Origin of the sequence: Pseudomonas sp. WSY_20 (genome assembly GCF_043104335.1) — a bacterium.
GTDB lineage: Bacteria > Pseudomonadota > Gammaproteobacteria > Pseudomonadales > Pseudomonadaceae > Aquipseudomonas > Aquipseudomonas parafulva_B.
In genome coordinates, this window is record NZ_JBICKP010000046.1 from 57066 (window position 1) to 114209 (window position 57144).

The window sequence follows — 57144 nt, forward strand, 5'->3', positions numbered from 1 at the left end:
CCAGCAAATCAACAAAACTCTGAAGGCCAATTAGTGACAGAAAGCGGGCGACCAGCACCATGGCCGCCCGCTTTCAGCATTGCATTAGAGGTCAGACCATGGAGCCAGTTTTAATTAGGCACTCAGGCTCGATTTTATCTTGGTACACTTGATGCAAAGTTTCTAACACAAGACGTCCGAACGGTGTAACTTCATAGGCAACATCAATGTAAGATTCAACCTTGCTCGGATCTAACATCGTCGTCTGGCGCGTAGCCGTCTTGATCGATCTCTTGCATACCCTGAAGCTGACCAAAATGTCACCTAACGCATGCTCAAAGCTGTGAGGATTTTGATAGCCATGCATGAAGAGGAATAAATCCAAGTTATCTACCCTCTCAAAAACTCGAGCTATCTCCCTGAAATTATGTTCATGAATCTCTCTTCGAACCAGACGCTTGAATGCACCAGCAAGCATAATCGCCTTCTGTTCATTCTCTAAGCGATCCATCAATTCAATAAGATCGGTCACAAAATCTTCCGCCTCGCCGGCGGTTTCAAACTCCTCATCAAATTTTTTCAGATCATCATCAGTCAATTCTGAAAGATTAGAATGAAAAACCTCTACGCGCTTCAAAAACCTACTGCGCTTATATTTATTTCGAAACTCCCAAGCCCCAATAAGTGATCGCACTACCGGAACGTTCTTTAAAAGTTCCGAATCCGTCAATGTATCAATAGCTGCTTCAGCGTAATCAGCACCCGGCATTGACTCAAAAAAACTTCGAACCGCCCCTTTCGGCTTATTAACCTTTTTATCTTTTGAGTCGTTCATTTCTATCTCCCTAACCTACCCTAACACCAACGACCACACTTGAACTTATGATTTTGCTCAGCCAACCCCAGCCTGGATACCTATCCCTCATGCTAATAGGTGTGCCTTCGCAACGAGTTCCAATCGCGATGCCCAGATACGCTTGAGACCCCTTGGTATTTCCCAGTACATTGCAAACAACCGGCTGCCCCCCTCATGACGCAGATCATGGAAGTATAAATCCTCGATACCAGTCATCTTGCATGCTTTGGATCAGGCCGTTCCAATTGTGTCAGTGTTATACGAGAATATCTCCGGACTCACGCGGCATGCTCTCCATAATAATCCAAGCCGCATCCGGCAAGTAGCAACACACACCGTTGCCGATCTTCTGCCTAGGGTTTTACATGTCCCTGACTTTCACCACCTGGCGATGCTCATCCAGATCCTCTCACCGATTGCGGGCGATCTCGTCCATCCGGCGCGTTGAGAAGATAGCGAATGCCTGACCTTGGGCATGTGAACCACGCTGCGGCGTCGTTGCAGCATCTCAAAGAAATGTTTCAGGACCTTATCCAGTTCATCCAGCGTAGGACGTCGATCTCTCCCCCGGCTCTTCATGTTGTAGCCGAACTTCTTGAGCCCCAGGCGCGCATCAGTCATTGCTAGTGGATAGATCTCGTACCCCCAAGCTGCCCTAGCCAGCGCCAACACCGGGCCCAAGTGCGCCAGATCATTGCCGGCCGTCTGCGGCTTGTCCTTCCCCCCCTTCAGGACTCATGCGCCACAGGGCATAGGCCACCAGCACCTGCTGACTTATGTCGAAGTCAACCTTATCCCCAAAGTATCTGTTCTTGATAGCGTACAGTGTATGTCGCTTCGACTCGCCCAACGGCCGAGCTTTCTCTCCCCCACCAGATACCGGTCGATCATCTGCTTGACCGTGTGCGCAGCTCGGGTGGCGCGCTCGATAGCACCAGGTTCAGCTAACTCGGTTTCCCGTCGCTTCGCTCAGGCCACTGCAGCCTGTTTGCGGGCGAACGTTTGGCTCTCTTGGTAGACTGTCACCTTGTCGCGATTGATGCGGATCTGGACGAGATAGCTGCTGCTGCCATCGGCCTTTTACGCGTTCTGATCGTTGCCATCTGAGATTGGTACACGTCTGTACCAAACGCTTGGTAATAACGCCTCAAAACCCCGAAAATTGGTACAAAACACGTTGAACGAAATGACCGCAATATCAGGCTACAACCCAGAAAATATGCGCCCTGAGCCGTCACGCCGCTTCAGCGTTGCACCGATGATGGACTGGACCGACCGCCACTGCCGGTTCTTCCTGCGCCTGCTCTCCAAGCACACCCTGCTCTACACCGAAATGGTCACCACCGGTGCCCTGCTGCACAATGACGCCCAGCGTTTCCTGCGCCACGATGCCTCCGAGCACCCGCTGGCCCTGCAACTGGGCGGCAGTGTGCCGGCGGACCTGGCGGCATGTGCGCGGCTGGCTGAGGCCGATGGCTATGATGAGGTCAACCTCAATGTTGGCTGCCCCAGCGACCGGGTGCAGAACAACATGATCGGTGCCTGCCTGATGGCGCACCCGGCGCTGGTGGCCGATTGCGTGAAGGCCATGCGCGACGCCGTCTCGACACCGGTGACGGTCAAGCACCGCATCGGCATCAATGGCCGCGACAGCTATGCACAGTTGTGCGACTTCGTTGGGCAGGTGCGCGAGGCGGGTTGCCGCAGTTTCACCGTGCACGCACGCATCGCCATTCTCGAAGGGTTGTCGCCCAAGGAAAACCGCGAAGTGCCGCCGCTGCGCTATGACGTCGCCGCGCAACTGAAAGCTGATTTCCCGGACCTTGAGATCGTGCTCAACGGCGGCATCAAGACCCTGGCCGACTGCCATACTCATCTTCAGACCTTCGATGGCGTGATGCTGGGCCGCGAGGCCTATCACAATCCGTACCTGCTGGCCGAGGTGGATCAACAGCTGTTCGGCAGCGTTGCACCGGTGGTCACCCGCACCGAAGTGCTGGCGCAGTTACGGCCTTACATCGTGGCGCATATGCAGGCAGGGGGTGCGATGCATCACGTGACCCGGCATATTCTCGGCCTGGCCCAGGGCTTCAAGGGCGCTCGCCGGTTCCGCCAGCTGCTTTCGGCAGACATCCACAAGGCGGCCGAGCCGCTGGCCGTGTTCGACCAGGCCGTCGAGTTGTTGCAGGGGCGTTGAGGGCGCTGGCGTGTCACGCAAGTGCCTGCCGGTTGCGCGACACGATGCAAGGCCCGGCCTGAAGGGAACCTGGGAGACGGTGGGTACTCGAACATTCACCTCTCGTACAGCCGGGCCCTTGAGCGACCGTGGGGGCTGGGGTAATGTCGAGCCCATTGCACAGGACAGAGCACGCCCATGACTTCCAAGCTGGAACAACTCAAGCAGTTCACTACCGTGGTCGCCGACACCGGTGACCTGGACGCCATCACGCGCCTGAAGCCGGTAGATGCCACCACCAACCCGTCGCTGCTGCTCAAGGCTGCTGCCATCCCGGCCTATGCCGAGTTGCTCAAGCGCGTAAAGGGCGAGGCCAACGGTGATGTGGACCAGGCCTGCGACATGTTCGCGGTGGCGGTGGGGTCGGGCATTTTGAAAGCCATCCCCGGGCGTATCTCGACCGAAGTGGATGCGCGGCTGTCGTTCGACGAACCTGCCCTGCTGGCCAAGGCGCGCTCGCTGATCGAGCTGTACGACAAGGCCGGTGTTGGCCGTGACCGTGTGCTGATCAAGCTGGCGTCTACCTGGGAAGGTATTCGCGCCGCCGAAAAGCTGGAGAAGGAAGGCATCCAGACCAACCTGACCTTACTGTTCTCCTTCGCCCAGGCCCAGGCCTGCGCCGACGCCGGTGTGTTCCTGATTTCGCCGTTCGTGGGCCGGATCTACGATTGGTACAAGAAAAGCACGGGCAAGGAGTACACCGGTGCCGATGATCCAGGCGTACAGTCCGTCACGCGGATCTACAACTACTACAAGGCCAATGGCTACGACACTGTGGTCATGGGCGCCAGCTTCCGCAACACCAACCAGATCGAACAGCTCGCCGGTTGCGATCGCCTGACCATCAGCCCAGAGCTGCTGCAGCAGTTGAGTGAAGACCAGGGCGACCTGCCGCAGGTACTGAAGCCAGGCAATGCCGGGGAGCCCAAGCGTCAACTGAGTGAGAGCGAGTTCCGCTGGGACATGAACGAAGACGCCATGGCTACCGAGAAGCTGGCCGAGGGGATTCGCCAGTTTGCGCGCGATCAGGAGAAGCTTGAGAAGGTCATGGCTGAAAAAGGCTGATCCAGCCATGTTGGGGCGAGACTGCTTTGCCGGGGGCTCTCTGGGCCGCGATGCGGCGGGGTAGCCCGAACTTTATACGTTTGAGCTCATATCGCCGGGCCCGCTGCGCGGGCCATCGCGGCACGAGACCGCTCCTACAGGTAACGCGTAATGCTCAGGACAGCTTTGGCCGTTCGGAGCACTTGCACTGCATCTGGATGCTTGAGTTTTGCCTGGGAGCAGTCCCGGCCGTGCTGGGCGGCGCAGCAGGCCCAGGATTTCAACGTCGCGGTCCTACCATCGGGCTACCGCCCTGTTTGCACTACTTCTGAACCGGCTCATAAAGGCTCACGGCACTCGCATCCACCTTTTTCGGCAACAGCCCTTCACGATAGAAGGCATCGGCGATGCGCTGCTGCTCGCCCAGGTTCTCTGGCCTGACCGGCTGTACGTCGTAACTGCGCCGGGCGTTGGCCTGTTGCACCGTGGCACTGTCCAGGTTGCCCCACAGTGGGCCGAGAATGCGCGCGGCCTGGGCCGGGTGGGCTTTGGTCCAGGTGCCGGCCTCACGCAAGGCGAGGTAGACCTGCTGCAACACCTCAGGATGAGCCTTGGCATAGTCGCTGCCCGCCAGGTAGTAGCGCTGATAGCTGGCCAACTCGCTCCCATCGGCAAGTATGCGTGCATTCTGCTGACGTTGGGCGCTGGCCACATAAGGGTCCCACGTCACCCAGGCATCGACCTTGCGGTTCTCGAACGCGGCGCGGCCATCGGCCGGTATCAGGTAGGCGGGGCTGATGTCCTTGAACGTGAGCCCGGCCTGGGCCAGCGCCTGGATCAGCAGGTAATGGCTGCCTGCTGCCTTGGTCACGGCCACGCGCTTGCCCTTGAGGTCGGCCAAGGTCTTGAGGGTCGAATCCGCAGGTACCAAGATAGCCTGAGCGGTCGGCGACGGTGTCTCTCGGGCGAAGTACGTAAGCTTTGCACCTGCTGCCTGGGTGAACACAGGCACAGTGTCGGCAACATCCGCCGAAATATCGACATTGCCCAGGTTCAGCGCTTCCAAAAGCGGCAATCCGCTTGGAAATTCATGCCACGTGACGCGAATGCCCTCGGCCCGCAGGCGCTGCTCCAGGCTGCCACGAGCCTTGAGCAGCGTCAGCAGGGTCGAGGATTTCTGATAACCGATGCGCAACGTTTGGTCGGCGTTAGCCAGGCTTGGCAGCACCGTGCTGGCCAATAGCGCCAGGCAAAGTCTGCGCAGAGTGTTTACGCTCATCAGGATATCTCCGGGTCAAGGTTGCGCAGCCAGCTTGGTGCTTTCGGGAACGGTAAAGCCGCTGGCGAAAGTGGGTGCCACTTCAAGGCGTTCAGTCATCAGCCCGTGGGCATGGTAGAAATCGGCCGTCTCCTGCTGAGTGGCGATGGTTTGGGGGTCGATCACCTGCCAGCGCAAGTGGCGACGCTCAAATTGCAGACGGGCCGCGTCCTGGGGGAAGCCGATGATAGCGGCAAGGGTTTTCGAGTAACTGTCCAGGTGCTGGTTGGCCCAGACCTGCGCCTGGGCCAGGCGGTTGAGGTAGTCCTGCACTGCAGCCTGCCGTGCAGGTTCGCTCAACGCCTTGTCGGTAGCGGCGAGGAAGCTGTTCCCACTGGAAAGACCCCGCCCATTGACCAGCACCCTTCCCTGCCCACTGAGCTCAGCCAGCGCGGTGTAAGGCTCCCAGGTGGCCCAGGCGTCTACCGAGCCATTGTCCAGAGCGATCTTGGCATCCACCGGCCCGAGAAACCGCAACTGCACATCCTTTTCGCTCAGCCCGACCTGCGCCAAGGCCTTGAGTGCCAGATGATGCCCGATGGAACCTCGCCCGGTTGCAATGCGCTTACCCTTGAGTTCAGCCGCTGTGCGCACCGGCGAATCGGGCCTGACCAGCAGCGCGGTACCGTAGGGATCAGACTTGTCGACCGCCACGGCCTTGACCGGCGCCCCTGAGGCGAGCACGAACAACAGCGGCGCATCACCAATGATGCCGGCATCGATCGCACCGGCATTGAGCGCTTCGGCGAGGGGCGCAGCTGCGGGAAATTCCGCCCACTGGATGTCGTAGGGGAGATCGCGCAGCGCGTCAGCCGCCTCCAGCTGGGCCCGCATGTTGCCCTTTTGATCACCGATGCGCAGGGTCAGGCGCTCCAAGGCGCTGGCCTGGCCCATCAACAGGATGGCTGCCGCCAGGGTCAATACTTTCATTCGAATGGACATGGAACGCCTCTTCGTCCTGTGGGGCGGCGTCGTGCAGCCCGAGCGGACGACTCTAGCGACTATTTTTTAATAACTTAAATTGATTTCAGGAATAACCTAATATGCATTTTTGAATTATTGAGTATCGGTCATGGCATTTCTGCTGATCGGGATTATGCTAATGCCTTATTTTTTTACCGTTCAGGCAAGAGCCGAATCATGAAAATCGATGACATGGACGCGTTCGTCGCCGTCATGCGTTGCCAGTCGACCAACCTGGCTGCCGAGGCGCTGCAAGTCACCCAACCGGCCATCACCCGGCGTGTGCAGAACTTCGAACAAGACCTTGGCGCGACCCTGCTCGACCGCAACACCAAGCCCCTCAAACCTACCCCCATGGGGCTGCGGGTCTATGAACAATGCAAAGCGATCCTGCGCGAGATCGACTCGTTGCGCGAACTGGTGGCCAACGACGGCGCCCCGTCCGGGACGTTGCGCCTGGGCGTTCCGCAGACCCTGGGGGACGTGGTGCTGCTCGACGCCTTGGCGCAGATCCGCCAGGCCTACCCACAACTGCGCACCCAGGTCACCAGCGGCTGGGGTAGCAGCCTGATCGGGCGTATGGACAACGGTGAACTGGACGCTGCCGCCGCGTTGTTTCCCCCTGGCAAGATCTTTCCCGACGGGATCGCCAGCCAATCCATCGCACGTATGCCGCTGAAGGTGGTTGCGGCCAAGGGTAGCGCGGGCAAACGCAGTTACAAACTCAAGGATTGTTACACCCGCGGCTGGGTACTGAACCCCGATGGCTGCGGCTTTCGCGCGGGGCTGCAACGCGCCCTGAGCGAGCAAGGGCTGAGCCTTTCGATCAACCTGGAGACATTCGGCACTGAGTTACAGCTGGGGTTGGTCGCAAATGGTCAGGGGCTGGGGCTGGTTCCGGAGCCCTTGCTGCAAGCCAGCCGGCACCGCGATTCGCTCGATGTACTCACCGTCAGTGATTTCAAGCCACAGGTAGACCTGTGGCTTTTTCATCCTCGCTACCTGGGTAATCTTCAGGAGCCGGTAGAGTTGTTCGGCAACGTGGCCGGGCAACGTTTGCAGGGCTGCTATCACCCTGGCTGATCTAAACCTGAATCATCAGGGTGATGAAACTCAACGCACGATATACGTAAATCGCATAACTAAATTTGGATTAAATTCTATTTACTGATAATTAGCATAGAACCAAAAAGACTTTTACAGCGTTCATCCATACGAATACGGTCTTAAGGAACACACCGTCATTCAGGGATGAAACCCATGAGTCACCCCTCAGGCAGCGCGCTCGCCGAGCTGACGCAGGCCCTTGCGGCCAATGCCGAGCGCTATGACCGCAGCGCTCGGTTCCCTCAGGACAATTTCGACCTGCTGCACCGCCACGGGCTGCTCGCCTACACAGTGCCGCGCCACCTTGGCGGTGGCGGTGCGGACCTGGCGAGCGCGCGCCGCGTGATCAGCGCAGTTTCCAAGGGCGACCCGGCCACCGGGCTTATCCTGGTGATGCAGTACTTGCAGCATGTCCGTGCGCATCGGGCAGCAGACTGGCCGGAACGCCTGCGTCACCGCATCGCCCGCGACGCCGTGGAACACGGTGCACTGATCAATGCGCTGCGCGTCGAGCCCGAACTTGGCACCCCGACCCGCGGCGGCTTGCCCGCCACCGTGGCGCGCCGCACGGCGCAGGGCTGGCGCCTGAGCGGGCGCAAGATCTACTCCACGGGCAGCCATGGTCTGACCTGGTTCCTGGTCTGGGGCCGCAGCGACGACGCTGTCCCTTTGGTAGGCGGCTTTCTGGTACACCGCGACACACCCGGCATCAGCATCGTCGAGGACTGGGACCACTTGGGCATGCGTGCCACCTGCAGCCATCAGGTGCATTTCGAGGACGTGCTGATCCCGCTTGATCATGCCGTCAGCGTCAGCCCGACCAACGCCCCGAAAGCCGAACTCGATGAAGACAGCCTGCTGTGGATGAGCGTACTGCTGCCAGCGGTCTACGACGCGGTGGCACAGGCGGCGCGCGATTGGTTGGTGGCATTTCTCACGCAGCGCACACCGTCGAACCTGGGTGCACCTCTGGCGAGTCTGCCGCGTTTTCAGCAGACGATCGGGCGCATCGATACCCTGCTCTTTGCCAACCAGAGCCTGCTCGATGGCGCTGTCGCCGGGCACACCGCAGCCCACCATGCCGGGCAACTGAAGCAGCTGGTCAGCGCCAATGCCATCGAGGCCGTGACGCTGGCGGTCGAAGCGGCGGGCAACCCTGGGCTTTCGCGGCACAATGCCCTGGAACGGCACTACCGCGACGTGCTCTGCAGCCGCATCCACACCCCCCAGGACGACGTCGTCTTCAGCCAGGCCGGCCGAGCCGCACTGGCACAGGTGCAGGCATGAGCCATTCAACGATTGCCAGCCACCTCGACGCCCAGGCCAATCACTACCTGCGCAAGCAGTTACCGGGTCATCGAGTCATCGATGTTCCTCCCGGTCAGCTGAGCCTTGAAGTGGCCGCCGACGTGTTCATCCTGCGCCCGATCAATGTGCGCGGTCAGCGCATCGACAGCCCGCCGGTTCAGTGGCCCTGGGGGTTGAAGTGGGTGCAATTGGTGTCTTCGGGCATCGATCTGTACCCCGAATGGATCTTTGGCGGGCCCCCTGTCACCAGTGGCAAGGGCGCTAATGCCGAACAAGTGGCCGAGTTCGCGCTGGCACTGATGTTCGCCGCGGCAAAGCAATTGCCAAGCCTTTGGATCAAGGACGCCGACTGGCGCCTCACTGCACTGGCGCCTTTGCGCGGGCGCACTTTAGGCATTCTGGGCTTCGGCAGTATTGGCCAGAGCCTTGCTCACAAGGCCGTGGCGCTCGGCATGCGGGTAACGGCCCTGAGCCGCCCAGGACAGCCCATTGCCCAGGTGCGCGGCGTGGAGCGCGCCAACGATCTACGACAGTTGTTCGCACAGAGCGACCACCTCGTGCTGGCCGCCCCACTCACCCGTGACACCCGTGGGCTGATCGATCGGCACGTACTGAACGAGGCCCGCCCAGGCTTGCACCTGATCAATGTCGCCCGTGGCGGGCTGATCGATCAGCAGGCGCTGCTGGAGGCGCTGGACAGCGGTGTAATCGCCCGCGCCAGCCTGGATGTGACCGATCCCGAGCCGCTGCCCGCTGACCACCCGCTTTATCACCACCCACGCGTGTTCCTGTCGCCCCACACCTCGGCCATTTCCGATGAAGGTTACCCGGCGCTTCTCGAAGCCTTCATCGCCAATTTCCACCGCTACCGCGAGCGAGCACCCCTGACCAATCTGGTCGACACCGCCCGTGGTTACTGATCACCGGAGAACACCTCAATGAGTTCACTGTCTGCCGTCAAGCCCACCGCCAACAACGTGCGCGACCGGGTCAGCACTGAAGAATGGGAGGTGCGTGTCAAGCTGGCCGCCGCCTACCGCCTGGCGGCCCTGTTCCGCTGGACTGACCATATCTACACGCATTTTTCCGCCCGTGTACCGGGGCCGGAGGAACATTTTCTGATCAATGCCTTTGGCTTGCTGTTCGACGAAATCAGCGCCTCGAACCTGGTCAAGGTGGACGTCAATGGCACCCTTATCGACGACCCGCTAGGCCTGGGCATCAACCAGGCCGGCTATGTAATTCACAGCGCCATTCACCGCGCCCGGCCCGACCTCAAGGCTGTGCTGCACACCCACACCCGTGACGGCGCAGCGGTGTCAGCCCAGCGCGACGGCCTGCTGCCCATTTCCCAGCATGCCCTGGCGTACTACAGCCGGGTGGTTTACCACGATTACGAGGGCGTGGCCCTGGACCTGGACGAGCAGCAGCGACTGGTGGCCAACCTCGGTGACAGCAATATCCTCATCCTGCGCAACCATGGGCTGCTGACCGGGGACATCAGCGTGGAACATGCATTTCGCGAACTGCATGGGCTAGAGCGTGCCTGCAATATTCAGGTGGCCGCCCAGGCCGGGGGCAACGATCAATTGCTGCATGCATCGCAGGCGGCCATTGCCAAGGTGCATGAGCAATCCAAGCGCTTTTCCGATGGCAAGGGGGAAGGCATCCAGCGGCATTGGGACGCGTTGATCCGGCAACTGGATCGCGAGAGCCGCGACTACCAGAACTGATCGCTCCAGGCTGGATGTGCCTGCGCTAGGGGCAAGCTCGCCCGCTCAGGCGCCTCCATGTTCCGACGATCGACACGTTGTCAGTGGCGACCGGCTCGCCTTGCGCGTGGCCGGACACCGACGCACTCATCTCCTTGAAGGACCACGCAATGCCCCCACTGCACCACCTGTTTGCCTTCGGCGCCCTGACCCTGGCCCTCACTGCCTGCTCCCCTGGCAATGAAGCCAGTGCTGGCAAAACACTCAACATCGCCTTCTGGGGCGACAACACCACCCTGGTCAGCCTCGATCCCTTCCAGGTCTACTGGTTGGAGCACCGTGTGCTGCTGCGCAACGTGGCTGAGTCGCTCACGGATCAAGACCCCGACAGCGGGCAGATCATCCCTTGGCTGGCCAAAAGCTGGGAAGTCAGTGCCGACGCCCTGAGCTACACCTTCCACCTGCGTCAGGACGTCACGTTCAGCAATGGCGAGCGCTTTGACGCGCACGCCGTCAAAGCAGCCTTCGACAGCAACAAGGCATTCGCGGCTCAGTTGCCCGCCACCTTCGGCGCTACCTACCTGGCAGGCTACGACCATGCCGAGGTGGTCGATGACTTCACCGTGCGCCTGGTGCTATCGCGACCCAATGCAGGCTTTCTGCAGGCCACGTCCACCACCAACCTGGCTATCCTCGCCCCAGCTTCGTACCAGCTGACCGCCAAAGCGCGCTCATTGGGCAACATCATCGGGACGGGACCGTTCACCCTCGACCACTACACACCCGAAGTGGGCGCCCGCCTGGTCAAGCGCAGCGACTACGCATGGCCCTCGGCCAACGTACATAACCGGGGCGCTGCGCATGTGGACGCCATCAACATCAGCTACATCCCTGAAGAAAGTGTGCGAAATGGCCTGTTCCTTCAGGGCAAGGCCGATATCCTGTGGCCGCGCAACCCCTTCTCGGAGGTCGATCTCAAACTGTTCCAGGCCAAGGGCGCCACCATCCAGAGCCGGTCCTTGCCAGGCCCCGCGTTGAACCTCTACCCCAACACCCGTGACAACCGCTTGCTGGCTGACCGACAGGTTCGCCTTGCGCTGCAAAAAGCCATCGATCGCACCAGCTATGCGCATACCGTGTACAACGCGCAGTTCCCCGTCGTGAGCGGCGTGTACGACGTCACCACGCCGTACTTCAAGCCCCAGGCCAACAAGCTCGTCTATGATCCGGCTGGCGCCGAACAGTTGCTCGAAGCTGCCGGTTGGCCCAAGGGCAAAGACGGTTACCGGTACAAGAACGGCAAGCGCCTGACATTGCGCTACAACCTCACCCCGGCCGAAAGCGCCGGTGACGTGTTGGTGCAGGACCAACTGCGCAAGGTCGGCATTGACCTGAAACTCAATGTACTGACCCGCGCCGAATGGGTCGCGGGTAACGCAGCAGGCAGCTATGACCTGACTTCCACCTACATGACCCGTGCCGACCCGATCATTTTGCAGACGATTCTTGACCCACGTTCGGCCAACAGCGCCACGCTGGCCACCAATACCTACGAGCCGCAGACCCTGACCCGGGCACAGGCGCTGTTCGACAGTGGCATCACCGCGACTGACGATGCGCAACGGGCCCAAGCCTACGGGCAGCTGCAAGACCTGCTGATCGACGAAGCCTCCGCCTTCCCGCTGTACGAGCGCGTCTGGCAAGCCGCCACCGCACCTCGGGTCAAGGATTTCCGCTGGACCGCCGAGGGCTTTGCGCTGTTCAGCGACATCGAGGTCAGCCAGCCATGAAGCGCTATCTGATCACCCGCTTGGGTCAGGCGCTGCTGGTACTGTGGGGCGCGTACACCATCACGTATTTCATCCTCTACCTTTTGCCTGGCGACACCCTGACGATCATGCTCAGTGCCTCCGGCATGGAGGCCGATGGCCTGTCACCCGAAGCATTGGCCAAGGCCCGTGCTTTCTATGGGCTAGACAAAGGCCTGTTCGAGCAATACATCGACCTGCTGTGGCGTGCCCTGCACGGTGATCTGGGGCAGTCGCTGTCGCTGGGGCGACCTGTTACCGCGCTGCTGGCCGAACGCTTGCCGCAAACCTTGGCGCTGGCGGGCTCTGCCATCGTGCTGTCGGTGGTGGGTGGGGTCGGCCTTGCCTACCTGACCGCCTACCTGCAATGGCGACCGCTCAAGACGGCACTCGCCCGGGTGCCTTCGCTGGGCTTTTCCATCCCCGTGTTCTGGATGGGCCTGTTGCTGATCCAGGTCTTCGCCTTCGCGCTGGGCTGGTTCCCGGCCACTGGCAGCCAAGGTTTTGCCAGCCTGGTGCTGCCGGCAATCACCCTGGCGATACCCAGCGCCGCTGTGTATGCCCAAGTGTTGCAGCGGGGCTTTCAAGGGGTGTGGCAGGAACCCTACATCACCACCGCCTTCGCCAAAGGGCTCAGCCGCGCCCAGGTCCAGGCCCGCCACGGCCTGCGCAACGCCACGCTGCCGCTGCTGACCCTGATCGGCCTGCAGGTCGGCAACACGGTGTCCGGTGCCGTGCTGGTCGAGACCATCTTCTCGCGCAATGGCGTAGGCCGGTTGGCCCAGGAAGCCGTGCTGCGTCAGGACATACCGGTAGTGCTGGCGATTGTCGCGGTATCGGCGGCCGCTTTCGTGCTCGTCAACCTGATCGTCGATCTGCTCTACCCCTACCTCGACCCTCGCATCACCCCTACGGCCAAGGTGAACTGAGATGACCATGGATATTCCCCTGATCGCACCCGACGCCGCCTCAACCAGCGATGAGCCGTGCACACGCCGCATCTGGGAACGACGCACGCGGTATCAGCGCGTCCATCGCGCCTTGACGCCGCTGTTGCGCCGCCCTGGCTTCAGCCTGGCGCTGCTGATCGTCTTGTTCGCTTTATTTGCCGCACTGGCACCTCAGCTGCTCACCAGTTTCGACCCCTACGCCACGGCACCCGCCGACAAGCTCACGCCTCCAAACCTGGTGCATTGGTTCGGTACCGACGAGTTGGGCCGCGACCTGTACACGCGGGTGGTGTATGGCGCGCGCCTGTCGGTGATGGCGGCATTGCTGGCAGTGGCCATCGCCCTGGTGGGCGGCCTTGGCCTTGGCGTACTGGCGGGATTTGCCGGAGGGCACCTGGATGCAGCCCTGATGCGCCTGATCGACGTCTTGCTTGCCCTACCCGGCTTGCTGTTGGCGCTGGCGATCGTCACGGCCATCGGTTTTGGCACGGTGCCCGTGGCCGTTGCGGTGGGTGTCGGGATCATTCCAGGCTTCGCCCGCACGACCCGCGCCGAGGTGCTGCGCATCAAATCGCTGGCGTACGTCGAAGCGGCGCGCCTAGCCGGCGCCAGTTGGACGCGCACCCTGATGCGCCACGTACTGCCCAATGCGTGGGGCCCGGTGGCGGTACTGGCCACCCTGGACTTTGGCGCCGCGATCCTGGCCACCGCTGGGCTCAGCTTTCTGGGCTTCGGCGCAGCGCCGCCCGCTGCTGAGTGGGGCACGCTGATCGCCAACGGGCGCCATTTTCTCGTTACAGCGCCGTGGGTATCCCTGCTGCCGGGGCTGTTCGTGGTGGCCGTGGTGTTCAGCCTCAATCACCTGGCGCGTAGCGCCGAGGAGCATGCCCGATGAGCCAGCAACCCTTGGTCAAGGTGCGCAACCTGACCATCAGCTACGCCGTTGCAGGGCAGCGCACCCAGGCCGTGAGCCAGCTTTCGTTCAGCCTGGCCAAAGGCGAAACACTGGCTATTGTCGGGGAGTCTGGCTCCGGCAAGTCGACCCTCGCCAACGCCCTGCTCGGCCTACTGCCGATCAGCGCCCAGATCGATCAAGGTCAGTTGTGGGTGGACGGGGTCGATGTGGCCCAGGCTGACGAGCGCACCAGGCGCCGCTTGCGTGGGCGCACCATTGCCTTGGTGCCGCAGGATCCAATGGTCAGCCTCAACCCTACCCTGCGCATCGGCCAGCAGATCGGTGAAGCACTGGTGTTGGCCCGAGGCCGTCGTTATCCCGGCCTGGCCACAGACATTCAGGCTCTGCTGGCCCAGGTAGGTCTGGACCAGCCCGCGCTGCGCGCTCGCCAGTACCCCCACGAGTTGTCCGGTGGCATGCGCCAGCGGGTACTGATTGCCATCGCGCTGGCCGGCGAGCCCAAGTTGATCGTGGCTGACGAACCCACCAGCGCCCTGGATGTCACGGTGCAGCGGCGGATCCTCGACCACCTGCAACACCTGACGGCCGAGCGCGGCATCTCGCTGCTGATCATCACCCATGACCTGGGCATGGCGTGCGACCGTGCTGACCGCCTGCTGGTAATGAAGCACGGCAAGCTCATCGAGCACGCCTCGCCCAGGCAGATTCTCTGGGGTGCGCAGCAGCCCTACACCCGTGAACTGCTGGCGGCAGCGCCCGCCTTCGTGTCGCGACGCAGCGCCGTCTTGCCAACCGATAAGCCTCCCCTGCTTCGGCTGCACAACATCTGCAAACGCTTTGTCTTGCCTGGGCAGCCCAGCCCGTTCACCGCCCTGCATGACCTGAACCTTACCGTGCACGCGGGCCAGACCTTGGCCATCGTAGGCGAGTCTGGCTCGGGTAAAAGCACAGCGCTGCGTATTGCTTTGGGGCTGGAAACGCCGAGCCAAGGCCATGTGGAATTGGCAGGGCAACCTGTCAGCGCATTGAGTTGGCAGCAGCTGCGTCCCTTACGCAGGCGCATCCAGCTGGTGCAACAGAACCCGTTTGCCGCGCTGGATCCACGCTTCACCGTGTACGACAGCATCGTCGAGCCGCTGGTGTCGTTCGGCCTGGGCAAAGGTGAGGCACTGGAGCGCAGGGCGCGGGAATTGATCGCCAAGGTGCACCTGCCTGTGCATTTCCTGGATCGCCTGCCGCATGAGCTGTCAGGTGGCCAGCGCCAGCGCGTGGCCATTGCCCGAGCCCTGGCACTGGAGCCGGATCTACTGCTGCTGGACGAACCGGTCAGTGCCTTGGATGTGTCGGTGCAGGCACAGATTCTTGCCCTGCTCTCAGAACTACAGCGCGACCTGGGCATGGCCTACGTGCTGGTCTCTCACGACCTGGCAGTGGTGGCAAGCATGGCCGACCACGTGCTGGTGCTGCAACACGGGCAGGTCGTCGAACAGGGCCCGGCCGCAGAGGTGTTCGGCCGACCCGCCAGCGCCTACACGCGGGCACTGATCCAGGCCATACCAGGGCACTCGCGCAGCGTGCTGCCGGTAGCGATCTGACCACTGCGCCGCGCCCGTCCACTGCACTACCTAACGCCTGTCAAGCCGCATGGCTTGGCGTCTTCCCCACTGGAGCAGGAGTTTCAACCCTATGACCCTCGAATTCATCGGCCTGATCGGCCCTCAGGAAAGCAGTGAATCGCAAGCGCCCCGTGGCCCGCTTGTCGATCTGGCGTTTATCAAGGCATTCGCCCAGGCGCAGGAATACGCCGGTTTCGACAAAGCGCTGCTGGCGGTCAGCACCAGTGCGCCGGACTCGATGATCCTGGCCAGCTACGTCGCTGCGCTGACCGACCGCATTGGCCTTCTGGTGGCGCATCGGCCTGGTTTTCAGGCGCCCACCTTCGCCGCCCGGCAGTTCGCCACCCTCGACCAGTTGAGCGGTGGCCGCGCCGCGATCAACGTGATCACGGGCGGCGACAGCGGTGACCTGCAGCGCGACGGCGACTATCTGGACAAGGATGCCCGCTACGCCCGCACCGACGAGTACCTGGAGGTGATGCACAACACCTGGACGCAGCGCACTGCCTTCGATCATCACGGCACCCATTACCAAGTTGAAGACAACCTCACACTGGTCAAGCCCGTCGGCAAATTGCCCGTCTACTTCTCGGGCGCCTCGGATGCAGCGGTGGAGGTCGCGGCCAAGCACGCCGATGTGTACATGATGTGGGGCGAGCCACTGGCGCAAGTGCGCGAGCGCATTAGACAGGTGCGCAAGGCTGCAGCCCGCTACGGGCGAGAACATCACATTCGTTTCAGCCTGTCGCTGCGCCCGATCCTCGGCGCCACGGAAGCAGAAGCCTGGGCGCGGGCCGAGCGCATTCTGGCTGACGCCCAGACCACCATCGGGATCCGTCAAGGCAACCGCCGCGAAAAGAACTTCGGCAAGAGCAATGCAGGGTCCGAACGCCTGGTTCAGCTCGCCAAGGAACGCAAAGTGCATGACACCCGGCTGTGGACCGAGATCGCAGCCCTGGGCGGCGGGGCCGGCAATTCCACGTCATTGGTGGGCACCGCCGAGCAAGTGGCCGAGGCAGCGCTGGCCTACTACGAATTGGGCGTGAGCACGTTCCTGTTTCGGGGGTTCGAGCAGCTGCGCGATGCAGTGGAATACGGCCAGGACCTGATTCCGCGCATTCGTCAGCAGGTAGAGCGATTCGAGGCGCAGCGCCAGGCACGCTTGGGCTAGGGTGTACGCGGGTTCGAGCGCTGTCAAACAGTGCCCGACCCGCCTGGGCGTCATCCCATACCCGCGTGTGGGTGTCTGGGGTCTACCGGTTGAACCGCGGGATGGTCAGCCCAAGGCTCTCGCGCAACGTGCTGCCTTCATAAGCCGTGCGATAGATCCCGCGCTCTTGCAGCAACGGTACTACCTGCTGGGTAAAGCGGCGAAATTGCCCAGGGTGCCCGATGTAGATGTTGAAACCGTCCAGGGCCCTGGCTTCGAACCACTCGGCCATCTTGGCCGCTACGGTCGAGGGCGACCCCACGAACGCGCCCGGGCGCAGCTGACGCCCGAATTCCACCGCCTGGCGCAAGCTGAAGCCTTTCTCACGGGCTTGGTCGGCAATGCGCTTGGCGTTGGTGTAAAAACTGCTGCGCGCGTAGTCCAGACTCTGCTGCGGGAAGGGTGCGTCCAGGTCGTACTGACTGAAATCATGCCACCCAAAATTGCGCCCGAACTCTTTGAGGGCCAGTTCGAAGCTGTGGTCGACCTGATGGTAGTGACGTTCGATCTCTCGGGCAGCTTCGTCGGTATCGCCTACGTAGATCTCCGCCCCCGGCAGCACCAGCAATTGCTCCGGGTCCCGCCCCAAGCGCTGGGCACGGCCCTTGATGTCCCGGTAGAACGCCTGCCCCTGCTCGATGCTGGCGGCGTGGGTGAACACCACATCGGCAGTGGCGGCGCCCAGGTCGCGGCCCTGCTCGGAATCGCCCGCCTGGAATATCACCGGCTGCCCCTGGGGCGAGCGCTGAATGTTCAAAGGGCCCTCGACCGAGAAGTGTTCCCCTTTGTGATCCAGACGATGCAGCTTCGAGGGGTCCAGAAAACGGCCACTGGCCCGCTCGCGTGGGAAGGCATCCTCCTCATAGGAATGCCACAGGCCTTGCACCACCTCTACATGCTCCTGGGCGCGGGCGTAGCGGGTGTCGTAGTCATAGTGCTCATCCAGGCCGTAGTTGCCTGCCGTGCCGGCATCGCCGCTGGTGACCACGTTCCAGCCGGCTCGGCCTTTGCTGATCAGATCCAGGGAGGCGAGCCGGCGGGCGACGTTGAATGGCGCGTTGTAGGACGTGGTAAGCGTGCCGACCAGGCCGATGTGGCGAGTGCTGACCGCCAGCGCGGACAGAAGCGTCAGCGGCTCCAGGCGATTGAGGTAGTGCGAGGGCGAACCTTCGGTGATGAACTGGCTGTCGACAATGAACATCAGGTCGAACAGCGCGGCCTCTGCCTGACGAGCGATGTCGATGTACCAATCAATATTGACGCTGGCGTCTGCGGGCAGCTCGGGGTCAAGCCACAGGTTATGCCGCCCCGGACCACCGCATCCCATGGTCAGCGCGCCGAGCTTGATCTGTCGTTTGCTCATGGGGAACCTTCAGTCAATTGCGGTCGAAGCGTGGCCCGCCAAGGCCGCACCAAACGAGGTGTCGAACAGGTCTGCCGCCGGATAGGCCTTGATCAGGCCCAATCCTGCGAAGAACTCCACGGTCTTCTGCGCGTCGGCGATCACCTGCTGGTCCAGTGGCGCAAGGTCAGTGCGCGCGCGGGCGAACCATGCGCGGGCGATGTCTCGATCGGCGCGGGTGCGCTGAGCCCAGGCGTCGGCATAGGCTTCGGTATGGGCAGGGTCGCTCAGAGCCCACTCCCGGGCTTTTTTCAGGCGCTCGAGGAAGTCGGCTATCTGCGCACGCTTGTGCTCCACGGCCTGGCTGTTGGCGACCACGAAACTTTGCGCCGGTATCACACCCTCGGCGGTAGCCAGTACCCGAGCACCTTGGCGCTCCTGCTGGGTGACATAGGGCTCCCAGGTAGCGATCACATCCACAGCTGCGCCATCCAACGCATGGGAGGCGTCCAGTGCACTGAGGTAGCGCAGCTGGAGGGTATCGCGGGGCACGCCGGCCTTGTCCAAGGCACTGAACAGCAGTTGCTGGCTCCACGAACCTTTCCAGATTGCGGCGCGTTTGCCGCGTAGATCCTGGAGGCTACGTATCGGCGAGTCCTTGCGCACCAGGATGGCCACCCCCGCAAGGTTCTGCCGACTGACGGCGATCACCTTGATCGGCGCCCCCAGGGCGCCCAGAAACAGCGGCGGCGCATCGCCGAGCAAGCCGATGTCCAGACTGCCAACATTGAGCGCCTCGGCCACCGGCGAGCCTGCGGTGAACTGCTTCCACTCCAGTGAATAGGGCAGATTGTCCAGCACGCCGGCGGCTTCCATAACGGCGCGGGCGTTGTAGCTCTGATCGCCCACGACCAGCGCCTGGGCAGCGGCGGCGAGGCTGAAGGTTGTGGCCAGCACGGTGGCTGTCAGGTGTTTGAGATAGCGCACGTTCGTCTCCGTAGACCCATTAGGGGATGTGAGGCGATCCGCGCGTGCGGTCTGGCCGGTGGTCAGGTTATAGCTTCAAAGCATTAACATTCAGTTTTTTATAATCTAATGCGCAAATACCAGCTTGTGAAATGCGCTTTAGGCATAACCTCATGCAAGATTCATCTTTTGCGCAAGCGCGAACCCCCTAATCTTTATATTCTCAATTTACATATTAGGTTATTACTATTTTGCATTTTGCGAATATATTACCGATTTGTTAGGGTCTTTCAAATCCTGGACCACCGAGCCTGACCCATGCCCCACCTCCTTCGCCCGGAGCGCCTGCGCCGCTTTATCGACCAATTCGCCACATTGCTCGACCAACAGCCTGACGAGATAACCCTGCTTGATCGGGGCAAGCATCTGCTGGCTGAATTGGTAGTCCATGACGACTGGCTGCCAGTCGATCTTGCCCAACCCGATCCAGAGCGTTATCAGCAATACCTGCTGCACTGTGACTCACGCCAACGCTTCTCGGTGGTCAGCTTCGTCTGGGGCCCCGGGCAGCGCACCCCCATCCATGACCATCGCGTCTGGGGCCTGATCGGCATGCTGCGTGGCGCTGAGCTCGCTCAAGGTTTCGCGCGCGGTGCAAACGGTGCGTTGCAGACCGAGGGCGCGCCGGTACGCCTAGAGCCTGGCCAGGTCGAAGCGGTATCGCCGGCCCTTGGGGACATCCATCAAGTCAGCAATGCCTTCGCCGACCAGGTGTCGATCAGCATTCACGTCTACGGCGCCAACATCGGGGCCGTCACGCGCGCCGTGTACACCGTGGACGGAAGCGAAAAACCCTTCATCTCCGGCTACTCCAATGCCCACCTGCCCAATATCTGGGACCTGTCCAAAGAGAACCCTGCCCGATGAGCACCGTCAGCACACGCCACTACCAAGACATCCGCCGTGCCCTCCTGGCGCAAGAAGAGCTAGCCCTGATCGACGTGCGCGAAGAAGCCCCCTTTGCCCAAGCCCACCCCCTGTTTGCGGCCAACATTCCCCTGTCAAAACTGGAGTTGGAAGTGCTGGCCAGAGTGCCGCGGGCAGACACCGCCATCACCGTATACGACAACGGCGAGGGCCTGGCAGCAGAAGCCTTGCAGCGGCTACGGTCACTGGGCTACAGCGACGTGGCGCTTCTTGAAGGGGGACTGGCCGGCTGGGAGGCTGCAGGTGGGGAGCTGTTCCGCGACGTGAATGTACCAAGCAAGGCCTTTGGTGAACTGGTGGAAAGTGTGCGGCACACGCCATCGCTGAGCGCCGAGCAGGTACAGGCGTTGCTGGAGCAAGAAGCCAACGTGGTGGTGCTGGACGCGCGCCGCTTCGATGAATACCAGACCATGAGCATCCCGGGCAGTGTCAGCGTACCTGGCGCCGAGCTGGTGCTGCGGGTGGCTGAGCTGGCACCGGACCCGAGCACCCAGGTGATCGTCAATTGTGCTGGCCGTACTCGCAGCATCATCGGCACTCAATCATTGGTCAATGCGGGCATCCCCAACCCCGTGGCAGCGCTGCGCAACGGTACCATCGGCTGGACGCTGGCGGGCCAGCAGTTGGCCCACGGCCAGCAGCGACGCTTCAGCAAAGTCGAGGCAGGCACCCAGGCCCAGGCTGGAGTCAAGGCTCGCGCAGTGGCCGACCGTGCCGGTGTCCTGAGGATCGACCGCGCCGGGCTTGCCGAATGGCAGGCTGATACCAGCCGCACCATTTACCTGTTCGATGTGCGCACGCCCGAGGAATATGGCGCAGGCCACCTGCCAGGTAGCCGCTCGGTGCCAGGTGGCCAGCTGGTACAGGAAACCGACCACGTCGCCAGTGTACGTGGCGCGAGAGTCGTGCTGGTCGATGACGACGGCGTGCGCGCGAACATGACGGCCTCGTGGCTGGCGCAGATGGGCTGGCAGGTGGCAGTACTCGACGGTTTGCACGCTGCTGACTTCACCGCCACCGGCCAGTGGCAGCCACCGTTGCCAGCGTTACCACCGGTCAGCACGGTTGAGGTGGAGCAACTGGCAGCCTGGTTGGAAGAAGGCGATACCGTATTGCTCGATTTCACCACCAGCGCCAACTACGTTAATCGCCACATCCCAGGTGCCTATTGGGCCATCCGTGCCCAACTGCCGAAAGTCTTGGAAAACGTGCCACAGGCAAGCCGGTTTGTGCTGACCTGCGGCAGCGGCCTGCTGGCACGCTTCGCTGCCCGTGACCTCGAAGCCCTCACGCGCACGCCCGTCTACCTGCTTGAAGGCGGCACTGCACAGTGGATCGCTGCCGGGAATCCGCTGGAGAGCGGTGAGTCACGGCTTGCCGTGCCGCGTAGCGATCGCTACCGACGACCTTACGAAGGCACGGACAATCCCCGGGAGGCCATGCAGGGATATCTGGATTGGGAATTTGGCTTGGTCGATCAGCTCGGCCGCGATGGCACCCACCGTTTCAGGGTGGTTTGATTTGCCGCAGGCATTGGCCTGCAGCCTGTGCCCTCGTAGGCTTGCACCGGGTACAGGTAGCGCAGCAGCTAAACGACACGTGTTCACCGGCTGCTGTTAGTCAAAAAGAGGCGCCACCTGCTCAATGTTGCCTGATGGCCCTGCCATCAGCGCACGCTTACAGCTACCGCGTAGTTGGCCACTTCTGGTGAAGCGGCCATTGGCCCGTCACAATGCAGCGAACAGGGTCAACTGCGCTCCAGCGCACTCACCAGGTCATGAAAGGCTTCGCGATTGGACTCATTCAAGCCCATCAGAATACGGTGCGCTTCCAACACCTTGGCGCGCACCACCTCCTCGTTCTGATCCTGGGATGGCAGGTCGGACAGGCATTCGGGGCATGGGATGGGGCGGTCGACAATGTTGAACACCTGATCGAACCCCATCGATTGCAACAGACGGGAAATATCCGGGTTGGTAGTCACGACGGTCGGCAGCAGACCCACTTTCTGTCGCGACAGGATCGACAACTTGGCGAGCAAGCCAAGGGTGGTGCTGTCGATGCTTTCGGTTTCGGTCAGGTCGATCACGATGGTCGAGAAATTCAGCGCGGTGAATATTCGCTCGATCGTTGCATCGAGCGCCGAACACAAGGTCAGGCGCACTTCACCGACGAACTTCAGTACGAAGGTACCGTCCTGCTCGGCGAACTGGATTCTACCGGTACTCATTGAAGGTTCCTGCTCAACACCAATAGGGCGATATCATCCGGCATCTCCCCTAGCGTAGCCAATCCAAAACGTTGACGCAGCCCATCCAGGCTACCCTCTGCCGCCCTGACGATTTCAGGCAACGCGGCTTCTTTATCTTTGAGCGTATCACCTGGCAAAAGGTCCAGGATGCCATCGGACATCAGGCTCAGGCTAAAACGCGGTGGCAGTTCGATCACCAGGTCCTGATAGCGGGCCTCCTCGAACAGCCCCACCGGCAAGCCGCGGCCTTCAAGGTAGCGGGTGTGCTCGGGCGTGTGCAGCACCGGCAGCGGCAAGTGCCCGCCTACGGCATAGGTCAGCAACCCGGTGTCCTCATCGATCACCCCGCCCACCATGGTCACGTGCTTGCCCAGCTTGCAGTTGATCAACCCACGGTTGATGTGGCTGAGTACTTCAGAAGGCTGGAACTCGCGCATGTTTTTGCCACGCTTGAATTCGAACAGAAGGCGGGTGGTCATGAACTTCAGCAGCACGGTGACAAAGGCCGAAGAAGCGCCGTGCCCGGACACGTCGGCCAAGTAAAAAACAATGCGCCGCTCATCCACACGGAAGTAGTCGGCGAAGTCACCTGACAGATACAGCGACGGGATGATCTGGTGCTCGAAGGCAAAATCACCCGCATGCCAAGGGCTCTGGGGCAACATGTTCATCTGCACTTGCCGACCGGCGGTCTGGTCTTCCTGCAACAGGTGCAGACTGGCCTCCAGTTCGCGGTTGGCAGCCTCGAGCTTCTCGCGGTAGCGCTGGTTTTCCAGCACAAGGTGGGCGCGATCCAGCGCACGGCGCACCGAGTGCTCCAGCACCGCCAGGTCTTCGAGTGGCTTGATCAAGTAGTCCGCAGCGCCCAGGCGCAATGCATCCACCGCATCGGCCATGACACCGGCACCCGACACCACGATCACGGGTAACTGCGGTGCACGCGCGCTGATCTGACGAATTAGTTCGAGCCCGCCCATTTGCGGCATGCGCAAATCGCAGATCACAAGATCAGGCTGGTGTTCTTCGAAGACCTGAAGCCCCTGCTGGCCATTGCCAGCCTGGAGAACGCTGAAGCCACTGTCTTCAAGATACGCGGCGAGGCTTGCACGGACCACGTCGTCGTCATCGATGATCAGCAGCGTTGCACTGGTTTTCTGCATGTGGGCGAACGGCGCCGATTGGGGTTTGTGCAGCGAGCCGGTAAGGCAGACCAACAGCTGCGGGAATTCTTAACAGGTCGCAGGCTCTTTGCAGTTGTAGGGCAAGAAAGCCTACCCGGCAACTGAGAGATATGCGGTGTAAGGCGCAGACGGTACTCCCATCCGCCAGGGGTTTCAAGCATCGAACGGTACGCTTGAGCGGCTTTACAGGGCAAATCACCGAGACTTATAAGAAACCTTCACGATGTAACCTCACAGGAAGGATGCAGCATGCTCGATACCGCCACCAGCCACAGCGAGAAACGCGATTTCATCCGCATGCGCATCGACACGCCGGTCACCCTGGTGCACGAGGGTAACGTCATCGCCGCCGTGTGTCTCGACCTGTCCAGTAGCGGGATGCAAGTAAAAGCCCCTCAGCCGTTCCAGGTCGGGGATCGGCTGGAGGTGCGCCTGGAGTCTGATCACCCGTCGCTCGAAGGCTTGCACGCCACGGCGGAAGTGGTGTGGATCGCGGCCCAGGCGGATGGGCAGCATACGTTCGGGCTGCGCATCCTGGCCATGCGGTAGGGTTAGAAATCGTCCTCGACTTCGCCGTCGCGCACCTTGAACTCACGGTTCTGCAGGTAGGCGTTGCGAATGAAGATGTATTTGTCCCCCTGAATCAGCTTCTCGGCCGGCAGCAGGCTCGCACGGGTATCCACCACGTCCAGGGCGAAGGCCGAGTTGCGGGTAGGGACATGGTCCACGTAGCGATAAGGCCGGGTGAAGGTGTCCGGGTACTTGGCTACACCATCGCGCACGGTGCTGGGGCCGAGCAACGGAATGACCACGTACGGGCCGCTGGGTACACCCCAGTAGCCCAGGGTCTGACCGAAGTCTTCATCGCTGCGTTGCAGGCCCATCTTGGTGCCGACATCGAAGAACCCCGCCAGGCCGAAGGTGGTGTTGACGATCAGGCGCGCCGTGTCCACCCCTGCCGCATGGGGCTTGAGCTGCAGGACGTTGTTGGCCAGATTGGTCACATCGCCCAGGTTGCGGAACATATTGTGAATGCCGTCTTCGAGAAACTGCGGCGTGACGGTGTCATAGCCCTTGGCGAGCGGCTTGAGCGCGTAGGTATCGAGGGTATCGTTGAAGCGGAAGATCGGGCGATTGACCGCTTCCCAGGGGTCTTCTTCGGTCGCGGCCTGGGTAGCCGCCACGGGCGCCAGCAGCATGCTGGCGCATACACAGGCCTGGGTGACTCGTTCGATCACACTGGCACCGATCCTACGCATAGTGTTTCTCCATCAGGATTATCGGCCGCAAGCGCAACGGGCGCGCTGCTGTAGTGCGGCAGTATAGAGTTTTGCAGGCCGATAGACAGCTTTCGGCAGCCATGAAGTTTAATGTGACCAAGTGTTGCGTCAGTCGTGCTACGCGATGGCTGCAAGATTCAGCGGAAAAGCCATTGGTCGCCTGCCTTGTGGATGAAAATCATCGCTTGGCAGTTGATACGCGAGAAATACAGACACAGCCCAGCGGCTGCCAGTCATGCAAATCCAAGGCGAAGGGTTTACGCTCAGTACAGGCCAGAACCTTTGCCGCCTCGCTGAGGTCCATGGCTTGCCAAACCCATGATGGAGAATTGCCAATGCCTGCCCGCGAATTGCAAGAGCGCCTCAACAGCCTGCGCGAGCAACTGGATCGCAACGTGCCACTTTCGGACGAAGAGCTGGCTGCGCTCCACGAAGAAGCGCGCCAGATCGAAGCGCAACTGAAGCTGGAAAACGCCACGCCTGACAACAACCTGGCCGACGGTGTGAACCTCGCCGTGGAGCGATTTGAAGCCGACCACCCTGACCTGACGGCCACCCTGCGCAGCATTGCCAACTCGCTGCACAGCATGGGTATCTGAAACATACCGCTCGGGCTGCTGCGCGCCCAGCGCAGCGCAGTGGCCTGTCTTGACCCGCACTCAGGCCAGAGGCGAACAGCACATGGCCTGCTGTCAGGATCGGCTGCAGTTCAACGCAGGCGCACCTCTGCGGCGGTCACTGCCTGGCCAGCCGCCCATTGTTCACGACGATTTCCCCCATGCTGCGGTAGGGGTTGATGTCCAGCCCACCTCGGCGCACATACCGGGCATAAACGGTCAAGTGCTCAGGCTGCAACAGATTTTTCAGGTCCAGATAGATGCGCTCCACGCATTGCTCATGGAAGTCCGCATGCTGGCGGAAGCTGATGAGGTAGGTCAGCAGGCTGGCATGATCAAGCGCGCTGCCTTTGTAGGCCACTACCACACTCCCCCAGTCAGGCTGTCCGGTGACCGGGCAGTTGGACTTGAGCAAATGGCTGTGCAGCGTCTCTTCGACCACCTGATGGGCATCGCATTGCAACAGCTCCGGTTGCGGCTGCGCATAGTTGGAAATAGCCACGTCCAGCCCATCGATGCAGGTGCCTGGCAAAGCGACCACGCCTTGGGCCTCAACCTCTTCCAGCGTTTTGACCTTGACCCCTACCGCCTTGCCGGCGGCCGCCGAGAGATCCCTCTCAAGGCACGCCTGCAACGGCTCAATGCCCGCAAAAACGGTCTGGTTCAACGAGTTCAGGTAAAGCTTGAATGACTTCGATTCGATGATGTTGGGCGAATCAGCCGGGATGGCGAACTCGCCTATGGCTACCACGGGCTTGCCCGAGGGCAGCAGCCAGGACAGTTCGAAGCAGTTCCAGTAATCCACACCTTGCCAGGGCAGCGTCTGCGCGGTGACGCCCAGCTCCGCCCACTTGGCGGTGCGTGGGATCGGGAACAACAGCTCCGGGGAATAGGTGGCGACGTATTCACTGGACTTGCCCAGCGGGGAGTGTTCGGCGGCAGGGTGCATTGGAACTGACCTGAAAGTGTGGAGTGGACGCTAGCGTTCGTACGGTGCGCGCCCCGATTCTGGGGCAATCCTGTCGTGTACAGGATGACGCGTAGGGCGCCCAGTCTACCCTTTTGCTTGCCGCCTTGCAGCGCCACTCATTCGATGATCAGCGGCCCAACCATGCCCGCTTGGTAATGGCCTGGCACATTACAGGCGAATTCGATGGGTGCAGAGGCCTTGAAGGTCCAGGTCAACTCGGCGCGCTGGCCAGGCATCACCAGCACCGTGTTACCGCCGCCATGCCCATGGCCTGCGCCATGATCATGCCCGCTCATGGCGCCATGCCCCATGCCCTGTTCGCCTACGGCCGCAGTGAACAGCTCGCCTTGCATGGCAATCATCTGCTTCTGGTGTTCGGCATGCATGGCCTTGTCACCCAGGTTGAACTCGTGGGGCAATTGCCCTTCGTTGATCAACACGAAGCGCACCGTCTCACCCGCCTTGACAGTGAGGCTGGCGGGCTCGAAGGCGATGTCCTTGAGCCTCACCTCGACCGTGCGGGTGGCTTTTTCGGCTGGCGCAGGCTCACCGAAAGCCAGTGTATGGGCGGTGCCTGCCTGAGCAAGACTACTGGCCAGCGTCAGTGCGCAGGCAAAGATAAAGCGAGACATCGGGGTTTCCATTCGTTGGATTGAACAGCGCGATGTTAAGCCCATGCGACTGCCATGAACCTGACCGCTGCATTACAAGCCTGTCAGTTTGGCCGAACGCCGCGCAGGTCACGTATGATCCTGGCACCTGTGCGCCGGCTGGACTCCACCGCGGCGCCGCATCGCCAGCCGGAGCTTGCCTCAATGAAACTGTTGATCGTCGAAGACCAAGTGCGTACTGGCCAGTACCTGCATCAGGGCCTGAGCGAGGCCGGCTTCACGGTAGAGCTGGCCACCGATGGCGAGACAGGCCAGTTCCTGGCCCTGACGGGCGATCACGATCTGCTGATCCTGGATGTGATGCTGCCAGGGCGCGACGGCTGGCAGATCCTCAAGGCCGTGCGACAAGCCGGTATCGATACGCCTGTGCTGTTTCTGACCGCCCGCGATGCCATCGAGGACCGGGTACATGGCTTGGAACTGGGCGCCGATGATTACCTGATCAAGCCATTCGCCTTTTCGGAGCTGCTGGCGCGTGTGCGCAGCCTGCTCAGGCGCGGGGCCACGCCCAGTGCCGATACCTCGCTGGCGGTGGCGGACCTGCGCCTTGACCTGATTCGCCGGCGTGTCGAGCGCGGCGGCCAGCGCATCGACCTGACCGCGAAAGAATTCGGTTTGCTCGAGCTGCTGTTGCGCCGTCAGGGTGAAGTGCTGTCCAAGGCGCTTATCGCGTCCCAGGTATGGGACATGAACTTTGCCAGCGACACCAACGTGATCGAAGTGGCCATTCGGCGACTGCGGGCCAAGGTGGACGATGCCTACGACGACAAGCTGATCCACACGGTGCGCGGCATGGGTTATGTGCTGGAAGTGCGTTCATCGTGAGGCGCCGCATTTCGCTGACCAGCCGCCTGGCGCTGCTGTTCGCCGCCTGCACAGCTGCGGTTTCGCTAGGGGCGGGCCTTGTGTTCAATCAGGCCAGCGAGCAGCATTTCATCGAACTCGACCAGCAGTTGCTGGCGTCGCGCCTGTCATTGTTGCGCCGTCACCTCACTGACGTCGGCACACAAGCCGATCTGCAAACCCGCCTGCCTGCCCTGCACGAGGAGCTGAGTCATCAGGCCGACCTGTCCGTGCGGGTCACCTCAGGCAGTGGCGCCACCTGGTTCGAGAGCCGCGCTGGCCTCCCCCCTGCGCCCTCCTCCACGGGTTTGAACACGCTGCACGCGCAGGGCACGGACTACCGTAGCCTTGCTGTGGCGCTGATGCCCGGCAGCGCCTCACCGCACCTTGTGCTGTACCTTGACATCACCCATCACCAGCATTTTCTGCAAGGCATGCAGCGTCTGGTCTGGCTGACAGTCGGGCTGTCGGCGCTGGTCACCGTCCTGCTGGGCGGCTGGGCAGCACGTAGTGGCCTGCGCCCCTTGAGGCAGATGGGGCGCATCACCGCACGCGTCTCTGCCCGCTCGCTCACCACTCGCCTACCTGTGGAGCAGATGCCTGCCGAACTGGCCCAATTGGCTGACAGCCTCAATGCCATGCTGCAGCGCCTGGACGATGCGTTTCAGCGCCTGTCGGCGTTTTCGGCCGATATCGCCCATGAACTGCGTACGCCGCTGTCCAATCTGCTGACCCACACCCAGGTCACCCTGACTCGCCCACGCAGCCTCGACGCCTACCGGGAGGCATTGCACGACAACCTCGAAGAGCTGCAAGCGATGGCGCAGATGATCAATGACATGCTCTTTCTGGCCAAGGCCGACCAGGGGCTATTGGCACCCGGTGACACTCCACTGGCGCTGCATGATGAAGTGGATTCGCTGCTGGAGTATTACGCCCTGGCGGCTGAAGAGGCGGCCGTGCAACTGACACGAGAGGGGCAAGCGTGGCTGCCCGGCGACCGGACTATGCTGCGCCGGGCGCTCTGCAACTTGCTCGACAACGCCTTGCGCTTCACGCCGGCGGGCGGACAGGTGCGGATCACACTGGCGGCTGGGCCGAGCATTACCGTGGCCAACACCGGCAGCGCCATCGAGGCGACGGCACTGCCACGGCTGTTCGATCGTTTCTACCGGGTGGACCCTTCCAGGCATGACGGCGGCGGCGAACATGCCGGCCTGGGCCTGGCGATCACGCGGTCGATCGTGCAGGCCCATGGCGGGCGGATTCAGGTGGCGTGCGAGGCTGGCTGGACCCGCTTCACGCTGGACTTCACAGGCCGGTAGAGGCTCCGTCAAACCGCCAAGCCAATGGCCGGTTGTACCTGGGAAGCCCGGTAGGCTGGGTAGAGGGTAGCCAAGAAGCTCATCACCAGCCCCGCCGCGCAGATCATCACCACGTCCCCGCTTTGCAGCTCCGATGGCAGGCTGCTGATGAAGTACACGTCGGAGGTGAAGATATGCTGACCGCTGATCCGCTCCAGCCAGCCCACGATCTGGCTCACGTTGAGCGCGGCGATCACCCCCAGCACGCCGCCGATCAGCGTGCCGACCACGCCAATCAAGCTGCCCTGGACCATGAACGTACCCATGATCTGCGCAGGCGTTGCCCCGAGGGTACGCAGGATGGCGATATCCGGCCCTTTGTCGTTTACCACCATGACCAAGGTGGCGATGATGTTGAACGCGGCCACGGCAATGATCATCAGCAGCAACAGGCCGATCATGGTCTTTTCCATCTTCATGGCGCTGAACAGGCTACCTTGGGTATGGGACCAGTCATCTGCCCGATAGCCCTCACCCAGCTGCGCTGCGATGGCCTTGGACACCTGCGGGGCGGCGTACAGGTCATGCAGTTTCAGCCGCACACCCTGCACCTGGCCGGGCGCCCAACGCTGCATGCTCGCGGCATCGGCCATGTGAATGTAGGCCTGGGAACCATCGAGTTCGGCGCCCACCTTGAAGATGCCCACCACGGTCAAGCGCTGCATGCGTGGGGTGATCCCGCCAGGCTCGCTGCTGATCTCCGGCACGATCAAGGTCAGTTTGTCCCCGGTATTCAGCCGAAAGCGGCGGGCCGTCAGCTCGCCGATCACCACGCCGAACTCGCCCGGCTGCAAGTCCTGCAGGCGGCCCTGAACGATGTGCCGCCCTACGATCGACACCTTGTTTTCCTCGGCCGGGTCGATACCGCCAACCTGAATCGGCTGCATGGCGCCCTTGTAGGACAGCATGCCTTCCATTTCGGTGATCGGGGCCGCGGCAACCACGGCAGGGTTTTTCATGGCCGCATCGGCCACCTGCTGCCAGTTGTCCAGCGGCTGCTGGCCCAGGATGGCCGCGTGGGGTACCAGGCCCAGGATGCGCGAGCTCATTTCGCGCTGGAAGCCGTTCATCACCGACAGCACCACGATCATGGCCAGCACGCCCAGGGACAGGCCGATCATCGAGGTCATGGAGATGAACGAGATGAAATGGTTGCGACGCTTGGCCCGGGTATAGCGCGCGCCGATGAAGATGGGCAGGGGTCTGAACATGTGCGGATACACCCAATCAAAACAGGTCGCGGGATGAAAGGGTCACCCCGCTCGGTCGGTCAGATCGCCACCAGGTGGCCATTGTCGAGTTTCAGTACACGGTCCATCTGACGCGCAAGGCTCAGGTCGTGGGTCACCACCAGGAACGCCGTGCGCGAAGCGCTGGACAGTTCCTGCATCAACTCCTGGATGCCCTGTGCAGTATGGTGATCGAGGTTCCCGGTGGGTTCGTCCAGCATCACCAGGCCTGGGCGGTTGACCAGCGCACGTGCGATGGCCACTCGCTGACGCTCGCCGCCAGACAGCTCGGCCGGCTTGTGATTGAGGCGATGCCCCAGCCCAACGCGTTTGAGCAGCGCCTCGGCACGTTCACGCGCCTCTGGAATAGCCGTACGGCCTATCAGCAGTGGCATGCACACGTTCTCGAGGGCCGTGAATTCGGGCAGCAGGTGATGAAACTGGTACACGAAGCCCAACTCGCGGTTGCGCAGCAGGCCCCGGGCGCGCTCGCCCAACGCCGACAGCTCTTCGCCGGCCAGCCAGACACTGCCCTGGGTGGGGCGATCCAGGCCGCCCAGCAGGTTGAGCAAGGTGCTTTTGCCCGACCCCGAACTGCCGACAATGGCGATGCGCTCGCCGGCGTGCAGTTCCAGGTTCAGGCCAGACAAGACCTGCACCGACTCGGGGCCCTCATCGTAGGACTTGCCCAGGTTGCGGCAACTCAGAACGGCTTTATCACTCATGCGCGACTCACTCATAACGTAACGCCTCTGCCGGCTGGGTGCGTGCCGCACGCCAGGCAGGGTACAGGGTGGCGAAGAAACTCAGGACCAATGCCGCACCACAGACCATGTACACATCCTGGGCCTGGATCTGCGAGGGCAGGTAATCGATGAAATACACGTCGGCGTTGAGGAATTTGTGGCCGATCAGGTGCTCGATACCGGCGATGACCGTGCTGACGTTGAGCGCCGCAATGATGCCCACCACGGCCCCGATCAACGTGCCCACCACACCGATCACAGTGCCCTGCACCATGAAGATGAGCATGATTTGCCCAGGGGTGGCGCCCAACGTGCGCAGGATGGCGATGTCCCCCCGCTTGTCGTTGACCACCATCACCAGTGTGGAAATGATGTTGAACGCGGCAACCGCGACGATCAGCAGCAACAGCAGGCCGATCATGGCTTTTTCCATGCGAATGGCCTGGTAGAGATTGCCATGGGTACGGGTCCAGTCGCGGCTATAGAAATCCTGGTCACCCAGTTGTTGGGCGATGTCGTAGGCCACGCGCGGGGCCTGGAACAGGTCATCGAACTTCAAGCGCAGGCCCTGCACCTGGTCGGGCTTCCAGCGGTGCAGGCGCGACAGGTCGGCGATGTTGGTCAGCCCCAGGTAACCGTCGATCTCGCCGGCCCCCACATGGAAGGTGCCCACCACGGTGAAGCGCTTCATGCGCGGGAACATGCCGGCCGGCGTGACGCTGACCTCCGGGGCCACGAAGGTGAGTTTGTCGCCTACGGCCACACCCAACTTGGCCGCGGCCTTGTCACCGATCATGATGCCCCACTCGCCGGGCGCCAACTGGTCCAGCCGGCCCTGCTGGACGAAGTTGTCGATGATCGACACCTCCCGTTCCCGGGCCGGATCGATGCCGTTGAGCAGCACCTTCTGCACCTTGCCGTCATGGGTGAGCAAACCCTGCATCTGGGTGAAGGGCGCGACCGCCACCACCTGCCGATTCTGCTTTACTTGTTCGGCAAGGGCAGGCCAGTCGGCGATGGGCTGGCCGCTCTCGAGCGTGGCGTGAGGGATCATGCCCAACACGCGGGTGCGCATCTCGTGGTCGAACCCGTTCATCACCGACAGCACCACGATCATGACTACCACGCCCAGGGCGAGGCCGATCATCGAGGTCAGGGAAATGAACGAGACGAAGTGATTGCGACGTTTGGCACGGGTATAACGCGTGCCGATGAATGCGAAAAGAGGTCTGAACATGTCGGGGCTTGTTCGGATGGAAGGGAACGTCCTTGTGGCGAGGCGCCTATGGCGGCTTTACACTCGGACCACCGCCGCTACCATGGGTTCGCCATGACGACATTAGACGAAGAAGATCGCCGCGAATACTACCGCATCGCCGATCGGATCGCACTTCAAATCAGCCCATTGAGCGCGGCCGAAGCCCTGGATCCAGATGTGTTGCAGGATGATTCCCCGCTGTTCAATCTGCTCAGCGAGCTGCACCTGGCCGACTTCGAGGCCCAGCACCTGCTGCGCCAGCTCAGCGACAAGGACCGCACCCTTGCAGCGTTTCTGCGGGTACAAAACAAGCGCCTGGACGTGCTCAGCGCCGTGGTCGCCCATACCCTGCTGGGCGAGGTAGGCCAGCCGCAGGCAGTCGTGGTGTCCGAAGGTGGCCTGGAGTGCATCCAGCCAGAGCCCTTTGCACAGGGTACCCAGGTGAAGGTACAAATGGTGCTGATGCCGCGCGCCCACGGCCTGCTGTTGCGCGGCAAGATCACCCATTGCGACGCCAGGCCCCAGGGCGGCTTCGAGGTCGGCATCGAATTCATCGACATGGTCGATGCCCAGCGCCAACTGCTTGCCCGCTACATTCTGCAACGCCAGCAACAGCAAAGACGCCAGCAACTGGAACAGAACGCCCCATCACCCTGACTCATTTTCTCACTGAAGGAACGAACGTGACCCTGATCTACGGCCATCGCGGCGCCAAGGGCGAAGCACCCGAGAACACCCTGAACAGCTTCCGCCAGTGCCTGTCCCACGGCATCATGCGCTGCGAGCTGGATCTGCACCTATCGGCCGACAACCAGCTGATGGTGATCCATGACCCTACCCTCAAGCGCACCACCGGCAAGCGCGGCAAGGTGGTCGAGCACCCGGCCGAAGACCTGGTCAAGCTCGACGCACGTCAGGGTGGCCCGGGCTGGGTCCAGCCCTGCCCCATCCCACGCCTGGAAGAGCTGTTCGAGAAGTGCCCGTTCGAGCACTGGCAGCTGGAAGTCAAGAGCGCCTCGCGCACCCGCGCAGCCACTACGGTGCTGGCCATACGCGAGCTGGCCCAGCAGTTCGGCTTGCTGGACAAGGTGACGATCACCTCAAGTTCACGCGAAGTGCTGGGCGCCGCTCAAGAATTGGTGCCGGACGTGCAACGCGGCCTGGTGGCCGAATACGCCTGGCTCGACCCGCTGAAGGTTGCACAGAATTATGGTTGCCAGATGCTGGCACTGAATTGGACGTTGTGCACCCCGGAACGCCTGCAAAAGGCGCAGAAGCAGGGTTTGCACGTATCGGTATGGACGGTCAACGAGCCGGCGCTGATGCGCAGGCTCGCTGATTTTGGCGTGGACAGCCTGATTACAGACTTTCCCGGTTTGGCCAGGACCACCCTCGGGCAGGGTTGAATTCGGTCTCTCCGACCGGCTCAGGCCACCGGTCGGAGCCGCTCAAAAAAGCCGGTTCAGACCGTCATAGGCCGCTACCCGATAGGCCTCTGCCATGGTCGGGTAGTTGAACGTGGTGTTCACAAAGTACTTGAGGTTGTTCAGCTCGCCTGGCTGGTTCATCACTGCCTGGCCGATATGCACGATCTCGGATGCCTGGTAGCCGAAGCAGTGCACACCCAGCACCTGCAGGGTCTCGCGGTGGAACAGGATTTTCAGCATGCCCTGGGGCTCACCGGCGATCTGCGCCCGGGCCATGCTCTTGAAGAAGGCCTTGCCCACTTCATAGGGCACCTTGGCCTGGGTCAGTTCCTGCTCGTTCTTGCCGATCGAGCTGATCTCCGGAATGGTATAGATGCCCGTCGGCACATCGTTGACGAAACGCCAGCTGCCGTTGTCGACGATGCTGCCTGCGGCCGAGCGGCCCTGGTCGTGCGCGGCACTGGCCAGGCTCGGCCAGCCGATCACGTCGCCTGCGCCGTAGATATTCGGCACGCTGGTGCGGTAGGCCTCGTCCACTTCGATCTGACCGCGGCTGTTGACCTTGATGCCGATGTTCTCCAGCCCAAGCTTGTCGGTATTGCCGGTCCGCCCGTTGCACCAGAGCAAGGCATCGGCCTTGATCTTCTTGCCCGACTTCAGGTGCAGGATGACGCCGTTGTCCAGGCCCTCGACCCGCTCATAATCTTCGTTGTGGCGCACGGTGATGTTGTTGTTGCTGAAGTGGTAGCTCAGGGCCTGGGAGATTTCCGAATCCAGGAAACTGAGCAGTTGCCCTCGGTTGTCCACCAGCTCGACCAGCACACCAAGGCCGCTGAAGATCGAGGCGTACTCGCACCCGATCACGCCGGCGCCATACACAATCAGCTTGCGCGGGGTGTGGCTGAGGCTGAGGATGGTGTCGCTGTCGTACACACGCGGGTGGTTGAAGTCGATGTCTGCTGGTCGGTAGGGGCGCGAACCGGTGGCGATGATGATGTGCTTGGCGTTGAGTTTTTCCACCACGCCATTGGGGCAGACCACTTCGACGGTCTGCTCGTCAGCGAAGCTGCCGGTGCCGAAGAACAGGTCGACGCGGTTGCGGGCGTAGTAGCCCGTGCGCGAGGCCACCTGCTTGGCGATGACCTTTTCGGCGCTCTTGAGCACGTCCGGGAAAGAGAACCAACGCGGCTCGCCGATGGCGCGGAACATGGTGTTGGTGTTGAACTGCATGATCTGCCGCACCGAGTGACGCAGTGCCTTGGACGGGATGGTGCCCAGGTGGGTGCAGTTCCCCCCGACCTGGCGACGGGTGTCGACCATTGCCACCTTGCGCCCTGCTTTGGCGGCGTTCATTGCCGCACCTTCCCCGGCCGGGCCGGAACCCAGCACCACTACGTCGTAGTTGTAGACAGCCATGCGTACTCCTTCAGAACTGGCCCGCAAGCCACGGTCGCTTGCGGCGCACGATCATGCCGCCTCGGCGCCATGAGAAAAATCGGGTGCAGTCTAATCAAGCGTGAACGGCGCGCACATTAACCCTTGGTCGCGTCGTAGGCCAATTTCGCCCGCACTACATAAAGCACCGTCTCCCTGGCGGCAATCATCCTTGTCCACGCTTTCGACCACCTTGCACTGCCTGCTCAGACGGAAAAACCGCCCAGGCACCTGCGAAACGGCGGTTATTGTCCCTGAAATGTTGCGCTGAGTCACTCGATGACCCCCTGCGCTCTGCTAGGACAAGCGCCCTTGCCCGGCAGCGCAAACGAAAACGGGAACCCAAAGGTTCCCGTGTGTTCAGCGTCTGACTGGCCGATCAGCGTGGAAAGGCAGGCGGGTTGACCCCGGCCATGTCTTCCATCACGCGCACGACCTGGCAGCTGTAGCCGAACTCGTTGTCATACCACACGTAGAGCACGACGCGATTATCGTTGCAGATGGTGGCTTCGGCGTCTACCACACCGGCGTGGCGCGAACCCACGAAGTCGGTGGAGACCACTTCCTGGGAGCTCACATAGTCGATCTGCTTGTGCAGGTCCGAGTGCATGGCCGTCTGGCGCAGGTACTCGTTGATTTCCTCGCGGCTGGTGGCCTTTTCCAGGTTCAGGTTGAGGATTGCCATCGACACGTTCGGCGTCGGCACGCGAATGGCGTTGCCGGTCAACTTGCCCTTGAGCACAGGCAGGGCCTTGGCGGCGGCGGTGGCAGCACCGGTTTCGGTGATGACCATATTCAGCGGCGCGGCGCGGCCACGGCGGCTGCCCTTGTGGAAGTTGTCGATCAGGTTCTGGTCGTTGGTGAACGAGTGAACGGTTTCGACGTGGCCGTTGACGATGCCGTACTGGTCGTTGACGGCCTTGAGCACCGGCACGATGGCGTTGGTGGTGCAGGAGGCGGCGGAGATGATCTTGTCATCGGCCGTGATCTCGCCGTGGTTGATGCCATGCACGATGTTCTTCAGGGCACCCTTGCCAGGTGCAGTGAGGATCACGCGGCTGGCACCCGGGCAGGCCAGGTGCTGGCCCAGGCCGTCGGCATCACGCCATACGCCGGTGTTGTCCACGATCAGCGCGTTGTCGATGCCGTACTGGGTGTAGTCGACTTCGCTCGGGTTCTTGGCGTAGATGATCTGGATCAGGTTGCCGTTGGCCGTCAAGGTGTTGTTGGCTTCGTCGATGGTGATGGTGCCATCGAACGGCCCATGCACCGAATCACGACGCAGCAGGCTGGCACGCTTGACCAGATCGTTCTCGGCGCCTTTGCGCACGACGATGGCACGCAGGCGCAGGCCGTCGCCACCACCGGTCTTCTCGATCAGGATACGCGCCAGCAGGCGACCGATACGGCCGAAACCATACAGCACGACGTCGGTGCCTTTGCGCGCGGCGGCGTTCTGCTGGCCCACCACGTCAGCCAGTTCTTCACGCACGAACTGCTCGGCGCTGCGGCCGTTGCCTTCGAGCTTGAACTTGTTGGCCAGCTTGCCCAGGTCGACCGAGGCGGCGCCCAGTTTCAGCTCGCTCATGGCCTTGAGCAGGGGGAATGTCTCGTGAACGGACAGTTCGGTTTCGTCGGTCTGGCGATGACGCGCAAAGCGGTGTGCCTTGAGGATCGAGATAACCGAACGGTTGATCAGGCTGCGGCCATAGATCGAGCTCACCACATTGTTGTTGCGGTAGAGCTGACCGATAAGCGGGATCATCGCTTCAGCCAGGGCTTCACGATCAATCCACTCACCAAGACACTGGTCGGGCTTCTGAGTCACGGGAACCTTCCACATGTAGGGACAGAAAAAAGGGGCTACATTATGACGCCCCGATGCGTAACCGGCAATGAGCGCCTGTCGTGGTCACGCACATCGATCATCCTGCCCCATTGGAGCCTGACAGCCGCCAGCGTCACCGGTACAATCGGTCTCTTTGCCGAAACGCTTGGAGTGCAATCTCCCGTGTCAGTTCTGCGCCTACCGCAACTGTCGGCTACCGCCGGCAAACAAACCTGGGGCAACCTGCCCGGTGCCGCCCTCAGCCTTGCCATCGCCGAGGCCGCCAGCAGCGCTGGCCGCTTCACCCTGCTGCTGACGGCAGACAGCCAGGCCGCCGACCGCCTGGAGCAGGAACTGAAGTTCTTCGCGCCCGAGTTGCCGGTGCTGCCGTTTCCCGACTGGGAGACCCTGCCCTACGACCTGTTCTCGCCCCACCAGGACATCATCTCCCAGCGCATCGCCAGCCTGTACCGGCTGCCGGAGCTGAGCCACGGCATCCTGGTAGTGCCCATCACCACGGCCTTGCATCGCCTGGCCCCTACCCGCTTCCTGCTGGGCAGCAGCCTGGTGCTGGACGTGGGCCAGACCATCGATGTGGAGCAGATGCGCAGCCGCCTGGAAGCCAGTGGTTACCGCTGCGTGGACACCGTCTATGAGCATGGCGAGTTCGCCGTGCGTGGGGCCTTGATCGACCTGTTCCCGATGGGCAGCAAGTTGCCCTACCGTATCGACCTGTTCGACGACGAAATCGAAACGCTGCGCACGTTCGACCCCGAGACCCAGCGCTCGATCGACAAGGTCGACTCCATTCGCCTGCTGCCGGCACGCGAATTTCCGATGCAAAAAGAGGAAGTCACCCGGTTCAAGGCACGCTTTCGCGAGCGTTTCGACGTGGATTTTCGCCGCAGCGCGATCTTCCAGGACCTGGCCAGCGGCATCATCCCGTCCGGTATCGAGTATTACCTACCGCTGTTCTTCGAAGAAACCTCGACCCTGTTCGACTACCTGCCGGCCGATACCCAGGTGTTTTCGCTGCCGGGCGTTGAGCAGGCGGCCGAACACTTCTGGAACGACGTACGCGGGCGCTACGAGGACCGCCGGGGCGACCTGAGCCGGCCCTTGCTGCCGCCGGCCGAGCTGTTCATGCCGGTTGAAGACTGTTTCGCGCGCCTCAAGCAGTGGCCACGGGTGGTGGTCAGCCGCGATGACCTGGACCCAGGCGCCGGGCGCCAGCGCTTCGCCGCTCGCCCCCTGCCTGACCTTGCCATCGAAGCCAAGGCCAACCAGCCGCTGGCGGCATTGGCAGGGTTTCTCGACCAGTTCGATGGGCGCGTGTTGTTCACCGCAGAATCGGCCGGACGCCGCGAAGTGCTGCTTGAGCTGCTCGAACGGCTCAAGCTGCGCCCGAACACGGTCGAAGGCTGGACCGACTTCGTCACCGGTAGCGAACGCCTGAACATCACCATCGCACCGCTCGACGAAGGCCTGCTGCTCGACGACCCGGCCATGGCCCTGATCGCCGAAAGCCCGCTGTTCGGTCAGCGGGTGATGCAGCGCCGCCGCCGCGACAAGCGCGGTGAAACCGCCAACGATGCCGTCATCAAGAACCTGACCGAGCTGCGTGAAGGCGCGCCGGTGGTGCATATCGATCATGGCGTGGGCCGCTACCTGGGCCTGGCGACGCTGGAAATCGACGGCCAGGCCGCCGAGTTCCTGACCCTCCAATACGCCGAGGGCGCCAAGCTCTACGTACCGGTTGCCAACCTGCACCTGATCGCCCGCTACACCGGCAGCGATGACGCGCTGGCGCCCCTGCACCGCCTGGGCTCGGAAACCTGGCAGAAAGCCAAGCGCAAGGCCGCCGAACAGGTACGCGACGTCGCCGCCGAGCTGCTCGACATCTATGCCCGCCGTGCAGCGCGCAAGGGTTACGCGTTCGCCGACCCGGCCGCCGACTACGCCACGTTCAGCGCAGGCTTCCCGTTCGAAGAAACCCCCGACCAGCAAGCGGCCATCGAAGCGGTACGCGCCGATATGCTGGCGCCCAAGCCCATGGATCGCCTGGTGTGCGGCGACGTGGGCTTCGGCAAGACCGAGGTCGCCATGCGTGCAGCGTTCATCGCCGTGCACAGCGGTCGCCAGGTGGCTGTGCTGGTGCCCACCACCCTGCTGGCCCAGCAGCATTACAACAGTTTCCGCGACCGTTTTGCGGACTGGCCGGTCACCGTCGAGGTGATGAGCCGCTTCAAGTCGGCCAAGGAAGTGGCCAACGCCGCGGCCGAGCTGGCCGAGGGCAAGATCGACATCCTGATCGGCACCCACAAGCTGCTCCAGGACGACGTACGCTTCAAGGACCTGGGCCTGGCCATCATCGACGAAGAGCATCGTTTCGGGGTGCGCCAGAAAGAGCAGCTCAAGGCGCTGCGCAGCGAAGTGGACATCCTGACCCTGACCGCCACGCCCATCCCGCGCACCTTGAACATGGCTGTGGCGGGCATGCGCGATCTGTCGATCATCGCCACGCCGCCGGCCCGGCGCCTGTCGGTACGCACCTTCGTCATGGAACAGAACAACAGCACCGTCAAGGAAGCGCTGCTGCGCGAACTGCTGCGCGGTGGCCAGGTGTACTACCTGCACAACGATGTAAAAACCATCGAGAAATGCGCCGCCGACCTGGCTGAACTGGTCCCCGAGGCGCGTATCGGCATTGGTCACGGCCAGATGCGCGAGCGCGAGCTGGAGCAGGTGATGAGCGACTTCTATCACAAGCGCTTCAACGTGCTGGTGGCCTCGACCATCATCGAAACCGGCATCGACGTACCCAGCGCCAACACCATCGTCATCGAGCGTGCCGACAAGTTCGGCCTGGCCCAGTTGCACCAATTGCGTGGCCGGGTCGGTCGCAGCCACCACCAGGCCTATGCCTACCTGCTGACGCCAACGCGCCAGAAGGTCAGCGGCGACGCCGAAAAACGCCTCGAAGCCATCGCCAACACCCAGGACCTGGGTGCCGGGTTCGTGCTCGCGACCAACGACCTGGAAATCCGCGGGGCTGGCGAGTTGCTCGGGGACGGCCAGAGCGGTCAGATCCAGGCGGTGGGCTTTACCCTGTACATGGAAATGCTCGAGCGCGCCGTCAAAGCGATCCGCAAGGGCACCCAGCCCAACCTGGAACAACCGCTGGGCGGCGGCCCGGAAATCAACCTACGCCTGCCAGCCCTGATCCCCGAGGACTACCTGCCGGACGTGCATGCGCGGCTGATCCTGTACAAGCGCATCGCCTCGGCGGCCGATGAGGAAGGGCTCAAGGACCTGCAGGTCGAGATGATCGACCGCTTCGGCCTTCTGCCAGAGCCCACCAAGAACCTCATGCGCCTGACGCTGCTCAAGTTGCAGGCGGAGAAACTGGGCATCAAGAAAGTCGACGCTGGCCCCAATGGCGGCAAGCTCGAGTTCGAGGCCGAAACGCCGGTCGATCCTCTGACCCTGATCAAGCTGATCCAGAGCCAGCCCAAGCGCTACAAGTTCGAAGGCGCCACCCAGTTCCGCTTCATGGTCCCGATGGAGCGGCCTGATGAGCGTTTTAACACCCTTGAGGCGCTGTTCGAGCGCCTGACACCAAAGCCTGCCTAAGGAAGATCCATGCGCGCCATTCGCTGTCTGACCCTGCTGCTGGTGGCGTTTGCCCCAGCGGCATTCGCCCAGGGCCCGTATCAGGTCGAAATGATCCTGGTAAGGCAGAACAACGTACCCGCGTTCACCAGCCCGTTCGCGCCTGAAGACTGGAGCGCTGGCGCGCCACGGCTGGACAAAGGCGCAGAGCAGCGCCCGGTGCTCGAAGACGAGGCCACACGCTTGAGCGCCACGGCCGACTACACGGTACTCATGCACCGGGCCTGGCAACAGCAGGTAGGCGATGGGCCCAGTCGCATCGCATTCGGTGAAGGTACCGAGCAGTTCGGCCATTTCCCGATCGAGGGCAACCTGAGCATCACCCAGGGTCGCTTCATCCAGGTCGAAGCCAACCTATGGGTCAACCAGCTCGACGGCAACGGCAGCGTGCTGCAGAGCGAGCAATTTCGGCAGGCCAACAGCAATGTGAAAGGCGGACAACTGACCTACCTGGACGGCGGTCATCTGGCCATGCTGTTGAAGATCACCCCACCCGGCACACCCAAGATGCCGTCGCAGGACATGCTGGAGCAGTGACCCATGAGACGTAAAGGACCTGATGCCTTCGAGCTGCTGAACGAGTACCCCAACTGGATCGAATGTTTCGATGCAGGTGCTCTTAAGCGAGGCGAGGTCTATGCGAGCGAGGGCAAGGCTGAGCTTGCGTACCTGGACGGGCAAAGGTTTTCTGCGCTGTGCGAAGGCAGTGCGGGACAAACCTACAGGCAGACCATCGAAGTGAGCGTGCATGCCGGGCGCTGCATCGTCGAGGGCGACTGCAGTTGCCCTGTGGGGTACAACTGCAAGCATTGCGCAGCCGCGCTGCTGCTGATCAGCGACCCCTTCGACAAGCCACCCATAGCCCAGCCCACCTCTGCACAGATGTCAGCCGAGCTTCAGTATTGGCTCAGCAATCTCGAGCAAGCGCCCGCACCGGTCAAACCCGGCAAGGACAAGCGCGGGCGCTCGGTCTGCTACAACCTGCACCTTCAGGACGATGCCAGTTGCTCGGTGGTCGTGCGCAAAGGCACCGAAACCGAAGACGGCATTCGCTTCAGCCGGGTGCAATCGGTCTACGACTTCCTGTACGACCGGCCAAAATTCGTGACCGAAGAAGACGCACGCATCCTGCGTCTACTCTCCTCGCTCAACCAGGGGGGCGGCCAGGAGCGGGGCTACAGGCTGACCGGGGGCGAAGGCGGTGAGTTGCTTCAGCGCATTATCGACACGGGCCGGCTGTACCTGTTCGACACTCAACCACCACTGCAGCCCGGGCCGGTGCGCCAGGGCGAGTTTCGCTGGGTGCGCCTGGACAATGGTGCGTACCGTGGCTTGTGGTTCACTGGCGAGGATAAATCCAACTGCGTCATCCCATTGCTTCCGCTGTACTACCTGGACATGGTCACCCATGAGATCGGCGTCCTGGAGCATGAGCTAAACCCCCACGTTGCGATGCAACTGACCCTCGCGCCCGAGGTGCCGGAGCACCTGGTCGTGCCGCTCAGCCACAAGCTCAACGCCTTGAGCCATGCCGTGCCGACACCGACCGAGGTCCAGGAGCAACACGTCGATGACATTCAGCCCACCGCGCACCTGGTACTTGGGAGCCTGGAGTTCACCGCCTACATGCCCAAGACCGGTCGCATGCAGCGCCAGATGCAGCACCGCGCCGCGTTGTCGTTCGACTACGACGGCCTGTCGGCCAGCGGCAATACCGACAAGCCGCTGACGCGTCTGGTGGGCAGCGTGAGCCAGCGCATCAGCCGCCAGCCCAAGGCTGAGCAAGCCCTGCGCAATGTCCTGCGTGACATGGGGTTCAAGGTCGCGACCCGGCAGAGCAAAGCACTGCCCGACAGCGCCGGCGAAATGTTCCTGCTTCCCGACGACGAGGCCTGGCTGCAATTCGTGCGCACCAACCTGCCCCAGCTGCGTGAAGCGGGCTGGCAGGTGGACGTCAACCGCGACTTCGCGTTCGACTTGCAGGAGGTAGAAGACTGGTACGCCACGGTCGATGAAACGCCAGGCCGTGAATGGTTCGACCTTGAGTTGGGTATCGTCGTCGAAGGGCAGCGGCACAGCCTGCTGCCCATCGTCCTGCAACTGTTGCGCAACAGCCCTGAGCTGCTACGCCCCAGCGAACTGGCCAAGCGCAACGACGAGGAGCACCTGCTGATCGATCTCAACCGCGGCCGGATCGATGCCCCTGCCCTGCGCGTGGCTCTGCCTTATGGCCGGGTCAAGGCCGTGATGACGACCTTGGGCGAGCTCTACCTGAGCGAACCTGAGGCCGGGACGGCACTGCGCATGAGCCGAGCAGACGCTGCGCGCCTGAACGGGATCGAAGCGCTGCCCCTGCATTGGGAAGGCGGTGAGCATGTGCGCGACCTGGGTCGCCGCCTGCGCGATGCCAGGGATCTGCAGGTCGCCCCCCCTGCCGGCTTGCAAGCCAACCTGCGCGGCTACCAGCAGCAAGGGCTCAACTGGCTGCAAGCACTGCGGGAAATGGGCACCGGTGGCATCCTTGGGGATGACATGGGCCTGGGCAAGACCTTGCAGGCCCTGGCCCATGTGCTGCTGGAAAAAGAAGCGGGCCGTTTAGGCGCGCCAGCACTGGCTGTCATGCCGACCAGCCTGATACCCAACTGGCTGGACGAGGCGCAGCGCTTCGCACCCGGCCTTCGGGTGCTGGCCCTGCACGGGCCAGCCCGCAGCAAGCATTTCGCCCGCCTGCAGGATTACGACCTCATCCTGACCACCTATGCACTGGTACCCCGCGATCTTGCGCATTTGCGTGCACAGCCATGGCACCTGCTGTTGCTCGACGAGGCGCAGAACATCAAGAGCAGCACCAGCAAGGCAGCCATGGCCGTGTGCCAACTGCAGGCTACCCAGCGCCTGTGCCTGACCGGTACACCGATGGAAAACAATCTCGGCGAGCTGTGGTCGATCTTCCACTTCCTGATGCCCGGCTGGCTGGGTGACCTCAAGCGCTTCAATCAGGACTACCGCACGCCTATCGAGCGCCAGGGCAATACCGAGCGCCTGACCCACCTGATCACGCGCATTCGCCCCTTCCTGCTGCGCCGCACGAAAGAGCAGGTCGCCACCGAGCTGCCAGCCAAGACAGAGCTGGTGCACTGGGTCGAACTGAGTGACGCACAGCGTGACACCTACGAGGCCGTGCGGGTGGCGATGGACAAGAAGGTTCGCGACGAGGTAGCCCGCAACGGTGCCGCACGCAGCCAGATCGTCATCCTCGATGCACTGCTCAAGCTGCGACAGGTGTGTTGCGACTTGCGCCTGGTCAAGGGCGTGGACATCAAGGGCAACCAGAGCGACAAGGGCAAGCTGGGCGCGCTGCTGGAGATGCTCGAAGAGCTGATGGGCGAAGGCCGCCGCGTGCTGCTGTTCTCCCAGTTCACCTCGATGCTGTCGTTGATCGAGCAGGAACTGAAAAAGCGCAGCATCCGTTACAGCCTGTTGACTGGCGACACTCGCGACCGCCGCACCCCTGTCCAGCAGTTCCAGGAGGGGGACAGCCAGGTCTTTCTGATCAGCCTCAAGGCAGGCGGGGTGGGCTTGAACCTGACGGCAGCCGACACCGTCATCCATTACGACCCGTGGTGGAACCCAGCCAGCGAAAACCAGGCGACCGACCGGGCCTACCGCATTGGCCAGGACAAGCCTGTGTTCGTGTTCAAGCTGATCACCCGCGGCACGGTGGAGGAAAAGATTCAGCTGTTACAGCAGGAAAAAGCAGCGCTGGCTGCCAGCCTGCTAGACGGTGGCAAGGCCGGGCAATGGCGACTGGGGGACGAGGAAATAGAGGCGCTGTTTGCCCCGTTGCCGGGCAAGCGCGGTCGGTAGCAGCTGTCGGAACGCGTACCCGCTGGGTATACGCGTTCCGACAGCTGCTGGACGATGAGCGGCTAGTCGATCAACTGCGCGTCCTTGAGCGCACACAGCGCCTGCAGCCAACGCGGATGCTGGCGATAATCGGTGCAGGCGGTGCCTTGGCCGCGCATGCTGGCGATCCGAGGTGACGGCGTGACCTGCATACGCTGAGCAGCACCCAGCGCCAGTTCGGCCGCAGCACGGTCGTTGCAAACCAGCCCCATGTCGCACCCGGCACTGAACGCGGCCTCGATGCGGCTGGCCGCATCACCGACCACATGAGCACCGGCCATGGACAGGTCGTCACTGAAGATGACCCCGTCGAAACCTAGCTCGCCGCGCAAAATATCTTGCAGCCACCGGCGGGAAAAGCCTGCCGGACGGTTGTCGACCTGCGGGTAGATCACATGGGCAGGCATCACTGCTGCCAATTGACCACTCAGGCGGCTGAACGGCACCAGGTCTGCCCCACGCAGTTGCTCCAGGCTACGCTCGTCAGTGGGTATCGCCACGTGGGAATCGGCTTCTGCCCAACCATGGCCTGGGAAATGTTTGCCACAGGCAGCCATGCCTGCCGCGTTCATGCCGCGGATGAACGCGCCGGCCAATTGCGTAGCCCGCAGCGGATCACCTTCGAAGGCGCGGCTGCCCACCACCGCGCTGCGCTGGTGATCCAAGTCCAGCACCGGAGCGAAGCTCAGGTCCAGGCCAACGGCAAGGACTTCGGTCGCCATCAACCAGCCACATTGTTCGGCCAGGTACTCGGCATTGGCAGTGTCGGCCAGGGCACGCATCGCCGGCAGGCGCACGAACCCCTGGCGCAGACGCTGTACCCGACCGCCCTCCTGGTCGACGGCCAGGATCAGGTCCGGGCGCAGCGCACGAATGGACGCGCACAACGCACGCACCTGGCGCGGGCTGTCGATGTTGCGGGCGAAGATGATCACCCCCCCCACTTCGGGCTGGCGCAACAGCTGCCGGTCTTCGGCGGTCAGCCAAGTACCGGCGATATCCACCATCAAGGAGCCTTGCAGGCTGGCGGTCATGAGAAATCCTTCAATAGAGACAGGGGAAAGCCCGCTTAGGGCTGGCGACTGGCGAGTTCATGCCTTGGCGGGGGCTGCACCGCTGACAGTCTTGCTGCGCGGGCGCAACTGGGCGCTGGCCATGGCCGCATCGGTGACGCCGGTATCGGCACGCATGCCGGCAGCCAGGAACGGCACCATCAAGCGCATCACCTGCTCGATGGAGGTGTTGATGCCAAAATCAGTCTCGGCGATGGCTCGCAGCGCCTTGATGCCCGACATGCTGAACGCAGCAGCCCCGAGCATGAAATGCACACGCCAGAACAATTCGAGCGGAGGAATGCGTGGCGCGGCTTCGTTGACCAGCAACATGTAGCGGCGGAACACCTTGCCATACATGTCTTCGAGGTAACGGCGCAAATGGCCTTGGCTCTGGCTGAACGCCAGGCCCAGCAGCCGCATGAAGATCGACAGGTCGTTGTTGCTGCGCGGCTGCACGGCAAGGGCTTGCTCGACCAGCATCTCCAGTAACTCTTCGAGGGTAGGCTTGTGCTCGGGGCGGGCCTGGCGCCGCTCCAGCTCGCGCTCAAGGCTGGCGCAGAATGGCCCCAGGAAACGAGAGAAGACCGCCTGGATCAGCGCTTTCTTGGAACCGAAGTGGTAATTCACCGCCGCCAGGTTAACGCCGGCCTTACTGGTGATCAGCCGCAACGAGGTTTCGGCGAACCCGCGCTCGGCGAACAGCTGCTCGGCAGCATCGAGGATGCGTTCAACGGTTTCCGATTGGGCCATGACTACTCCAAGCACTCCGCCATACAAACAGGTGTTTGAAACATACGTTTCAACCCCCCTTCTGTCAAGCGTTCGTGACCGGCCGGTCAACCATACCGATGCGAGGGCGTTTGGCGGCGAACGCGGTGTAATCCGTGGCCATCAGCTGGCCTGGGCGGTGGGAGAGCTTGCGGCGCGCCGAATACTGTATATAATCCCAGGCACTGTACAAAAAGACAGAGCGCTGATCATGTTGAAACTGACGCCACGCCAAGCCGAAATCCTCGCCTTCATCAAGCGCAGCCTCGAGGACAACGGCTTTCCGCCGACTCGTGCCGAGATTGCCCAGGAGCTGGGCTTCAAGTCACCCAATGCCGCCGAAGAGCATCTAAAGGCGCTGGCCCGTAAAGGCGCTATCGAGATGACGCCAGGCGCCTCCCGAGGCATTCGCATTCCCGGCCTCGAAGCCAAGGCCGAAGAAGCCGGGCTCCCGATCATCGGCCGCGTTGCTGCCGGCGCCCCGATCCTTGCCGAGCAACATATCGAGCAATCCTGCAACATCAACCCAGCCTTCTTCCACCCCCAGGCCGACTATCTATTGCGTGTGCACGGCATGAGCATGAAGAACGTCGGCATCCTCGATGGCGACCTATTGGCGGTGCATACCTGCCGCGAAGCCCGCAACGGCCAGATCGTCGTGGCGCGCATCGGCGACGAAGTCACCGTCAAGCGCTTCAAGCGCGAAGGCAACAAGGTTTGGCTGCTGGCCGAAAACCCGGAATTTGCCCCTATCGAAGTCAACCTGAAAGATCAGGAACTGGTGATCGAGGGCTTGAGCGTCGGCGTCATTCGCCGCTGAATCAGGAGGCGTCATGCAGCCATTCACCCATACAACCGAGCAAGTCCAGTTGCCGCTGTTCGAAGCATTCCTCGCCCAGCCTGTCCTGCCTGGCCTCAAGGCCAGCGAACTGGCGCGCAAGAGCGACATGCCCGACCTGTTCAGCGAATTGTCACTGCACGGCGCCCCTAGTCACTGTCACACCTTGCTGGCACCTGTGCTACGCGAACTCAGCGAAGAAGACGAAACACGCTGGTTGACCCTCATTGCACCACCGTCGAGCCTGACACAGGCCTGGCTGCGCAGGGCTGGGCTCAACCGCGAACGCATTCTGCTGCTTCATCCGCGGGGCAACCAGCTTCCCTTGCAGTTGGCGTGCGAAGCCTTGCGCCTGGGCCGTAGCCATACCGTGGTCAGCTGGTTGGGGAGCATCAATGCCAACGCACGTCAGCTGCTGTTGCGTGCGGCAAGCGTAGGTAACGCGCAAAGCCTGAACATTCGTTTCGGCTGACACTGCGGCATTCGTACTACCGGCCTGACCGCTCCAGGCCATGCTCGCCATGACGAGTAAAGAACGCCCAAAAAGCGCAACGCTTTTCCGACACTCCCACACTCATTTGTTCGATACGTTTGCCGCCGACACCGGCCAGGCCGGTGGCAGCCATCTCACGACTGCGCGTTTCAGTGCAGAACGCGCGGCCCTTCGTCACGTTCGAGCTCGCCATCCACAAGCCGTCCAGCCATCTGCACACCCACGCTGAGCATGGCTTTGGCCACCTCGACGTGCTGACCCTGCAGGAATACTTTGGCATCCTCTGAGAAATCCAGGGTTACCAGTGAGCCTTCATCCTCGGCGCGACGCAGTTCGATGCGGCCATCAGGCAACTCGACAATTTCCAGAAAAGACGTAGACATAAAGGGCGGTTCTCCACGAAAGGCGAGCATTGTACCAGCGCTCGACGCTGTCAGCACTCACTCAACGCATCGCGAAAACGCCTGACGAGTGCCTTGAGATCGCTGCGCCACGCCTCAAGCTCGGCACGGGACAGCGGCGCAGGCACCTGCTCATCGAGGCTGACCGCCTGGATCAACGGCTGGGTGACGTCAGTCTTGGGTGGTTTGCGCATCACAGGCGCTCGGAACAAGTCAGCATAGGCAGCCAGCATCTGCGCCAGCCAGGTTTCCCGTTGCCGGGCAAGCTCCAGGAGCTCGGCAACTTCTGGTATGGCGATGCCATTGAAGGCGTCCTGCGCCAGAGCCTGCTCAACGCTTGCCAGCGCAGGCAAGCGGTAGTAACCACTGATTTCGTGACATAGGCCAAGCAAGGCACCATGCAGATGAAACAAGGCCGACTCCCGCTCAGCCTGCACCAGCCCCTGGGCGTTCATGGCCTGGCTCTGTTCAGCCCTGGCCATCGATTCCAGTGCCAGCCCGGCAAAGTACAGTTTTTGATTAGTGCGGGTATAGAGCTCCTGGGCCATGTGCTGCCCTCCCATCAAGTGGCTTAGCGGATTGCTGCATCATAAATGAAAGGGGCCGTGCTGCGGCCTTTCGTGATATCAGCTCACGAAAGACCGCAGCACGGCCCCATCCCTGGACGCTGGAACTCAGCGCTTGTCTTCGACTTTCCAGGCCTTGCCATCGTAAAACGCTTTCCAACCCGTGGGCTTGCCGTCCACTTCCGACTGGACGTACTGCTCCTTGGTCTTGCGACTGTAGCGAATTACGGTTGGTCGACCCTCGGGGTCTTTCTGCGGCGCTTCGCACAAGAAATGGTACTTGGGATCGATTTCATGTTTGTGCGGGACAATCTCGCACACCAGGGGCGCACGTGTTTCGCGGTTCTTCGGGAACTGGCTGGCAGCCAGGAACAGCCCCGAAGCACCATCGCGCAGCACATAGGTGTCGTCCACCTTCTCGCACTTAAGCTCGGGCATGTCGACTTTGTCCATCTTCGGCGGCGCCGCTTCACCGCTTTTGAGCAGCTTGCGGGTGTTCTTGCACGCAGGGTTGGTGCACCCGAAGAACTTGCCGAAGCGTCCGGTCTTGAGCTGCATTTCGCTGCCGCACTTGTCGCACTCAAGGCTTGGGCCTTCGTAGCCCTTGATGCGATAGCTGCCCTCTTCGATCTCGTAACCCGGGCAATCAGGGTTGTTCCCGCAAATGTGCAGCTTGTGCTTTTCATCGAGCAGGTAAGCGTCCATCGCCGTTGCGCAAACTGGGCAGCGGTGCTTGCCAAGCAGCACGCGCGACTCCGATTCGCCCTCATCGTCAGCAGCGATCTCGTCACCAGGCACGAGGTTGACCGTGGACTTGCAGCGCTCTTTAGGTGGCAGGCTGTAACCGGAGCAGCCCAGGAACACGCCCGTGGACGCTGTACGAATCATCATCGGGCGACCGCACTCCTTGCAAGGAATGTTGGTCATCGTCGGCTGATTGGCGCGCATACCATGTTCGCTGGATTCGGCCGTCTGCAATTTCTTGCTGAAGTCGCCGTAGAACTCGTCCAGCACGTTCTTCCAGTCGCGCTCGCCGTGGGCGACGTCGTCGAGGTTTTCCTCCATGCCGGCGGTGAAACCGTAGTCCATCAAATTGGAGAAACTCTCGGAGAGCCGCTCGGTCACGATGTCGCCCATCTTTTCCGAATAGAAGCGACGGTTGTGCAACGTTACATAGCCACGGTCCTGAATGGTCGAGATGATCGCCGCGTAGGTCGATGGTCGGCCAATGCCGCGTTTTTCCATTTCCTTGACCAGGCTGGCCTCGGTGAACCGGGCAGGCGGCTTGGTGAAGTGCTGGCTAGGGTCAAGCTGCATCAGCTTGAGCGCTTCACCCTGCACCATCTCAGGCAGCACGTCGTCTTCGCCAGGCTTGCTCTGCTGCGGCAACACGCGGGTGTAACCGTCGAACTTCAGGATGCGGCCCTTGGCACGCAGCTCGAAGCTGCCCGCTGCCACGGTCACGCTGGTGGACAGGTACTGGGCCGGCGGCATCTGGCAGGCCAGGAACTGACGCCAGATCAGCTCGTACAACCGCTCGGCATCGCGCTCCATACCGCTGAGCTTGGTCGGGTGGGTGCTCACGTCCGACGGCCGGATGGCTTCGTGCGCCTCCTGGGCCCCTTCCTTGCTGCCGTACACCTGCGGCGTTTCGGGCAGGTACTGCTTGCCGAATTCGCGCTCGATGTAGCTGCGCGCCATTTCCAGCGCATCGCTCGACAAGTTGGTCGAATCGGTACGCATGTAGGTGATGTAACCCGCTTCATACAGACGCTGGGCCATCATCATGGTTTTCTTCACGCCGAACCCCAGGCGATTGCTCGCTGCCTGTTGCAGGGTCGAGGTGATGAAGGGCGCCGATGGCTTGCTGCTAGTCGGGCGGTCTTCACGCTTGACGACGCTGTAGCTCGATGCCTTGAGCTTCTCCAGCGCGGCCATGGCCTGGGTTTCGTTCAGCGGCTTGAAGGCCTCGCCATTTTCACGGGCGACTTCGAAGCGAACCTTGGCGTTCTTGGCGGTGCCGAGATCGGCATGGATTTCCCAGTATTCCTGAGGAATGAAGGCGCGAATCTCGCGTTCACGCTCGACCACCAGCTTGACGGCTACCGACTGCACCCGCCCGGCCGACAGGCCGCGGGCAATCTTGGACCACAGCAGCGGGGACACCATGTAGCCCACCACACGGTCGAGAAAACGACGCGCCTGCTGCGCGTTGACCCGATCAATGTCGAGCTCACCAGGCTGCGAAAACGCTTCCTGAATGGCCTTCTTGGTGATTTCGTTGAACACCACGCGCTTGTAGCGGGTGTCGTCGCCGCCGATGGCTTCACGCAGGTGCCAGGCGATTGCCTCCCCTTCGCGGTCCAAGTCGGTCGCGAGGTAGATGGTGTCGGCATCCTTGGCCAGGCGGCGCAGCTCGTCGATCACCTTTTCCTTGCCAGGAAGGATCTCGTACTTGGCTTTCCAGCCCTGGTCCGGGTCGACGCCCATGCGTGCAACCAATTGGCGGCGCGCCTTCTCTTTGGGCGAAAGGGCCGGTGCCTCACCTGCCGCCTTGCCACGCTTGGCGGCCGGCTCTTTGCTCGCGCTCGCCGAACCGCTGGTGGGAAGGTCTCGGATATGGCCGATACTCGACTTCACCACGTACTGGTTGCCCAGGTACTTGTTGATGGTCTTGGCCTTGGCCGGGGATTCCACAATGACCAGCGATTTGCCCATGGATCGGAGTATTCCTGAATCTGAAGATTGAAAACACGTCAGGTACCAGACGCGGCACCGCTATATATAGTGGCGAAACTGCGAGGTCAAGTTCAGAACATCACGCCTGCGACTTGGCCGACCTCCCGCACAACCCCTCTTCGGCCTTGATCAACGCAAAGCGTGGCACCTGTTCGCCGTCGACTTCCACCGACTCGCGGAACATCGACAGCGGGCGCACCCAGAAGCTGTAATCACCATACAGGCATTGGTAGAACACCATCCACTCCTCGCTCTCAGAGTGCCGCGCGACACTGAACACACGGTACTCCGGGCCCTTGTAATGCCGGTACACACCTGGCTGGATCTGCATGTGGACTACCTCCTGGTTCGATTGAAACCGAAAAAACAAAACCGGGGCACAAGGCCCCGGTCGCTGTCTTTCTCCTGCGCCTTAGACGCGTTCGAATACAGTGGTAATACCTTGGCCAAGGCCGACACACATGGTCGCAATCCCCAGCGTGCCGCCATTTTGCTTCATGACGTTGAGCAGGGTGCCGGAAATACGCGCCCCGGAGCAACCAAACGGGTGGCCCAAGGCGATCGCACCGCCGTGCAGGTTAACCTTCTCATTCATCTTGTCGAGCACTTTCAAGTCTTTCAACACAGGCAGGGCCTGTGCGGCGAACGCCTCGTTGAGTTCGATGAAGTCAATGTCGGCCATGCTCAAGCCCGCGCGCTTGAGGGCTTTCTGGGTGGCCGGCACTGGGCCATAGCCCATGATCGCGGGGTCGACGCCAGCCACAGCCATGGCACGAATGACCGCCAGAGGCTCGATACCCAGGTCCATTGCACGCTGCCCCGACATCACGATCATGCACGACGCACCGTCGGTGATCTGGGAAGAAGTGCCTGCGGTCACCGTTCCACCTTTGGGGTTGAAGGCCGGCTTGAGCGACGCCAGGCCCTCGAGGGTGGTTTCCGGACGAATGGTTTCGTCGAAGTCGAACACTTTCAGGAAACCATTCTCGTCATACCCCTGCATGGGAATGATCTCATCCTTGAACTTGCCCTCCACGGTGGCCTTGTGCGCCAGCTGGTGCGAGCGCAGGCCGAACTGGTCCTGCTGCTCACGCGTAATGCCGTGCATCTTGCCCAGCATCTCGGCCGTCAGGCCCATCATGCCCGAAGCCTTGGCCGCATGCAGCGCCAGATGCGGGTTGGGGTCTACGCCATGCATCATGCTCACGTGCCCCATGTGCTCGACGCCGCCTACCACGAACACGTCGCCGTTGCCGGTCATGATGGCCTGGGCGGCGGTGTGCAGCGCGCTCATCGACGAGCCGCACAACCGGCTGACGGTCTGCGCCGCGGACGTGTGCGGAATCTGGGTCATCAGCGATGCCATGCGGGCGATGTTCCAGCCCTGCTCCAGGGTCTGGTTCACACAGCCCCAGATTACGTCCTCGACTTCCTTGGGATCGACCTTGTCGTTGCGCTCAAGCAACTTGCTGATCAGGTGCGCCGACATGTCTTCGGCGCGGGTATTACGGTGCATGCCACCCTTGGAGCGGCCCATTGGCGTGCGACCGAAGTCGACGATCACCACGTCTCTTGGATTAAGGCTCATATCAAATCTCTCGCTCTAGCTCGTTGACCGCTCAGTTGAAGAAGCGCTGGCCCGTCTTGGCCATCTCACGCAGCTTGGCGGTCGGGTGGTACAGCGGTCCCAGGTCGGCATAGCGATCGGCCAGGGCGACGAATTCGGCTACACCCAGGGTATCGATGTAGCGCAGCGCACCGCCGCGGAAGGGTGGGAAGCCAATGCCGTAGACCAGGCCCATGTCCGCCTCGGCGGCGGTCTCGACGATGCCATCTTCAAGGCAGCGCACGGTTTCCAGGCACAGCGGGATCATCATCCAGTTGACGATGTCCTCGTCACTGACTTCACGCTGCTCGTACACGATGGGCTTGAGCACCTCGAGCACGCTGGCATCGGCGACCTTTTTCGGCTTGCCGCGCTTGTCGGTTTCATAGGCGTAGAAGCCCTTGCCGTTTTTCTGGCCCAGGCGGTTGGCATCGTACAAGGCGTCGATGGCCGAGCGGCGCTCATCCTTCATACGATCGGGGAACCCCTCGGCCATGACGTCACGGCCATGATGCCCGGTGTCGATGCCCACCACGTCCATCAGGTACGCTGGGCCCATGGGCCAGCCGAATTTTTCCATGACCTTGTCGATGCGCACGAAGTCCACCCCCGCGCTGACCAGCCTGGCGAAGCCGCCGAAGTACGGGAACAGGACGCGGTTGACCAAAAACCCTGGACAGTCGTTGACCACGATCGGGTTCTTGCCCATTTTCTTGGCGTAGGCGACGGTGGTGGCGACTGCCGCTTCACTGGATTTTTCGCCACGAATCACTTCCACCAGCGGCATCATGTGCACCGGGTTGAAGAAGTGCATGCCCACGAAGTTTTCCGGGCGCTTCAACGCTTTTGCCAGCAGATTGATGGAAATGGTCGAGGTATTGGATGCCAGGATCGCATCCTCCCTCACCTGCCCTTCCACCTCGGCAAGCACGGCCTGCTTGACCTTCGGGTTTTCGACCACTGCCTCGACCACGATGTCGACGTGGGCGAAATCACCGTAGGACAGCGTCGGGCGAATCGCATTGAGCGCCTCGGCCATCTTGGCCGGTGTCAGCCGACCTTTCTCGACCCGATTGCCCAGCAGTTTGGACGCTTCGTTCAACCCAAGCTCGATGGCCTCTTCGCGGATATCCTTCATCAGGATCGGGGTGCCCTTGACCGCCGACTGATAGGCGATGCCACCGCCCATGATACCGGCGCCCAGCACGGCCGCCTGCTTGACGTCACGGGCAATCTCGTCATGGGCCTTGGCCTTGCGCTTGAGTTCCTGATCGTTCAGGAACAAGCCGATCAAGCTCTGTGCGACCGATGTCTTGGCCAGCTTGGCAAAGCCCGCCGCTTCGATTTCCAGTGCCTTGTCACGACCGAAGTTAGCCGCTTTCTGAATGGACTTGATCGCCTCCACAGGCGCTGGGTAATTCGGGCCTGCCTGCCCAGCGACGAAGCCTTTGGCGGTTTCGAAGGCCATCATCTGTTCGATGGCATTGAGCTTGAGTTTTTCAAGCTTGGGTTGGCGCTTGGCCTTGTAGTCCAGCTCGCCGCTGATGGCGCGTTTGATCAGGTCCAGAGCGCCGGCCATGAGCAACTCAGGCGCGACCACAGCATCGACGGCACCCACTTTCAGGGCGTCTTCGGCACTGTTTTCCTTGCCCGCGGCGATCCACTCGACGGCATTGTCCGAGCCGATCAGGCGCGGCAGGCGCACGGTGCCACCAAAGCCTGGGTAGATGCCCAGTTTCACTTCGGGCAGGCCGATGCGCGCGGTGGTGGCCATGATGCGGTAGTCGGCTGCCAGACACATCTCCAGGCCACCGCCCAGGGCGATACCGTTGATGGCCGCAACCGTGGGCACCTGAAGGTCTTCGAATGCGTTGAAGATACGGTTGGCTTCCAGGCTGCCGGCGACCAATTCGGCCTCGGGCAACTTGAAGTTGTCGACGAACTCGGTGATGTCGGCACCAACGATGAACACGTCCTTGCCGCTGCTGACGATGACACCCTTGACCGACGCATCGGCCTGGATGGCGTCCACAGCCTGGCGCAGCTCGCTCAGGGTCAGGCGGTTGAACTTATTGACGGACTCACCCTTGAGGTCGAACTTGAGCTCGACGATGCCACTTTCAAGAGCCTTAACCGTGATGGCTTTACCTTCGTAAATCATCAACTGATCTCCAAGATATGGAAGCTGAACTGTACACGCCGATCGCTGCGGCATCGCAGCCATCATGGCCACCTGCCCCAGGCACACCCGTCAGCGCGCGAGTCGAGCACATGAATGGTGACGTGCAATGCAAACGCTCAATTCATACGCCCGTTTGATTTGGGTGTGCACACATTCTCCGAAAAGATCTGCATTGTCAAATGCTGCACCCACGGCAGAAAAGCCGACTTTGCGGTCACTTTCCACAGGCCGGGCACGACCGATCATGGGGCTGATCGCTGCCCATTCATGCTGGCAATTTTCAAACCTTGTCAGCCTTGGCGTGCTCTGCAGTCTGGCTGATCCGGGCACAAGCGCCAGCCCCCACATGACGCGATGAATTCACTGGCCTGCCCCGCCTTCGCTTGAGGCAGAATGACAAAGCGGCGATTGAGCAGGCCCCTGTCAGGGACCGCCGAATCGCCGCTGTGTCGTTGCACCGCATCTCAGGGTGTCTTGGACAGCCCGCCGAGTGCCTTTGGGGTCAGGCCAGTGTCTCCAGCACATAGGCAACGTCCTGCAATACAGCCGTATCTCCGCGCTCCGTCCAGTAGAGCGCTATCATCCGCGCATCGGCCTCGACCTTGTAGGCGCTTGCCGGCAGACGGGCCAGCGCTTGCATGAAGCGTGGGTCTTCGCAAGGTTCTCGCCACTGGTTGCACCATACGCCAGGGCTGATCTGCCAGAAGCTGAAGCTGTCGACATGCCCCCGCTTGCGGGCCCGATGATATTGCGGGCATGGGCTCGGCGGCTGCTTTTCCAACCAGTACGGCCACTGCTGAGGCGCCAGCTGCATGGCCAGACCCATGCGCCGCGCCTCCAGGCGCAAGCGCATCTGCTCGCTCTGATTGCGCGAGTTGCGCAACCAGGAGAGCGGGCTGAGAATCAGCGCAAGGATTGACACCACCAGCAATACCGTCATATCAGTAGTTCCCATAAACCGTTGCAAATGAGCTGGTTAGCCATTTTTCACGCATGACCCGCCCGAAAGCGACCATACTTCTTCTATAGCGATTGCCTGGAGTAGAGCTCATGACCTACCAACATCTGCTGGTCGCCGTCGACCTGACGGAAGAATGCGACCCTGTGATCAAGCGCGCCATGGCGCTGGCCCAGCCAACCAACGCCAAGGTCTCACTGGTGCACATCGTCGAACCCATGGCCATGGCGTTTGGCGGGGACGTGCCGATGGATCTGTCGCAATTGCAACAGCAGCAGTTCGACCAGGCCAAGGAACGCATGGATCGCCTGTTCAACAAATATCCGGACATTCAGCGCGGCGACTCGCACTTGACTTACGGACAGCCCCGTCAGGAAATTCATCAATTGGCCAAAGACCAGAAATGCGACCTGATCGTCGTGGGCAGCCACGGTCGCCACGGCCTGGCGCTGCTACTGGGCTCCACGGCCAATGACGTTTTGCATGGCGCACCCTGCGATGTGCTGGCAGTGCGACTGCAGAAAAAGGACTGAACCTGTCCAT

At 61.9% G+C, this 57144-nt stretch carries 49 protein-coding genes and 1 pseudogene; 25 read left to right on the plus strand and 25 right to left on the minus strand.

Annotation, left to right across the window (positions count from 1 at the left end):
- Positions 1-91: 91 nt before the first annotated feature.
- Positions 92-814, minus strand: coding sequence for a hypothetical protein (locus ACF8E5_RS12035; RefSeq protein ID WP_392475339.1), 723 nt, complete (start codon positions 812-814; stop codon positions 92-94).
- Between the two features lie 10 nt (positions 815-824).
- Positions 825-1938 (minus strand): annotated as a pseudogene (locus tag ACF8E5_RS12040) (site-specific integrase).
- Positions 1939-2054: 116 nt separating this feature from the next.
- On the opposite strand from ACF8E5_RS12040, the gene dusA reads away from it, so the two are divergent.
- On the plus strand, positions 2055-3032 hold the full coding sequence (gene dusA, locus ACF8E5_RS12045) for a tRNA dihydrouridine(20/20a) synthase DusA (protein WP_392475354.1): 978 nt from the start codon (positions 2055-2057) through the stop codon (positions 3030-3032).
- Positions 3033-3209: 177 nt separating this feature from the next.
- Positions 3210-4136: a transaldolase gene (tal, locus tag ACF8E5_RS12050; protein ID WP_058605681.1), complete on the plus strand. Its 927-nt coding sequence runs from the start codon at positions 3210-3212 to the stop codon at positions 4134-4136.
- Positions 4137-4437: 301 nt separating this feature from the next.
- Here tal and ACF8E5_RS12055 read toward each other — a convergent pair whose 3' ends face one another.
- Both ACF8E5_RS12055 and ACF8E5_RS12060 read right to left on the minus strand, forming a co-directional pair.
- Positions 4438-5394, minus strand: a complete 957-nt coding sequence (locus tag ACF8E5_RS12055) for an aliphatic sulfonate ABC transporter substrate-binding protein (protein ID WP_392475340.1) — start codon at positions 5392-5394, stop codon at positions 4438-4440.
- 15 nt (positions 5395-5409) lie between these two features.
- Positions 5410-6375 (minus strand): ABC transporter substrate-binding protein, encoded by a 966-nt coding sequence (locus ACF8E5_RS12060; RefSeq protein ID WP_392475341.1) that lies wholly within the window; start codon positions 6373-6375, stop codon positions 5410-5412.
- A 198-nt stretch (positions 6376-6573) separates the two neighbouring features.
- Between ACF8E5_RS12060 and ACF8E5_RS12065 the strand changes: the two genes are divergently transcribed.
- The 9 genes from ACF8E5_RS12065 to ACF8E5_RS12105 all read left to right on the plus strand — a co-directional run bounded on the left by ACF8E5_RS12065 (position 6574) and on the right by ACF8E5_RS12105 (position 16984).
- Positions 6574-7479 carry a LysR family transcriptional regulator gene (locus ACF8E5_RS12065; protein ID WP_196127851.1) on the plus strand — a complete coding sequence of 302 codons (906 nt, stop codon included), beginning with the start codon at positions 6574-6576 and terminating at the stop codon, positions 7477-7479.
- A 177-nt stretch (positions 7480-7656) separates the two neighbouring features.
- Positions 7657-8790 (plus strand): acyl-CoA dehydrogenase family protein, encoded by a 1134-nt coding sequence (locus ACF8E5_RS12070; RefSeq protein ID WP_058605685.1) that lies wholly within the window; start codon positions 7657-7659, stop codon positions 8788-8790.
- Positions 8787-9731: a D-isomer specific 2-hydroxyacid dehydrogenase family protein gene (locus ACF8E5_RS12075; RefSeq protein WP_392475342.1), complete on the plus strand. Its 945-nt coding sequence runs from the start codon at positions 8787-8789 to the stop codon at positions 9729-9731. The genes ACF8E5_RS12070 and ACF8E5_RS12075 overlap by 4 nt, the downstream gene beginning before the upstream one ends.
- An 18-nt stretch (positions 9732-9749) precedes the next feature.
- Positions 9750-10544 (plus strand): class II aldolase/adducin family protein, encoded by a 795-nt coding sequence (locus ACF8E5_RS12080; RefSeq protein WP_392475343.1) that lies wholly within the window; start codon positions 9750-9752, stop codon positions 10542-10544.
- 149 nt (positions 10545-10693) lie between these two features.
- Positions 10694-12313 (plus strand): ABC transporter substrate-binding protein, encoded by a 1620-nt coding sequence (locus ACF8E5_RS12085; RefSeq protein WP_196126725.1) that lies wholly within the window; start codon positions 10694-10696, stop codon positions 12311-12313.
- A complete protein-coding gene (locus tag ACF8E5_RS12090; RefSeq protein WP_078478275.1) occupies positions 12310-13260 on the plus strand; it encodes an ABC transporter permease in 951 nt (316 codons plus the stop codon). Before ACF8E5_RS12085 ends, ACF8E5_RS12090 begins: the two co-directional genes overlap by 4 nt.
- 1 nt (position 13261) lies before the next feature.
- Positions 13262-14176 carry an ABC transporter permease gene (locus tag ACF8E5_RS12095; RefSeq protein ID WP_058639639.1) on the plus strand — a complete coding sequence of 305 codons (915 nt, stop codon included), beginning with the start codon at positions 13262-13264 and terminating at the stop codon, positions 14174-14176.
- Positions 14173-15792: an ABC transporter ATP-binding protein gene (locus ACF8E5_RS12100; protein ID WP_058639640.1), complete on the plus strand. Its 1620-nt coding sequence runs from the start codon at positions 14173-14175 to the stop codon at positions 15790-15792. Before ACF8E5_RS12095 ends, ACF8E5_RS12100 begins: the two co-directional genes overlap by 4 nt.
- A gap of 91 nt (positions 15793-15883) precedes the next feature.
- Positions 15884-16984 (plus strand): LLM class flavin-dependent oxidoreductase, encoded by a 1101-nt coding sequence (locus ACF8E5_RS12105; RefSeq protein WP_392475344.1) that lies wholly within the window; start codon positions 15884-15886, stop codon positions 16982-16984.
- Positions 16985-17066: 82 nt separating this feature from the next.
- On the opposite strand, the gene ACF8E5_RS12110 is transcribed toward ACF8E5_RS12105, so the two are convergent.
- Together ACF8E5_RS12110 and ACF8E5_RS12115 are read right to left on the minus strand one after the other, a co-directional pair.
- Entirely contained in the window at positions 17067-18386 is a 1320-nt protein-coding gene (locus ACF8E5_RS12110) for an LLM class flavin-dependent oxidoreductase (protein ID WP_078478273.1), read from the minus strand.
- 9 nt (positions 18387-18395) lie between these two features.
- Positions 18396-19352, minus strand: a complete 957-nt coding sequence (locus ACF8E5_RS12115; protein ID WP_196125926.1) for an ABC transporter substrate-binding protein — start codon at positions 19350-19352, stop codon at positions 18396-18398.
- 297 nt (positions 19353-19649) lie between these two features.
- Between ACF8E5_RS12115 and ACF8E5_RS12120 the strand changes: the two genes are divergently transcribed.
- Together ACF8E5_RS12120 and ACF8E5_RS12125 are read left to right on the plus strand one after the other, a co-directional pair.
- Entirely contained in the window at positions 19650-20258 is a 609-nt protein-coding gene (locus ACF8E5_RS12120) for a cysteine dioxygenase (protein WP_326384060.1), read from the plus strand.
- Positions 20255-21838 carry a rhodanese-related sulfurtransferase gene (locus tag ACF8E5_RS12125; protein WP_392475345.1) on the plus strand — a complete coding sequence of 528 codons (1584 nt, stop codon included), beginning with the start codon at positions 20255-20257 and terminating at the stop codon, positions 21836-21838. The genes ACF8E5_RS12120 and ACF8E5_RS12125 overlap by 4 nt, the downstream gene beginning before the upstream one ends.
- A gap of 227 nt (positions 21839-22065) precedes the next feature.
- Here the strand turns inward: ACF8E5_RS12125 and rssC are convergent, their stop codons facing one another.
- Both rssC and rssB read right to left on the minus strand, forming a co-directional pair.
- Complete coding sequence (gene rssC, locus ACF8E5_RS12130; RefSeq protein ID WP_058639645.1) at positions 22066-22548, minus strand: anti-sigma factor antagonist RssC; 483 nt, start codon at positions 22546-22548, stop codon at positions 22066-22068.
- A complete protein-coding gene (gene rssB / locus ACF8E5_RS12135) occupies positions 22545-23729 on the minus strand; it encodes a two-component system response regulator RssB (RefSeq protein ID WP_144967467.1) in 1185 nt (394 codons plus the stop codon). Before rssB ends, rssC begins: the two co-directional genes overlap by 4 nt.
- A gap of 270 nt (positions 23730-23999) precedes the next feature.
- On the opposite strand from rssB, the gene ACF8E5_RS12140 reads away from it, so the two are divergent.
- Positions 24000-24299 (plus strand): PilZ domain-containing protein, encoded by a 300-nt coding sequence (locus ACF8E5_RS12140; RefSeq protein ID WP_078478271.1) that lies wholly within the window; start codon positions 24000-24002, stop codon positions 24297-24299.
- A 2-nt stretch (positions 24300-24301) separates the two neighbouring features.
- Here ACF8E5_RS12140 and ACF8E5_RS12145 read toward each other — a convergent pair whose 3' ends face one another.
- Positions 24302-25009, minus strand: coding sequence for a VacJ family lipoprotein (locus ACF8E5_RS12145; RefSeq protein ID WP_058605700.1), 708 nt, complete (start codon positions 25007-25009; stop codon positions 24302-24304).
- A 356-nt stretch (positions 25010-25365) separates the two neighbouring features.
- On the opposite strand from ACF8E5_RS12145, the gene ACF8E5_RS12150 reads away from it, so the two are divergent.
- Positions 25366-25629, plus strand: a complete 264-nt coding sequence (locus ACF8E5_RS12150; RefSeq protein WP_023534264.1) for a DUF4404 family protein — start codon at positions 25366-25368, stop codon at positions 25627-25629.
- Positions 25630-25765: 136 nt separating this feature from the next.
- On the opposite strand, the gene queF is transcribed toward ACF8E5_RS12150, so the two are convergent.
- Positions 25766-26596, minus strand: a complete 831-nt coding sequence (gene queF, locus ACF8E5_RS12155) for an NADPH-dependent 7-cyano-7-deazaguanine reductase QueF (RefSeq protein ID WP_182138938.1) — start codon at positions 26594-26596, stop codon at positions 25766-25768.
- A gap of 137 nt (positions 26597-26733) precedes the next feature.
- The gene (locus ACF8E5_RS12160; protein WP_058639648.1) at positions 26734-27249 is read right to left on the minus strand and encodes a plastocyanin/azurin family copper-binding protein; all 516 of its coding nucleotides are present in this window, start codon (positions 27247-27249) and stop codon (positions 26734-26736) included.
- A gap of 183 nt (positions 27250-27432) precedes the next feature.
- Here ACF8E5_RS12160 and ACF8E5_RS12165 point away from each other — a divergent pair, with 183 nt between their 5' ends.
- Positions 27433-28113, plus strand: coding sequence for a heavy metal response regulator transcription factor (locus ACF8E5_RS12165; RefSeq protein WP_058639676.1), 681 nt, complete (start codon positions 27433-27435; stop codon positions 28111-28113).
- Entirely contained in the window at positions 28110-29456 is a 1347-nt protein-coding gene (locus ACF8E5_RS12170; protein WP_196185736.1) for a heavy metal sensor histidine kinase, read from the plus strand. The genes ACF8E5_RS12165 and ACF8E5_RS12170 overlap by 4 nt, the downstream gene beginning before the upstream one ends.
- A gap of 8 nt (positions 29457-29464) precedes the next feature.
- Here ACF8E5_RS12170 and ACF8E5_RS12175 read toward each other — a convergent pair whose 3' ends face one another.
- Genes ACF8E5_RS12175 through ACF8E5_RS12185 form a run of 3 tightly spaced genes read right to left on the minus strand, consistent with a single transcriptional unit; the run spans position 29465 to position 32707 of the window.
- The gene (locus ACF8E5_RS12175) at positions 29465-30706 is read right to left on the minus strand and encodes a lipoprotein-releasing ABC transporter permease subunit (RefSeq protein WP_058639650.1); all 1242 of its coding nucleotides are present in this window, start codon (positions 30704-30706) and stop codon (positions 29465-29467) included.
- A 59-nt stretch (positions 30707-30765) separates the two neighbouring features.
- The gene (gene lolD, locus ACF8E5_RS12180; RefSeq protein WP_174435400.1) at positions 30766-31449 is read right to left on the minus strand and encodes a lipoprotein-releasing ABC transporter ATP-binding protein LolD; all 684 of its coding nucleotides are present in this window, start codon (positions 31447-31449) and stop codon (positions 30766-30768) included.
- 7 nt (positions 31450-31456) lie between these two features.
- Positions 31457-32707 (minus strand): lipoprotein-releasing ABC transporter permease subunit, encoded by a 1251-nt coding sequence (locus tag ACF8E5_RS12185; RefSeq protein WP_058605705.1) that lies wholly within the window; start codon positions 32705-32707, stop codon positions 31457-31459.
- A gap of 93 nt (positions 32708-32800) precedes the next feature.
- Between ACF8E5_RS12185 and ACF8E5_RS12190 the strand changes: the two genes are divergently transcribed.
- Together ACF8E5_RS12190 and ACF8E5_RS12195 are read left to right on the plus strand one after the other, a co-directional pair.
- On the plus strand, positions 32801-33385 hold the full coding sequence (locus ACF8E5_RS12190; protein ID WP_058605715.1) for a PilZ domain-containing protein: 585 nt from the start codon (positions 32801-32803) through the stop codon (positions 33383-33385).
- A gap of 26 nt (positions 33386-33411) precedes the next feature.
- Positions 33412-34134 (plus strand): glycerophosphodiester phosphodiesterase, encoded by a 723-nt coding sequence (locus ACF8E5_RS12195; RefSeq protein WP_058605706.1) that lies wholly within the window; start codon positions 33412-33414, stop codon positions 34132-34134.
- 42 nt (positions 34135-34176) lie between these two features.
- On the opposite strand, the gene sthA is transcribed toward ACF8E5_RS12195, so the two are convergent.
- Both sthA and ACF8E5_RS12205 read right to left on the minus strand, forming a co-directional pair.
- A complete protein-coding gene (gene sthA, locus ACF8E5_RS12200; protein ID WP_023534167.1) occupies positions 34177-35571 on the minus strand; it encodes a Si-specific NAD(P)(+) transhydrogenase in 1395 nt (464 codons plus the stop codon).
- 397 nt (positions 35572-35968) lie between these two features.
- Entirely contained in the window at positions 35969-37432 is a 1464-nt protein-coding gene (locus ACF8E5_RS12205) for a glyceraldehyde-3-phosphate dehydrogenase (protein WP_027915082.1), read from the minus strand.
- 168 nt (positions 37433-37600) lie between these two features.
- Between ACF8E5_RS12205 and mfd the strand changes: the two genes are divergently transcribed.
- Genes mfd through ACF8E5_RS12220 form a run of 3 tightly spaced genes read left to right on the plus strand, consistent with a single transcriptional unit; the run spans position 37601 to position 44956 of the window.
- Positions 37601-41050, plus strand: coding sequence for a transcription-repair coupling factor (gene mfd / locus ACF8E5_RS12210; protein ID WP_182138943.1), 3450 nt, complete (start codon positions 37601-37603; stop codon positions 41048-41050).
- Positions 41051-41059: 9 nt separating this feature from the next.
- Complete coding sequence (locus ACF8E5_RS12215) at positions 41060-41626, plus strand: peptidoglycan binding protein CsiV (RefSeq protein ID WP_392475346.1); 567 nt, start codon at positions 41060-41062, stop codon at positions 41624-41626.
- A gap of 3 nt (positions 41627-41629) precedes the next feature.
- Positions 41630-44956, plus strand: coding sequence for an SNF2-related protein (locus ACF8E5_RS12220; protein ID WP_392475347.1), 3327 nt, complete (start codon positions 41630-41632; stop codon positions 44954-44956).
- Between the two features lie 62 nt (positions 44957-45018).
- Here the strand turns inward: ACF8E5_RS12220 and nagZ are convergent, their stop codons facing one another.
- Both nagZ and ACF8E5_RS12230 read right to left on the minus strand, forming a co-directional pair.
- Entirely contained in the window at positions 45019-46017 is a 999-nt protein-coding gene (gene nagZ, locus ACF8E5_RS12225; RefSeq protein ID WP_392475356.1) for a beta-N-acetylhexosaminidase, read from the minus strand.
- 69 nt (positions 46018-46086) lie between these two features.
- Positions 46087-46800: a TetR/AcrR family transcriptional regulator gene (locus ACF8E5_RS12230; RefSeq protein ID WP_058639655.1), complete on the minus strand. Its 714-nt coding sequence runs from the start codon at positions 46798-46800 to the stop codon at positions 46087-46089.
- A 229-nt stretch (positions 46801-47029) separates the two neighbouring features.
- Here ACF8E5_RS12230 and lexA point away from each other — a divergent pair, with 229 nt between their 5' ends.
- Both lexA and sulA read left to right on the plus strand, forming a co-directional pair.
- A complete protein-coding gene (lexA, locus tag ACF8E5_RS12235; protein ID WP_023534260.1) occupies positions 47030-47638 on the plus strand; it encodes a transcriptional repressor LexA in 609 nt (202 codons plus the stop codon).
- A 13-nt stretch (positions 47639-47651) separates the two neighbouring features.
- The gene (gene sulA, locus ACF8E5_RS12240; RefSeq protein ID WP_058639656.1) at positions 47652-48128 is read left to right on the plus strand and encodes an SOS-induced cell division inhibitor SulA; all 477 of its coding nucleotides are present in this window, start codon (positions 47652-47654) and stop codon (positions 48126-48128) included.
- A 170-nt stretch (positions 48129-48298) separates the two neighbouring features.
- Here the strand turns inward: sulA and ACF8E5_RS12245 are convergent, their stop codons facing one another.
- The 7 genes from ACF8E5_RS12245 to ACF8E5_RS12275 form a co-directional block, all read right to left on the minus strand.
- Positions 48299-48532, minus strand: coding sequence for a hypothetical protein (locus ACF8E5_RS12245; protein ID WP_023534164.1), 234 nt, complete (start codon positions 48530-48532; stop codon positions 48299-48301).
- Between the two features lie 50 nt (positions 48533-48582).
- A complete protein-coding gene (locus ACF8E5_RS12250; protein WP_058639657.1) occupies positions 48583-49098 on the minus strand; it encodes a DUF6586 family protein in 516 nt (171 codons plus the stop codon).
- Positions 49099-49224: 126 nt separating this feature from the next.
- On the minus strand, positions 49225-51834 hold the full coding sequence (gene topA, locus ACF8E5_RS12255; RefSeq protein ID WP_058606158.1) for a type I DNA topoisomerase: 2610 nt from the start codon (positions 51832-51834) through the stop codon (positions 49225-49227).
- Between the two features lie 100 nt (positions 51835-51934).
- Positions 51935-52186: a DUF1653 domain-containing protein gene (locus ACF8E5_RS12260; RefSeq protein WP_392475348.1), complete on the minus strand. Its 252-nt coding sequence runs from the start codon at positions 52184-52186 to the stop codon at positions 51935-51937.
- Positions 52187-52267: 81 nt separating this feature from the next.
- Positions 52268-53443: an acetyl-CoA C-acyltransferase FadA gene (fadA, locus tag ACF8E5_RS12265; RefSeq protein WP_058639658.1), complete on the minus strand. Its 1176-nt coding sequence runs from the start codon at positions 53441-53443 to the stop codon at positions 52268-52270.
- Between the two features lie 31 nt (positions 53444-53474).
- The gene (gene fadB / locus ACF8E5_RS12270) at positions 53475-55622 is read right to left on the minus strand and encodes a fatty acid oxidation complex subunit alpha FadB (protein ID WP_058639659.1); all 2148 of its coding nucleotides are present in this window, start codon (positions 55620-55622) and stop codon (positions 53475-53477) included.
- Positions 55623-56145: 523 nt separating this feature from the next.
- Positions 56146-56583 carry a hypothetical protein gene (locus ACF8E5_RS12275; RefSeq protein WP_058639660.1) on the minus strand — a complete coding sequence of 146 codons (438 nt, stop codon included), beginning with the start codon at positions 56581-56583 and terminating at the stop codon, positions 56146-56148.
- A 110-nt stretch (positions 56584-56693) separates the two neighbouring features.
- On the opposite strand from ACF8E5_RS12275, the gene ACF8E5_RS12280 reads away from it, so the two are divergent.
- Positions 56694-57134: a universal stress protein gene (locus ACF8E5_RS12280; RefSeq protein WP_058606178.1), complete on the plus strand. Its 441-nt coding sequence runs from the start codon at positions 56694-56696 to the stop codon at positions 57132-57134.
- The last annotated feature ends 10 nt before the right edge of the window (positions 57135-57144 follow it).

Excerpts from the sequence above, each read along its gene's own strand:
- ACF8E5_RS12035 (WP_392475339.1), bottom strand. The coding sequence starts at position 814 with ATGAACGACTCAAAAGATAAAAAGGTTAATAAGCCGAAAGGGGCGGTT.
- dusA (WP_392475354.1), top strand. The coding sequence starts at position 2,055 with ATGCGCCCTGAGCCGTCACGCCGCTTCAGCGTTGCACCGATGATGGAC.
- tal (WP_058605681.1), top strand. The coding sequence starts at position 3,210 with ATGACTTCCAAGCTGGAACAACTCAAGCAGTTCACTACCGTGGTCGCC.
- ACF8E5_RS12055 (WP_392475340.1), bottom strand. The coding sequence starts at position 5,394 with ATGAGCGTAAACACTCTGCGCAGACTTTGCCTGGCGCTATTGGCCAGC.
- ACF8E5_RS12060 (WP_392475341.1), bottom strand. The coding sequence starts at position 6,375 with ATGTCCATTCGAATGAAAGTATTGACCCTGGCGGCAGCCATCCTGTTG.
- ACF8E5_RS12065 (WP_196127851.1), top strand. The coding sequence starts at position 6,574 with ATGAAAATCGATGACATGGACGCGTTCGTCGCCGTCATGCGTTGCCAG.
- ACF8E5_RS12070 (WP_058605685.1), top strand. The coding sequence starts at position 7,657 with ATGAGTCACCCCTCAGGCAGCGCGCTCGCCGAGCTGACGCAGGCCCTT.
- ACF8E5_RS12075 (WP_392475342.1), top strand. The coding sequence starts at position 8,787 with ATGAGCCATTCAACGATTGCCAGCCACCTCGACGCCCAGGCCAATCAC.
- ACF8E5_RS12080 (WP_392475343.1), top strand. The coding sequence starts at position 9,750 with ATGAGTTCACTGTCTGCCGTCAAGCCCACCGCCAACAACGTGCGCGAC.
- ACF8E5_RS12085 (WP_196126725.1), top strand. The coding sequence starts at position 10,694 with ATGCCCCCACTGCACCACCTGTTTGCCTTCGGCGCCCTGACCCTGGCC.
- ACF8E5_RS12090 (WP_078478275.1), top strand. The coding sequence starts at position 12,310 with ATGAAGCGCTATCTGATCACCCGCTTGGGTCAGGCGCTGCTGGTACTG.
- ACF8E5_RS12095 (WP_058639639.1), top strand. The coding sequence starts at position 13,262 with ATGACCATGGATATTCCCCTGATCGCACCCGACGCCGCCTCAACCAGC.
- ACF8E5_RS12100 (WP_058639640.1), top strand. The coding sequence starts at position 14,173 with ATGAGCCAGCAACCCTTGGTCAAGGTGCGCAACCTGACCATCAGCTAC.
- ACF8E5_RS12105 (WP_392475344.1), top strand. The coding sequence starts at position 15,884 with ATGACCCTCGAATTCATCGGCCTGATCGGCCCTCAGGAAAGCAGTGAA.
- ACF8E5_RS12110 (WP_078478273.1), bottom strand. The coding sequence starts at position 18,386 with ATGAGCAAACGACAGATCAAGCTCGGCGCGCTGACCATGGGATGCGGT.
- ACF8E5_RS12120 (WP_326384060.1), top strand. The coding sequence starts at position 19,650 with ATGCCCCACCTCCTTCGCCCGGAGCGCCTGCGCCGCTTTATCGACCAA.
- ACF8E5_RS12125 (WP_392475345.1), top strand. The coding sequence starts at position 20,255 with ATGAGCACCGTCAGCACACGCCACTACCAAGACATCCGCCGTGCCCTC.
- rssC (WP_058639645.1), bottom strand. The coding sequence starts at position 22,548 with ATGAGTACCGGTAGAATCCAGTTCGCCGAGCAGGACGGTACCTTCGTA.
- rssB (WP_144967467.1), bottom strand. The coding sequence starts at position 23,729 with ATGCAGAAAACCAGTGCAACGCTGCTGATCATCGATGACGACGACGTG.
- ACF8E5_RS12140 (WP_078478271.1), top strand. The coding sequence starts at position 24,000 with ATGCTCGATACCGCCACCAGCCACAGCGAGAAACGCGATTTCATCCGC.
- ACF8E5_RS12145 (WP_058605700.1), bottom strand. The coding sequence starts at position 25,009 with ATGCGTAGGATCGGTGCCAGTGTGATCGAACGAGTCACCCAGGCCTGT.
- ACF8E5_RS12150 (WP_023534264.1), top strand. The coding sequence starts at position 25,366 with ATGCCTGCCCGCGAATTGCAAGAGCGCCTCAACAGCCTGCGCGAGCAA.
- queF (WP_182138938.1), bottom strand. The coding sequence starts at position 26,596 with ATGCACCCTGCCGCCGAACACTCCCCGCTGGGCAAGTCCAGTGAATAC.
- ACF8E5_RS12160 (WP_058639648.1), bottom strand. The coding sequence starts at position 27,249 with ATGTCTCGCTTTATCTTTGCCTGCGCACTGACGCTGGCCAGTAGTCTT.
- ACF8E5_RS12165 (WP_058639676.1), top strand. The coding sequence starts at position 27,433 with ATGAAACTGTTGATCGTCGAAGACCAAGTGCGTACTGGCCAGTACCTG.
- ACF8E5_RS12175 (WP_058639650.1), bottom strand. The coding sequence starts at position 30,706 with ATGTTCAGACCCCTGCCCATCTTCATCGGCGCGCGCTATACCCGGGCC.
- lolD (WP_174435400.1), bottom strand. The coding sequence starts at position 31,449 with ATGAGTGATAAAGCCGTTCTGAGTTGCCGCAACCTGGGCAAGTCCTAC.
- ACF8E5_RS12185 (WP_058605705.1), bottom strand. The coding sequence starts at position 32,707 with ATGTTCAGACCTCTTTTCGCATTCATCGGCACGCGTTATACCCGTGCC.
- ACF8E5_RS12190 (WP_058605715.1), top strand. The coding sequence starts at position 32,801 with ATGACGACATTAGACGAAGAAGATCGCCGCGAATACTACCGCATCGCC.
- sthA (WP_023534167.1), bottom strand. The coding sequence starts at position 35,571 with ATGGCTGTCTACAACTACGACGTAGTGGTGCTGGGTTCCGGCCCGGCC.
- ACF8E5_RS12205 (WP_027915082.1), bottom strand. The coding sequence starts at position 37,432 with ATGTGGAAGGTTCCCGTGACTCAGAAGCCCGACCAGTGTCTTGGTGAG.
- ACF8E5_RS12215 (WP_392475346.1), top strand. The coding sequence starts at position 41,060 with ATGCGCGCCATTCGCTGTCTGACCCTGCTGCTGGTGGCGTTTGCCCCA.
- ACF8E5_RS12220 (WP_392475347.1), top strand. The coding sequence starts at position 41,630 with ATGAGACGTAAAGGACCTGATGCCTTCGAGCTGCTGAACGAGTACCCC.
- ACF8E5_RS12230 (WP_058639655.1), bottom strand. The coding sequence starts at position 46,800 with ATGGCCCAATCGGAAACCGTTGAACGCATCCTCGATGCTGCCGAGCAG.
- lexA (WP_023534260.1), top strand. The coding sequence starts at position 47,030 with ATGTTGAAACTGACGCCACGCCAAGCCGAAATCCTCGCCTTCATCAAG.
- sulA (WP_058639656.1), top strand. The coding sequence starts at position 47,652 with ATGCAGCCATTCACCCATACAACCGAGCAAGTCCAGTTGCCGCTGTTC.
- ACF8E5_RS12245 (WP_023534164.1), bottom strand. The coding sequence starts at position 48,532 with ATGTCTACGTCTTTTCTGGAAATTGTCGAGTTGCCTGATGGCCGCATC.
- ACF8E5_RS12250 (WP_058639657.1), bottom strand. The coding sequence starts at position 49,098 with ATGGCCCAGGAGCTCTATACCCGCACTAATCAAAAACTGTACTTTGCC.
- topA (WP_058606158.1), bottom strand. The coding sequence starts at position 51,834 with ATGGGCAAATCGCTGGTCATTGTGGAATCCCCGGCCAAGGCCAAGACC.
- ACF8E5_RS12260 (WP_392475348.1), bottom strand. The coding sequence starts at position 52,186 with ATGCAGATCCAGCCAGGTGTGTACCGGCATTACAAGGGCCCGGAGTAC.
- fadA (WP_058639658.1), bottom strand. The coding sequence starts at position 53,443 with ATGAGCCTTAATCCAAGAGACGTGGTGATCGTCGACTTCGGTCGCACG.
- fadB (WP_058639659.1), bottom strand. The coding sequence starts at position 55,622 with ATGATTTACGAAGGTAAAGCCATCACGGTTAAGGCTCTTGAAAGTGGC.
- ACF8E5_RS12275 (WP_058639660.1), bottom strand. The coding sequence starts at position 56,583 with ATGACGGTATTGCTGGTGGTGTCAATCCTTGCGCTGATTCTCAGCCCG.
- ACF8E5_RS12280 (WP_058606178.1), top strand. The coding sequence starts at position 56,694 with ATGACCTACCAACATCTGCTGGTCGCCGTCGACCTGACGGAAGAATGC.